Here is a 53,186-nt window from a genome sequence, read left to right on the forward strand (position 1 = left end):
GGGAACCGGGCGGCGGGGCGCGGGGGCGAGGGCCCCCGGGGGAGCCACTCGGGCCACCCCGGCAGCCCCCGGCCCACCGGTGTCTGTTGCAGCATCCCCTCGCCCACGAGGATCCCCCAGGCGGAGCCCCCGGGTTCCCGCCACGGCAGGTCCCGGGCCTGCGCCGCGAACCAGTCCGTGAGCCGGGTGTGGAGACCACCGAGGGCCCCGGGCCCGGGCGGAGGAGGGGCGGTCCCGGTGCGGTCGAGGGCAGGGCCGCCGGGCAGGGTGGTGCCGGTGCGCTCGGAATCCCGAGGCTCGGACGTGGGACGATCGGGATTCACGGGGTCTCCTGGAGGACGGACGGCTTTACTCTACCCATCGGGGTGCCCCCGGGAGGAACGGGGGAGGACGTCCGTATAGCCTTGGGGGATGGCATCAGCGGACGGTCCCGGTACAGGTGGGCGCACGGACGGCAGGCGGGGCACCAGCCCTGCCGTGTACCGACGGCGGAGACTGGCCGTGGGCGTCCTCGCGCTGCTGGTGATCGCGGCGCTCGTCGTGGGTGCCGTCCTCCTCGGAGGGCTCCTGGGCCGCAGCGCGGAGGCGGGCCCCGCCGCGCCCACCACGGCTCCGGCGGCGGAGCCGGGTCCTGATCCCTCGACGGCCCCGCCGACGACCGCGGCCCCGACGACGCCGGCTCCGACACCGGTGCCGTCGACCGCTCCTCCCTCGACCGCCGCACCCACGGCCTCGAGCGCCGCCACCGCGCAGCCGTCGTCGACCCCGGGCGACACCTGCGGGCCCAGCGCGGTGACGCTCCGCGCGGAGACGGACAGGGAGAGCTACGCGCCGGGGGAGACGCCGGTGCTGTACCTCCTGGTCAGCAACGAGTCGGACACGCCCTGCACCGTCAACGTGGGGACCTCCCAGATGGAGTTCGTCCTCACCCTCGACGACGAGCGCGTGTTCTCCTCCACGGACTGCCAGGACGGCTCGCAGGACCTGGAGATGACCATCGAACCGGGCGGTGAGGAACGTGCCACCTTCGAGTGGGCCCGGAACCGGACCGTTCCCGGCTGCGAGGCCGTGGGCGAGGAGGCCGCCGAGGGCACCTACAGCCTCGTCACGCGGCTCGGCGCACGCAGCAGCGATCCGGTGACCTTCACGCTCTCCTGACGCGGACCCTCCACGGGTCGATCGGGAACCGGCCGGTCTAGAGGAAGCGGTCCAGGAGGCTCGTCTCGGCGATCCGGGAGAGCCCCTCGCGCACCGTGCGGGCCCGCTGCTCCCCGATGCCGTCCACCGCCATGAGGTCCTCGATGTTGGCGGCCATGAGATTCTGCAGCCCGTCGAAGTGGTCCACGAGCCGGTTCGCGACGGCCGGCGGGACGGCCTTGATCCCGGAGAGCAGACGGTACCCCTTCGGCTGGACGACCGCCTCCAGCGAGTCGACGGACGGGTTGAAGCCCAGGACGCTCGCGATGGTCCCGAGGTCGATCAGATCCGCGGAGCTGAAGTTCTGCAGGGAGGCCACACGGTCCTCCAGCGGGATCCTGCCGGATCCGGGGTGCATGTAGTCGCGCAGCACCATCTCGCTGCCGGGACCCAGCCCCGTGGTGAGCTCCTCCACCTGGAGCGACAGGAGCCGACCGTCCACCCCGAGTTCCAGGACGTACTGCGAGATCTCCTCCGAGATCCTGCGCACCATCTCCTGGCGCTGCAGCGTCACCGCGACGTCACGCACGGTCACCATGGCCTCGATCTCCAGTGCGGAGAGCGAGTTGGTGACCTGGTCCAGCCGGGCCCGGTACCGTTCCAGGGTCGCCAGCGCCTGGTTCGCACGGGCGAGCACCGGTTCCGAACCCTCCAGCACGTGCCGCAGGCCGTCGATGTAGAGGGCGATGATCTGCATGGACTGGCTGACGCTGATCACCGGTAGACCGGTCTGCTTGGCCACGCGCTCCGCGGTGCGGTGCCGGGTACCCGATTCCTGGGTCTCGATGGTGTGGTCCGGGACCAGCTGGACCGCCGCCCGGAGGATCTGGCTCGCGTCCTTGTCGCAGACGATCGCACCGTCCATCTTGGCGAGCTCGCGCAGGCGGGTGGGCGAGAACTCGATGCCGATCTCGAACCCGCCGGAGCAGATCGAGGTGACCGTACGGTCCGAGCCGAGCACGATCAGCGCCCCGGTGCGGCCCCGGAGGATCCGTTCGAGACCGTCCCGCAGCTGCGTTCCCGGGGCTACCCTGGCGAGAGTGGCTTTGAGTGAGTCCTCCGGACTGCGAACCATGGGCCCATCCTTTCACCGCCCGCGCTACGAGTGGCCCGGCGCGATCGGGCGTCCGCGGCCGGATCCCGGACGGCGGACAGTGGCGTCGGAAATATCCGCGCAACTGCATCCAATACTAGTGCGGGCGGAACTCCTCCCCCGAACCACGGTCGTCGCGGCACGTCATGGGGCCGAGCACGGGTACATTCCTCCACCGGTATGCGGGAGCCCGCGCGCCCGGGACCGCTCAGAACAGGAGCGCCAGCGCCTCCGCGAGGGTGGAGACCTCCCGCACCGAGAACCCCTTGGGAACCGGCCCGGTACCTCCCGGGGAGGCGGGCACGATCGCATGGGTGAAACCGAGGCGCTCGGCCTCCTGGATGCGTCTGCTGATCCCGGGGACGGGGCGCACCTCACCCGCCAGCCCCACCTCACCGAACGCGATCAGCCGACCAGGGAGCGGGGAGTCCGTCTTCGCCGACGCGATGGCCAGAGCCACGGCGAGATCGGTGGCGGGCTCGCTCAGCCGCACCCCGCCCACCGTCGCCACGTAGCTGTCGTCCTTGTGCAGGCTGACCGAGGCGCGGCTCTGCAGCACCGCCAGCAGCATGGCCACACGGGAACTGTCGAGTCCGCTCGTGGCCCGCCTCGGCTGCGAGTTGGGTGACTCGGCGAGCAACGCCTGCACCTCCGCGAGCAGCGGCCGGCGGCCCTCGAGGGTCACCGTGATGCAGGTACCGGAGACGGGATCCTTGGTCCGCGAGACGAAGAGCCCGCTGGGATCGGCGAGGCCCTCGATCCCGCCGTCGGTGAGATCGAAGCACCCCACCTCGTCCGTGGGCCCGTAACGGTTCTTCACGGCCCGCAGCAGGCGGAGCCGCGAGTGGCGCTCGCCCTCGAACTGGCACACCACGTCCACCAGGTGCTCCAGCAGCCGCGGACCGGCGATCGAGCCGTCCTTGGTCACGTGGCCAACCAGCAGGGTGGTCATACCGCGCGCCTTCGCGGCGCCGATGAGCGACGCCGCCACCTCGCGCACCTGCGTGACCCCGCCCGCGCTGCCCTCCACCGCGGCACTGCTGAGCGTCTGCACGGAGTCCACGATCAGCAGGGAGGGGTCGAGCTTCTCCACCTGACCCAGCGCCTGCCCGAGGTCCGTCTCCGCACTGAGGTACAGGGAATCGGCCACGGCGTCGATCCGGTCAGCACGGAGCTTGACCTGCGCCGCGGACTCCTCGCCCGTGACGTAGAGGACGTCCTTGCCGAGGCGGGCCACACGGGCTGCCACGTCCAGCAGGAGAGTCGACTTGCCCACCCCGGGTTCGCCGGCCATGAGGATCACCGCACCGGGGACCAGGCCGCCGCCGAGCACGCGGTCCAGCTCGTCGATCTTCGTGGGCTGGTACCCGGAGAGGGTCGCGTCCACCTCGGCGATCCGGCGGGCAGGGGTGGTGACGGCGCTCGCCGTCGTCGTCCGGGCCACCACCTGGCCGGTCTCCTCCACCGTGCCCCAGGCCTGGCACTCGCCGCAGCGGCCCACCCACTTGGCGGTGGTCCACCCGCATTCCGCGCACCGGAAGCTCGGTGTGTTGCTGCGGTTCGCGCGTGCGGTGGAGGTCTTCGTGGCCATGGCATCAGGCTACCGGCGGCTACCGACAGGATCAGGTGGCGGCAGGACCGGGAACCGGGCTCAGAGCCGGGGGAGGTAGGCCGCAGCGTCCTCGTGCGGGAGACCGGTCGCCTCGAGGAGGTCCACCACGAGGGGGCGCAGCAGCAGCACGAGCCCCTCACCCTCCAGGCGGCTGATGTGCAGGGTGTCGGGGTGGAGTCCCGTGGCCACGGCGGCGAGGTCGTCCCGCGCCTGCCGCAGGTTGAGCCGGCGCTCGGCGGGATCCCGCGCGGAGAGGGCGCGACCGAGCACGAGCACCGCGTCCGAGATCTCCTCGAGCGTGTGGCCGAGGTTCTCCACGGCGTCGTCCGTGAGGGCGGTGTGGTTGATCGCCGAGGTGAGCCGGCGCGAGAAGACGCGGCTGTTCCGGATCGCCAGGTCGATCGACTCCACCGCCTCCCGGAGGGAGACGAGCTCACCGCGGTGGCGCCGGTGGACGGGGGAGATGGTAGCGACCTCCTGGGCCGCGCGCATGCTGCCCGTGAGGGAGTCGAGCTGCCCCTGGCAGTTCCGCGCCCGGACCAGCGCGTGCCAGGCGAGGGTGGAATCGCTCCCGCGCAGCGCCGTCGCACACTCGCGCAGCACGCCGGAGAGCTCGCCGAGCAACCCTCGCACGTCGACCTTGGGTTCGCGGCGGGGGTCCCGTGGCAGCAGCATGGTGACCGCGAGGGCGAAGAGCCCGCCCACGATCGCGTCGACGCTGCGCGTGAACGGCCCGCCGTCCGGGATGGGGAGCAGCACCACGAGGAGGGACTGCAGTCCCAGCTGCGTGGTGAAGATGGTCCCACTGTCCAGGAAGCGCGCCAGCAGGATGGAGATGAACAGCACGACGGCGGCCTGCCACAGCCCGGTGCCGAAGAAGGTGAGCAGCAGGTCACCCACCGAGATCCCGAGGGTGCAGCCGATGGCCACCTCGAGCACGCGGCGGAGGCGGGGATCCCTCGAGAAGCCGAGCGAGATCATCGACGACGTCGCCGCGAACAGGGGGCCGTTGTGCCCGAGCACCACTTCCGCGAACGCGTAGGCCCCCACGGCGCAGACGGTCATCTGCAGTGCCGGCACCAGGGAGTTCGAGCTGCGCCTGAAGCCGATCCTCGACCGCTTGCGGACGAAGGCGAGGACGATGGAGAGTCCCTGGCGCGGCGTCATCCTGTCAGTGTAGGAGGAACTGTCCCGGCACGGTGCGAGTGGTCCCCAGGTGGCGAACCACCGGTCAACCGGACGATGGACCTGCGCTGTTCACCTTCCGTTCATGTCCCTTGGTCAGTCTCTTCACCTGCACTACCTACCTTCGGAGGTGTACGCCGACGCGTACTACTTTCTACCGTGTGCCACCGGCACACCGCTGAACACATCCCTGGAAGGGGCAAAATCTCGTGAAGGCTCTTCGCTTCGGCCGTGCTGCGGCAGTCATCTCCGTGGCCGCGCTGGCGCTGACCGCTTGTGGTTCCGACAACGCGACCGGTGAACCGGCCCCGGGCAACGGTTCGGCCGCACCGTCCGAGATGGGCGCCGCGGTCTCCGGCACCCTGACCGGGATCGGTGCCTCGTCGCAGAACTCGGCCATGGAGGCCTGGCGTGCCGGGTTCCAGTCCCTGAACCCCGATGCCATGGTGCAGTACTCCCCGGACGGCTCCGGCGCGGGCCGGAAGGCGTTCCTCAGCGGTGGCGCCCAGTTCGCCGGTTCGGACGCCTACCTCAGCGAGGAGGAGCTGACCTCGGCCATGGAGGTGTGCGGTCCGGACGGCGCGATCGACATCCCCGCCTACATCTCCCCGATCGCCATCGCCTTCAACGTGGGTGACATCTCCGGTCTGAACCTGGACGCGCCGACCATCGCGCAGATCTTCAAGGGTGAGATCACCACCTGGAACGACCCCGCGATCGCGGACCAGAACGAGGGCGTGGACCTCCCCGACACCCCGATCACCGTGGTGCACCGCTCGGACGAGTCCGGTACCACCGAGAACTTCACCGAGTACCTCGCCGCCGCGGCTCCCGAGGACTGGACCGACGAGGCGAGCGGCACGTGGCCCACGGCGTACCAGTCCGAGAACGCCAAGGGCACCTCCGGCGTGGTCCAGACCGTCACCACCACCGACGGCGCCATCACCTACGCGGATGCCTCCGCCGTCGGTTCGCTCGGCAAGGCCCTGGTCAAGGTCGGTGAGGAGTACACCGAGCTCAGTCCCGAGGCGGCCGCCCGTGCGGTGGACGTCGCGACCCCGGTCGCCGACCGCTCCGAGAACGACCTCGCGCTCGATCTCCAGCGCGACACCACCGAGTCCGGTGCCTACCCCGTGGTCCTGATCAGCTACCACGTCTACTGCACCACCTACGACAACCAGGAGACCGTGGACCTCGTCAAGGCCTTCGGGTCCTACGTGGTCAGCGAGGACGGCCAGGCCGAGGCCGAGGCGTCGGCGGGCAGCGCCCCGCTGTCCGAGACGCTGCGCGAGCAGGCCCAGGCGGCGATCGACTCCATCGAGGTCGCGTCCTAGTAGCAACCGATCGGTCCCGTCTGGTCTCATGGAGACCGGACGGGACCGTCCGTTGTCGCGGCCGGACCCGGTGACGGCCCGTTCCCCACCTGAAATCGATCACCCGGAAGGCAAACACGTGTCAACCAATTCGCTGAAGGCCTCGACGGATCGCGGCCGTGCCGGCGACAAGATCTTCTCCGGGGTCTCGCTCGCCGCGGGTGTCCTGATCCCCGTCACCCTGTTCAGCGTCGCGATGTTCCTCGTGGTCCAGGCCCCCCCCGTCTTCCCCGCCGATCCGGAGACGGTGACCGGCGGGAAGGGATTCGCCGCCTACATCTTCCCGATCGTCGTCGGCACGATCATCGCCGCGGCGATCGCCCTGCTGATCGCCACGCCCGTGGGGATCCTGGTCGCGCTGTTCATCTCGCACTACGCACCGCGCCGGCTGGCCAGGATCTTCGGTTACGTCGTCGACCTGCTCGCCGCCATCCCGTCCGTCATCTACGGGGCATGGGGCTACCTGGTCCTGGCACCGCAGCTGTCCGGCATCTACACCTGGCTGGCGGAGAACCTCGGCTGGATCCCCCTCTTCGAGGGCCCGGCGAGCCAGACCGGCAAGACCATCCTCACGGCCGGCATAGTGCTCGCCGTGATGGTGATCCCGATCATCACCTCGCTCAGCCGCGAGATCTTCCTCCAGACCCCCAACCTCCACGAGGAGGCCGCTCTGGCCATGGGAGCCACCCGGTGGGAGATGGTCCGCATGGCCGTGCTGCCGTTCGCCCGCCCCGGGATCGTCAGCGCCACCATGCTGGGGCTCGGGCGCGCACTCGGCGAGACCATGGCGGTGGCCCTGGTCCTCTCACCCGGTGTCCTCTCCCCGAGTCTCATCCGCTCCGGCAACCAGACCATCGCCGCCGAGATCGCCCTGAACTTCCCCGAGGCCTTCGGCCCCCGGCTCAGCGAACTGATCGCGGCGGGTCTCGTGCTCTTCGTCATCACCCTGATCGTGAACATGATCGCCCGGATCATCATCAGCCGTCACAAAGAATTCTCGGGAGCGAACTAATGGCAGTCGATCAGAGCATCCAGCGCCGCCAGTCACAGCTCACCCGCGGCAAGCTCCCCTCCTACGCGGTCTGGGTGGTGCTCGCGGCCTCGGTGGTCCTCGGCGCAGCGCTGTCCGCCCTCATCGGCTTCAGCGTGGTGGGCTGGGCGATCATCTCCGCGGTGGTCTTCGTCCTCGCGGCGACCCTCGTCACCGCGATGGCGGAGGGCGGGCGCAAGGCCACCGACCGCCTCGTCACGTACCTCGTCTACGGTGCCTTCATCCTCGCGCTGCTCCCCCTGGTCTCGGTGCTCTGGACCGTCCTCGAGCGCGGTCTGCCCGGCCTGAGCCACAACTTCTTCTTCACCTCCATGAACGGGGTCACCGGTGCGGTGGACAACCGCGTGGTGGAGGAGGGCACGCCGGTGCTCGGCGGTGCCTACCACGCCATCATCGGCACCCTCCAGATCACCTTCTGGGCCACGTTGATCTCGGTGCCGATCGGTCTGCTCACCGCCGTGTACCTGGTGGAGTACGGTCAGGGCAGGAGCCTGACGAAGGCCATCACCTTCTTCGTGGACGTCATGACCGGCATCCCGTCCATCGTCGCCGGCCTGTTCGCGGCGGCGCTCTTCGGGCTGCTCCTCGGCCCCGGCACGCGGATGGGCTTCGTGGCCGCCGTCGCGCTCTCGGTGCTCATGATCCCCGTGGTGGTGCGCTCCACGGAGGAGATGCTGAAGATCGTGCCCAACGAGCTGCGCGAGGCCTCCTACGCGCTCGGTGTGCGCAAGTGGCGCACCATCACCCGGGTGGTCATCCCGACGGCGATCTCGGGCATCGCCTCCGGGGTCACGCTGTCGATCGCCCGCGTGATCGGCGAGACGGCGCCCATCCTGGTGACCGCCGGCTTCGCCACCTCGATCAACTGGGGTGTGTTCAGCGGGTGGATGAGCTCGCTGCCCACCTACATCTACTACCAGATCCTCACCCCCACCTCGCCCACCTCACCGGATCCGAGCACCCAGCGCGCCTGGGCGGCGGCACTGCTGCTGATCGTGATGGTGATGATCCTGAACCTCGTGGCCCGCTTCATCGCCGGCCTGTTCGCCCCCAAGACCAGCCGCTGAGCACCCGCTGACCATCCGCGGTAACAATCGATAAGGAAGCAATGTCCAAGCGAATCGACGTCAAGGACCTCAACGTCTACTACAGCAAGTTCCTTGCGGTGGAGGACGTCAACATCAACATCGAAGCACGTTCGGTGACGGCGTTCATCGGACCCTCAGGGTGCGGCAAGTCCACGTTCCTCCGCACGCTCAACCGGATGCACGAGGTGATCCCCGGTGCCCGCGTGGAGGGCGAGGTGCTCCTGGACGGCGACAACCTCTACGACTCCGCGGTGGACCCCGTGACCGTCCGCAGCCAGATCGGGATGGTGTTCCAGCGGCCCAACCCCTTCCCCACCATGTCCATCCGGGACAACGTGCTGGCCGGGGTGAAGCTCAACAACAAGCGCATCAGCAGGTCGGACGCCGACGCGCTGGTGGAGAAGTCGCTGCGGGGCGCGAACCTGTGGAACGAGGTCAAGGACCGCCTCGGGCGTCCCGGCTCGGGTCTCTCCGGTGGTCAGCAGCAGCGGCTCTGCATCGCGCGCGCCATCGCCGTGTCCCCGCAGGTGATCCTGATGGACGAGCCGTGCTCGGCGCTGGACCCCATCTCCACGCTCGCGATCGAGGACCTGATCAACGAGCTGAAGGCCGAGTACACCGTGGTGATCGTGACCCACAACATGCAGCAGGCCGCCCGTGTCTCGGACCGGACCGCGTTCTTCAACATCGCCGGGACCGGCAAGCCGGGGAAGCTGATCGAGTACAGCGACACCACCACCATCTTCAACAACCCGGTCCAGAAGGCCACGGAGGACTACGTCTCCGGCCGCTTCGGGTAGACAGCACCCCACACCCGGCGGGCAGGCACGAGCACGACGGCGGCCCCCGCGGGCGGGGCCGCCGCCGGCGTCCCTGCCCCGCCTACAGCAGCGGGCTGACGGCCAGGAGGAAGACGGCGCCGAGGAGCGCCGTCACCGGGGCCGTGCCGAGCCAGACGGCGAGGATGGCCGCCACGCGCGGCCGTTCCACCGACGCGAACCGCTGGTTGGCGCCGGCCCCCACGATCGCCGAGGTCATCGTGTGGCTGCTCGAGAGGGGCAGGTGCAGCGAGATCGCGCCGAGGAAGAGCATCACCGAACTGACCCCCTGGGCCGCCATGCCGCGCAGCGGGTCGATGCTCACCAGCCGGTTGCCGAGGGTATGCGTGATGCGCCAGCCGCCGAACAGTGATCCGGCGGCGAGCAGCACGGCGGCGAAGAGCTGCACCCACAGGGGCATGCTGGAACCGGTGGCGTACCCGGAGCCCACGAGTGCCAGGAGGACCACGGCCATGGTGCGCTGGCCGTCCTGGAGGCCGTGACCCAGCGCGAAGGCTCCCGCGAGCACCGACTGCCCCATGCGGTTCCTCCGGTTCACGCTGGCGGGGGACCTGTGCCGCAGCAGCCAGGTGGCGGGGAACACGGCGAGATACGCCAGGACGAAGGCGATGACCGGCGAGATCAGGAGCGGGAGTGCGATCTGGAGCAGGAGGGCCTGGGTCACGCCCTCCGTCACAGGACCGTGGGTCAGCTGCGACGCCCCGCCGGCGCCGATCACCCCGCCGAGGAGGGCATGCGTGGAGGACGACGGTTTCCCGTGGTACCAGGTGAGCACCCCCCACAGGCCGGCGGCCCCCAGTGCTGCGAGGAGGATCCCGAGTCCCGTGGTGCCGGAGGGCAGCCCGACCCCCAGATCGGTGAGGAACAGCGCCAGAGAGGTGCTCAGCAGCACCCCCACCAGGCTGAAGGCGGAGGCGAGCAGCACGGCGATCGTGGGCGTGAGGGCGCGGGTGCGTACCGCGGTGGCCACCGAGTTGGAGACGTCGTGGAAGCCGTTCAGAAAGGCGAACCCGCCGGCGGCGACGATCACCGCACCGAGGAGGAAGGGCTCCACCTACGATTCCTTGACGAGGATGCTGCCCACCTGCGTCGCGACCCTCCGGAGGTCCTTCGTCACGCCGACCAGCTGGTCGGCCACGTCACGGTGCCGCGCGTAGACCAGGGGCTTGTGATCGTCCAGGAGCTCCGCGCACCAGCTCCGATGGGTGCGCTCGGCCCGTCTGGAGAGCCGGAGGATCTCGATCCAGTACTCCTCGAGGTCCTCCATGGAGTTCAGCCGCTGCATAGCGGCGGTGGTGAGCTCGGCCTGCCTGCTGATGACCTCGAGCTGGTCCGCGGCGCGCCGGCTCAGTTTGTTCAGCTTGTAGAGGGCTATCAGCTCGCCGGCGCCGTCCAGCGTCTCGATCGCCTCGTTCAGCAGACGGGACAGCGCGTAGAGGTCCTCACGCGGCAGGGGGTTCACGAAGGATGTGCGCATGGAGGTCAGCAGCGCGAAGTGCAGATCGGTGGAGGCCGATTCGTGCTGGTGCAGTTCCTCGGAGAGGCGGTCGTACTCCTGCGGGGAGGCCCCGAGGATCGCCGACATGGTCCCCACTCCGAGCACCAGCTGCTGGGCCATCCTGGCGAGCAGTTCCAGCCCGGCATGCTCCTGCGGGAAGAGGCGTAGTCTCACGGGGTCTTCCTCGGAGGGTCTGATGGGGACGGCGGTGTTCCGACCATCATGACGGCTGCCGAAGAACGAAGTAGTGGCGTCGAACCGGGAGCGCCTCTCGGCGGAAGGCCGCTCGGAGCGGCTGAGTGTTGAAGCCCGGGGGTTCCACGGTCCGACGCCGGATTAAGTCTTGCCCGCACCGCACACGCTGTCAACACGAGCTGTGCCGGGCTGCTCAGTCGAGCTCCCCGAGCCGCCACGACGCCGCCGCCTGCTCGAGGTCCTCCGCGGTGCGGATCAGCTGCTGCGAGTTCCTCGTCAGTTTCGAGGCGTGGAGCTCGTTGGACGGTTCCGCGGCGTCCGCGTGGTTCGCCTGTCCCAGCGCCACCACACGGCAGAAGGCCGCGAAGCGCTCCAGGGCGACGTCGAACTCGCCCTCGAACGCACCGGAGAGGATGGTGTCCGCCATGAGGTTCATCTCCTCAGCCCCGGGCGGCTCGGCGACGCCGGCAACCACCTGCGAGACCTGGGCCACCTCCTTGCCGGAGGCGAAGAACGCGGCGATCCGCTCGGGGTTCTGCTGGGTGGCGGCGCGCAGCGCGTACAGCCTCCAGAGGGCTCCGGGCAGGGACCGCGCGGGGCTCTCGGCCCAGAGCTCGGCGATCGCCTCGAGACCCTGGCGGTCCGCGAGTTCCACGAGCCTGCGCGTCACGGCCGGGTCGTCGGCCTCGCGTCCGTGGTGCACGAGGGCGTGCGCGGCCAGGTGCGCCGCCTCGGACACCCGTGAGGGGTCCACTCCTCCCGCGAAGACCTCGAAGTCGGCGGGGCTGAACGGCTTCGGCTTGTGGGGGCGTGGGGTCCTGTTGGTGTAGTCGCCATCCATGCAACGAGGATACTCCCGCCGGAATCGCCGCCGCGAAGCTCCGCCGGTCGCGTATCGGGTCCGACCACCGGGGTCCGCGCTGCGTCCGGTCCCTGCGTCCGGTCCCTGTTCCAGGGGTGTGTGCGATAAAGTGGGCGGGTCATCGCCCGGGCCGGTGGTTCCCCATGGAACCGCCGACTGCCGAGCAGTGATGTGGGCCCTTAGCTCAGTTGGCTAGAGCAATGGACTTTTAATCCGTGGGTCGTGGGTTCGAGCCCCACAGGGCCCACAGCAGCCGGAGCCCCAGGACCCGTCCCGGGCTCCGGCTCTCCCGACGGGCACGGACCCCGGTCAACCCGAGACGCTGTGCACCACGAACGCGGTGAGGAACCCGAGCGCGGCGATCAGACCGGTGAACATGTGCTGGCGTTCGAAGGCCTCCGGGATCATCGTGTCCGCCACCATCGCGAGGATGGCGCCGGCGGCGATCGCCGTGATGAAGGCGATGGTCCCCCCGGAGGCGCCGTCGAGGAGGGCGTACCCGGCGAGGGCCGCGAGACCGGAGATCAGGGCGATCCCACCCCACAGGCCGAAGACGTAGCGGGAGCTGCGGTGCGAGTTCTTCATGCCTGCGGTGCTGGAGAGTCCCTCGGGCACGTTGGAGATGAAGATGGCCACGAGCACGGCGGGGTTGACGGCGCCACCGGCCACGAGTCCGAGCCCCAGCACTACCGATTCGGGAATGCCGTCCAGGAGCGCGCCGAGGGCGATCGCGTTGCCGCTGCCGGAGTCCGAGTCCTCGGACGGCTGCTGGTTCCCCGAGCGCTTGCGGTGCTGGGCTCCCCTGCGGGACAGGAGGGCGTTCGCGCCCACGTAGGTGACGGCACCCACGAGGAAGCCGAGCGCCGTCGGCACCAGGCCCCCGGTCGCCTGCGCCTCGTCGACGAGTTCGAAGGCGAGGGCCGAGATGAGCACTCCTGCACCGAAGGCCATCACGAAGGAGACGGCGCGCGGCGGCACCTTCCACCTCCAGGCGATGGCGGATCCCACCAGCAGCGCGCCCCCGGCGACGAGGCCCCACAGGAATGCCTGCAACCACAGTGGCACGGTGTACCTCCCTCTGGGCCCTGAACCTCCCGGACCCGAACCGGACATCGGGCCGATCCGGCCGATTTCTCCAGAGGGTACATCGTGCACCGGACCGGTCGCCCGGAGCGGGATCGACCGGGCGGCCCCGCTCGTTCGTACTGGACAGAGGAAAACACCGACGTGGCTGACAGAGAGGCTTCCATGGACATCGGCGCCCTGACCGGAACCCTGATCTCCTGCGTGGTGATGGCTGCCACGGTGGCCCTGACCGCGTGGCGCGTCGATGCCGTCTCCCGAAGGAAGGGTGGGGCGGACGACTACTTCTGGGGGGTCTCGGCGGCGGTGGGGTGGTGCTCGGGGCCGGCGTGGTCGCCGGTCCCACGGGCGCTCCCGGCGCCCTGCTCGCGCTCGGTGTGGGCGTCGGCTCCGTGGTCACCGCGGCGGCCTGGTCGTCACGGCAGCACGGACGGCGGCGGGCGGGGACCGCCGCCGGGGCCTCGGCGGGCCTGCACGGGCGCCATGACGCCGCGGTGCGGGGGGGGGCGGGCCCCGCCGTCGCCCCCGCCAAGGCGATCGACTACCCGGCGATGCACGACCCCGCCAGCCCGGCCGGCCGGCCGGTCATCCGAGCCCTGCGCGCCGCACGCCTGGAGCGCGCCGACGCGGAGGGCGCCGGGACCCCGCCCCTGCGCTACACCGATGCGGTGGACGAGCTGGAACGCGCTGTCGACGAGGCGGAACAGGCGCTCGGGGTCCGGGGGGCGCCGCTTCCCCCGCCTCGCGGACGTCACCGGTCCGACCTCGAATCGTTACCTGCAGGACGGTCTCCGCGGACTCCTGGAAGCTAGGCTCAAGTTACCGAAGCGAACCATCGCGGACACCTTCGAGAACGTGACAGGACATCAGGGGAGGAACCATGCGAGGCAGCGCACTGTGCTCGGCCACCCTGCTGATCGCGTCCCTCCTCCTGGGTACGGCGCCGGTGGCAGTGGCCGATTCCGGTGACGACGCGCGGCGGATCCAGCCGATCAAGAGCCTCGGCAGTACGCAGGACGTCCGTTTCGCGACCTACAACGCCGATCTGAACCGCTCGGCCCCCGGTGAGCTCGTCCGTGATATCAGTACGCGGGACGGCCCCCAGGCGAGCGCGGCCGCCGAGCTCGTGCAGCTCAGCCGCCCCGACGTCCTGCTCCTCAACGAGTTCGACCACGATCCGGGCGGTCGGGCCGCCGAGCTGTTCAACACCGGGTACCTGGGCGTCGGGCAGAACGGGAAGCGGGCGCTGGAGTACCCCTACCTGTACACCGCCCCGGTCAACAGCGGTGTGGGTAGCGGTTTCGATCTCGACAGGGACGGCAGGGTGGGTGGTCCCGAGGACGCCCTGGGCACGGGGGCCTTCGAGGGCCAGTCGGGCATGGTGATCTACTCCAGGTACCCCATCGGCACCGAGGCCGTGCGCACGTTCCGGACCTTCCTGTGGCAGGACATGCCGGGCGCGCTCCTCCCGGACAACCCCGCCACGGAGGCCACGGGCGACTGGTACACCGAGCAGGAGCTCGCGGTCCTCCCGCTGTCCGGTACCTCCCACTGGGACGTGCCGATCAGGGTGGCGGGCAAGACCCTCCACGTGCTGGCGAGCAATCCCACGTCGGCGGCCTCCGACGGCCCGGAGCGCCGCAACGGCAGGCGCAACAGTGACGAGATCAGATTCTGGTCCGACTACGTCACCGGCGGATCCACGGCCGCGTACGTCTACGACGACGACGGCGGCACGGGCGGTCTCGGGCGCGGTGAGCGCTTCGTGGTCATGGGTGACCAGAACAGCGACCCCGAGGACGGCGGCTCCCTGGACGGCGCGATCGACCAGCTGCTCGGCCACAGGTCGGTCCAGGACCCCCTGCCCTCCTCGAAGGGCGCAGCCGAGGCCGCAGCCCTCCAGGGCGGGGCGAATGCGAACCACCGCGGGGATCCCCGGCTGCACACGGCCGACTTCGAGGACAGGTCGGCGGGCAATCTCCGCGTGGACTACGTCCTGCCGTCCCGGAACCTCCGCGTGGCGGACTCGGGGGTGTTCTGGCCGCTCCTCGGTACGCCCGGGGCCGAGCTGACAGGGATCTTCCCGTTCCCCGCGAGTGATCACCGGTTGGTGTTCGTGGACGTGACACTCGGCGGCTCGCGATCCCGGTAGTCGCAGGCGTCGGTCGGGGATACCGTTAGATGGAGCTGGCCCCGAGTTCTGCGTATGGGGGAATCGCAGAAATCGGGGCCAGCAACCTCAGTATACTTCTACGAATGCCCGACGTGTCCAATCGAAAGGTGATGATGGCGGTCACAGCGCGAGCTTTCCAGCTGTGGCGTTCCGAAGTCGCACCGGAGGACACCGTGTCCGATGTCTGCAGGGTCGCGGGCATCAAGCGCTCCACGCTCGCGCAGCAACTGGTGCGGGGCAAGGTCTCAGCCGCCACGGTCGTCCTGATCGCCCGCGGCTACGGACTCTCCCCCGTGCGGGCGCTCGCGACCTTCGAGGGGTACGAGGACCTCCCCGACGGCATCAGGGACCCCACGGACGCGGAGCTGGTCAGCCAGGTGTCCCACGTGGACATCCTCCGCCTGCTGGTGGCCCGGAGCGAGGACAGCGACGGTACGGGGACGGATCTCCTCCTCGACCTCGCGCCGCTGGTGCACCGCAACTCGGTGCGGGCCTGGATCGACGCCGTGGACCCGGGGGACCTCCGTCAGCGGCTCGCAGCCAGCACGGGCATAGCCCGCCAGAACCTCTCCGCGCAGCTCACGGCCGGACGATTGGCTCCGGCGATCGCCGTGGAGGCCGCGAGGATCGCCGGCGTGTCCCTGACGAGCGGACTCGTGGTGACGGGGCTGCTCACCGCCGAGGAGGGTGGTTGCCGCGGACGGCCGGGCCCGGGCACTGGGTGCCATGTCCGATCTGGAGCTCGTCTTCCTCGCACGGGACCGCCTCGACGTACTCGGCAAGCAGATCCGGCGTGCTGAGCTCGATGACAGCAAGGACCGCGCCATGTGGGAGAACCTGGGATGAACGCGACCACCCTCCAGTGGGTGGCGCTCGTCGCCTGCGCGGGAGGGGTGGCCCTCAGGGTCCCGGGTGCGGTGAGGGGCCGGGGACGGTTGATCTTCTCCGCCCTGGTGCTGGTCACGGTGGCCGTCGCGCTGTCCCTCGAACCGGTCTACGAGCTGGTGGACGGTGTGCTCGGCGGCGCCAATGCCGCCAATCTGGTGCTGCGCCTGACGCTCTATGCCGCGTTCCTGCTCCTCGGCGTGCGGGTGGCCGCGGCGCTGGGCTCCTCGCCCGCGCGTCGGCTGATCAGCGGATCGGCGGGCCTGGTGATCCTGGGCGGGGCTGTGGCCGCCACCGTGTACTTCTTCCTGGCGAGCGATCTGCCCTTCAGCTCCACGGGACTGAGGGCCTTCGACGAGCAACGGACGGTACGGCACTACGCCTCCCTCGGCCGGATCTATCCCGGGTACGTCGCCGCGTGCCTGGTGGTCCCCTCCGTGGCATCCGTCCTGGATCCGCACGCGCGAGTGGTTCACCGGATCGCCTCCGCCTGCCTCGCTGCGGGCTTCTTCCTGGTGGTGCTCTTCGTGGTGCTGCGGCTCCTGCCGCTCGAGTTGGGCACCTGGGACATCGTGCTGCCCTTCTCCGCCATTCTTCTCACGGTCCTGGGGCTCTGCCTGATCTGGCTGCAGCATGCGTTCAACCGGCGGGACGGTACGCGCTCCAACCCGCTGGCCTGAGGTCCGATCCCTAGGGAAGCGCTTCCCCGCGATGACGGCGTGGGAACGGACAGTGACCCAATCGTGTCCTGGGAATGTTCACGTATTCATGATGCTGTGCAAAAATAATGATTATGTAACTGCCGCTGACCGTGGGGGGTCATCGGGTGTTACCGGCAGGTGGTTGTGTTCATTAGAACGGGTGGACCCACCCACCTGTCCCGGAGTGCTGGGGACACGGAAGGGCACCATCCGCCACGTATCCACGGCGAATGGTGCCCTTGTCCGTGCGTGCTACTCGGCGGCGTCGTGGTCCGTCTCGATGATCCGGGCCAGGCTCTCCAGCGCGTCCTCGGCGCCCTCGCCCTCGGACCGCAGCACGATCACGTCGCCGTGCGAGGCTCCGAGGCTCATGAGCGAGAGGATGCTGGCCGCGTCCATGGCCTCCTCTGCCGGCTCGCCGTCCATGGCGATGGTGACCTCGAGGGGAAGCTCTCCCGCGGCCTCCGCGAAGATCGCTGCCGGACGTGCGTGGAGTCCCACGCGGCTCGCCACGGTTGCCTTACGTTCTGCCATGTTGTGCTCCTGTTCGTAGAGGGGGTTCAGGTACAGCCAACCGGACCGGAGGTCAGGCTGCAACCGGCTCGGTGACGGGGGTGTCGGTCTTGCTGTCGAGATTCCGTTTGAGGGCGACGACAACCAGCGCGGAGATGATCGTCCCGACGAGGATCGACAGGATGAACAGATACCAGTTGGTGATCGCGAAGAGCACGAACAGACCGCCGTGCGGAGCCTGTGATCCTACTCCGAAGCCCATGATCATCGCTCCTGTGACCGCCGATCCGACGAGTGATGCCGGGATGACACGGAGAGGATCGGCTGCGGCGAACGGGATGGCGCCTTCGGAGATGAACGCTGCGCCGAGCAGCCACGCGGCCTTGCCGTTCTCGCGCTCGGCGACGGTGAACTTCCGCTTGGCGAGCAGGGTCGAGGCAAGGGCCATGGCCAGCGGCGGGACCATGCCGGCAGCCATGACGGCGGCCATGATCTGCCAGGGCGCCTGGTTGTCGATCGACCCGGTGCCCAGGCCGGCGACGGCGAAGGAGTAGGCCACCTTGTTGATCGGCCCGCCGAGGTCCACGGCCATCATGAGACCGAGGATGAGGCCGAGGCCGATCGCGGCCGTGCCGGTGAGTCCGGACAGCCAGGTGTTCAGGCCGTCGGTGACCGCGGCGATGGGTCCGCCGAGCACGAGGAACATGAGGCCGGAGGCGATGATCGACGCGACCAGCGGGATGATGACCACGGGCATGAGGCTCCGCAGCCAGCGCGGTACCGCGAGGCGCCCGATCATGAGGGCCACGTACCCGGCGAGCAGGCCGCCGACGATCCCGCCGAGGAAGCCCGCGCCCATGAAGCCGGCCACGGCTCCCGCGACGAATCCCGGGGCGATGCCCGGACGGTCCGCCAGGGCGTACGCGATGTAGCCCGCGAGGGCCGGGACCAGGAAGCCGAGCGAGAGCTGACCGATCTTGAAGGCCACCGCCCCGAGGTAGGTGGCGAGTCCGCCGTCTGGCAGGTTGGCGAGACTGTTCTCGAGCGTGATGGTGTCCGCGGTCTCGGTGATGAGGTACCCGCCGAGCAGGAAGCCGAGGGCGATCAGCAGGCCGCCACCGGCCACGAACGGGATCATGTAGCTGACACCGGTGAGCAGTGCGCGCTTGAGCGTGCTGCCGATGCCCTCGCGGCCGCCGTCGTCGTCGGTCTGCTCACCACCGGCGGTGCCGGCGACCCTGCGGGCGTTCGGGTTCTGCGCCGCGGCGAGCGCCTCCTCCACCATCACACCCGGCTCGTCGATCCCGCGCTTGACCGGGGAGCTGATCACGGGCAGCCCGGCGAAGCGCTGCTTGTCGCGGACGTCCACGTCCACGGCGAAGATCACGGCGTCCGCCGCGGCGATCACGGCGGGGTCCAGGGGAGTGGCGCCCGAGGACCCCTGGGTCTCCACCTGCAGGTCGACGCCGCGCTCGGCGGCCGCTGCCACGAGCGAATCGGCGGCCATGTAGGTGTGGGCGATGCCGGTGGGGCACGCCGTGACGGCCACCAGGCGGCGCGTCCTCGTGTCCGTGCCGCTCGGGTGCTCCACGGCCGGTCCGGTGGTGTCCGTGCCGTCGCGTGAGGTTCCGAGCGTGGCAGCGGCCTCGCCCGCCCGGGCGTCGTGCCCGGCTGCGACACCCACCGCGGTGCCGGCACCTGCGGCATGCGCCCCGGCGCCTGCCGTCGTCGGCGCTCCACCGACGCCGAGGGCCCCGTTGACGAGGTCGACGACGTCGGCCGGCGTCCGCGCCGCACGCAGCGCGGCCGTGAAGTCCTTCTTGATCAGCGAGCGGGCCAGCTTGGAGAGCAGCTTCAGGTGCTCCTGGTCGGCGCCGTCGGGGGCCGCGATGAAGAACACCAGGTCCGCGGGGCCGTCCTTCGCGCCGAAGTCCACGGCCGGTGCCAGCCGCACCATGGCGAGCGTGGCCTCCGAGACGGCCGTGGAGCGGCAGTGCGGGATGGCGATCCCGCCGGGCACGCCGGTGGCGGTCTTCTCCTCGCGGGCCAGGGCGTCGGCGTAGAGACCCTCCACCTCCGTGGAGCGTCCCTGCGCGGCGACCTGCTCCGCGAGGTGACGGATGACCGTGGAACGCTCGGTCCCGAGGTCCTTGTCCAGAGCGACGAGCTCCGGGGTGATGAGATCTGACATCAGAATTCCTCCTGTGCATCTGGCCCGGCGGTGGACCCGATGAGGTTCGGTTCGATCACGGGGAGTGTGATCAGAAGGGGTGTGACCACGACGGCGGCGGGCGTCGTCTGGTCGAGGGACGGGACGGTGGACCCGGGGAGGGAGGCTGCAGCCGACCCGTGGGCCACGGCCTGGCGCAGGCAGTTCTCCGGCAGTTCCCCTGCGCAGTGCGCCAGCAGATAGCCGGCCAGTGCGGAGTCTCCCGCGCCGACCGTGGAACGTGCCGTCACGGGTGGGTGCACGGCGTGCCAGGCCCCCGCGCTCGTGACGAGCAGAGCACCCTCGGACCCGAGGGTCGCCAGCACCGCCCCGACCCCCGCGGTGATGAGCACCGCGCAGGCCCTGGCGGCGAGTTCGTGATCCCGCTCGAGCTCGTCGCCCGTCCCGATGCCCGTCAGCTCGCTGAGCTCCTCGGCATTGGGCTTGAGCAGATCGGGTGCGGGAACACCGGCGGCGGCCTCGATCAGGGGTTCGCCCGAGGAGTCGACGGCCACGAGCGGCGCGGAGGCGCCGTGCGCCTCACGGACCGCGGCCGTAATCCTCGTGTAGAAGGTGGACGGGACGCCGGGAGGCAGCGAACCCGCGAGGATCACCCAGTCCGCGCCGCTGCTCTCGGCCACCACGGCGTCCAGGAGTGCCTCGATCTGTGCCGGTGAGAGCTCCGGCCCGGGCTCGTTGATCTTGGTGGTGGTGCCGTCCGCCTCCGTGATGGCCGTGTTGGTGCGCAGCCCCGTGCCCACGGGCACGTTCCGGAAGTCGACGGCGGCCGCGCGGAGCCCGGCCAGGACGGCGTCGTCGTCGTCCCCGGGCAGGACCGCGAGGGTCCGGATGCCGGACATGGCCAGGGCCCGGCTCACGTTCACGCCCTTGCCCCCGGTCTCCTGGACCACCGAGGTGGCGCGCTGCACGGCGCCACGGTTCAGCGGGGCGTCCAGGGTGACGGTGCGGTCCATGCTCGGATTGGCGGTGAGTGTCAGGATCACGCGACGATCACCTCCACGTCCGCGTCGGAGAGTGCGTCCGCCAGGGAACCTTCGGGTGCGCGGTCGGTGATGAGTGCATCGATGTCCTCCAGGGGTGCGAAGCTGACGAGTGATTCCTCGTGGAACTTGGACGAGTCGGTGAGCAGTACCACCCGGCGGGCGGAACGGACGATCGCGGTCTTCACCGCTGCCTCCTCGACATCCGGTGTGCTGAGGCCGAAGGGTGCTGCGACCCCGTTGGCCCCGACGAACGCGACGTCGGCGCGGAGACGGGAGAGCTGGGCCACGGTGCTGCTGCCCACGGCAGCGCTGGTGAGTGCGCGGACCCGGCCTCCCACGAGCTCCACGCTCAGGCCCGCCCCGGCGATCGAGGCGGCGATCTGGACGGAGTGGGTGACCACGGTGACCGCGTTGCGGGAATCCGCCGCCAACAGTTCGGCGAGGGAGCCCGTGGTGCTCCCGGCATCGAGGACCACGGCGCCGGTGGTGGGTACCAGCGTCAGCGCCGCCTGGGCTATGCGCTTCTTCTCCGGGGTGTGCCGGGCGGACCGGCTCGTGAGGCTCGGTTCGTCGGTGGTGGCCCCGGTGCCCCTGATGGCGCCACCGTGCACGCGGCGCAGCACGCCGTCGTTCTCGAGGAGCGCGAGGTCACGGCGGACCGTCTCCTTGGTGATGGCGAAGTGGGATGACAGACCTGCGACGGTGACGCGACCGTCCTTGCCCACCATGTCGGTGATCCGGCGATACCGCTCTTCCGCGAACATGAGGACTCCGTCGTCTTCCACCCGCAGAGCGGGCATGTGGTTTTGTCTGTGTTTGAGTGACTTTATCCCTGCTCCTGCCGGTTGGCAAGAGCCTTTGCCGGCGAAAACGAAGACAGGAGCAGATGAACGGAACGGGTAGTGGAGGGCCTGCTCGGCATCGCAGTACCCCACGAGTGAACATCGTGAGTCTTCACGAGTAGCTCATGCGTCAAAAGGAGTAGGGGCAAGTCTTTCGGCCCGAGTGGTGCGGGTGTTATCCGCTCGAATAACGAATAAACAATTGCACCGTGCACGAGAAATGTGATGTTCCTGCTCGGAACACGCGCGAGAGGGAACTGTGAGGAGGTCTACAGACGCCGACCGCGACGATGCCGCGCGGAGAGTGTCCTGAGCGCCCGGGGCCACCCCACGATCGGCGCCAGCACGGGGATCGGTGGCCTTTTCCGGTGCGGGGAGGAGGTGCCGGGAAAGATGGTGCGAATTGCCCCGGAGTCTTGCTAAGCAGGCTTAGTCCGGTGCTACGCTTGCACCCTAAGCAAGCTGATGAAGTACAGTCGGTGGTAGTTGCATCACCGTGCATCATCTTATCGGACGACCTGAAGCCCCCGGGCGGAGGGTCACGCATCACTCAAGGAGCATTCTCATGGGTTTTCTCGCTTTTCTTCTTCTCGGCCTCATCGCCGGTGCCATCGCCAAGCTGATCCTCCCCGGTCGCCAGGGCGGTGGATGGGTCATCACGCTGGTCCTCGGCGTCATCGGCGCACTGGTGGGTGGCTTCATCGGGCGGGCCCTGTTCGACTCCGACGTCGACGGCTTCTTCAGCCTGTCCTCCTGGCTCCTGGCCATCGGCGGCTCGCTGATCGTCCTCGTCATCTACGGTGCGGTCACCGGTCGCAAGGGCACCCGCGCCTGAGCACCCGCATCATCGGCTGACTCAGGGGGAGCCGGCCGCGGAAGGGCGTCACCGCACGAGCGGTGGCGCCCTTCGCTCGTCCCTGTGGATCCCCCGTGGCTCCCCTGGTGCTCCCGACGAGCAGGGTGCGAGCATTCCACCAGCGGGGCGACCACTCACCGGACCCACACCATGCATCAGCGGTTCACCCGCGGAAGGAGCACCATGCGAGGCCGAAACAAGGAGAACCCAGCCGTGAAGGCTGCCAATGACACCATCTTCAACCGCGACGGCCAGCCGAAGCCGGCCATCCTCCGCGCGATCGAGCGGGCACTCGACGTGCAGCACCCCCTGATCGTGTCCAACCTGGACCGCCTCCGGCGTCGTCATCCCGAGGCCTCGCCGGCGGAGCTGGCGCGCCTGCTGGAGCGTGACTACCTCCGGGCCACCACCGCCGCCGGTGCCGCCGTCGGTGCCACGGCAGCCGTCCCGGCGGTCGGGACCATCGCGTCCCTGGGGCTGTCCGCCGTGGCGACGGTCGGGTTCCTCGAGGCCACCGCCCTGTACACCGAGTCGATCGCCGAACTCCACGGCATCCACACCGACGACCCCGAGCGGTCACGGGCCATGGTGATGGCCATCCTCATGGGCGAGGAGGGGTCCGCGCTGGTGCGCTCCGTCCTCGGGGCGTCCGCGGGGCAGGGTGCCACCCAGCACTGGGGTCAACTGGTCAACAAGTCCGCGCCGACGTCGCTGATCAGGACGTTCACCGGGTCCATCCAGCGGCGCTTCCTCCGGAAGTTCCTCGCGCGGCAGGGCGGTTTCATGCGGGGCCGCCCCCTGCCGTTCGGCGTGGGCGCCGTGGTGGGCGGTACCGGGAACCACCTGATGGGCAAGAGCGTCGTGCGCACCACGCGTGAGGCATTCGGTCCGCTTCCCCGGACCCTTCCCGGCGAGCTGGCGAACGAACTGCAGCAGCCGGACTCCTGACCCGGGCGGCCCGGCGTCCGCCCAGCACCGCGGGCGCCGGGTCAGCCGAAGATCGCGTGGGCGACCGTGAAGATCACGAGTCCCGCGAGGGACCCCACCACGGTGCCGTTGATGCGGATGAACTGGAGGTCGCGGCCCACCTGCAGCTCGATCTTCCGGGAGGTGTCGGCCGCGTCCCAGCGGCCCACCGTCTCGGCGATGACGCCCGAGATCTCGCTCCGGTAGGTCCGCACCGCGTAGGAGGCGCCGTCGGCGATCCACCTGTTCACCTTGTCGGCGAGTTCGACGTCGCTCGTGAGCCGCGAGCCGAAGTCGCGGACCGCGGCCTTGAACTTGGTGGTCAGCTCGCTCCCGGGATCGCTGACCGCCTCGAGCAGCGCCTTCTTGATGGTGGACCAGGTGCGGGCGGTGATGTCGCGGACCCGCGGATCGTCGAGGAGCTGGCCCTTGATCTCCTCGGCCTTCGCGATGGTCTCCGGCTTGTGCTGGAGGTCCTGGGCGAGGTCACGGAGGTACTTGTCGATCGCCAGGCGGACGTCGTGCTGCTGGTCCTCCTGCACGGCGCGCACGAACTTCGAGATCTCGGCGTGCACGCGGTCACCCACCACGCCGTCCACGAGCCGCGGGACCCAGGTGGGGGAGCGCTGCGCCACCACCCGCGTGACCACGGCGTAGTTCGCGTCCACCCAGTCCGCGGCGCGGTCCACCAGCAGGTCCACGAGGCGGTGGTGGTGCCCGTCGGCGAAGACCTGCTCGGCGATGTTGCCGATCGGCGGACCCCACGGCGGGTCGAGGAGGTGCTTGCGGACCATGGACTCGATCACGCCCTGCACGGCATCGTCGTCCAGTACCGTGAACGCCCCGCGGATCAGGGCTGCCCCTTCCGCGGCGACGCGGTCGGCGCTCTCCGGCTTCTCCAGCCAGGCGCCTGCCTTCTGGGCCACACCCACCGAGTCCAGCTTGCTGCGCACCACGTCCTCGGAGAGGAAGTTCTCCTCGACGAAGTGGGCCAGGGACTCCCCGATCTGGTCCTTCTTCCGCGGGATGATCGCGGTGTGCGGGATCTTCAGGCCCATCGGGTACTTGAAGAGCGCCGTGACGGCGAACCAGTCGGCCAGCGCTCCCACCATCCCGCCCTCGGAGGCCGCACGGACGTACTGGAGCCACGGGTAGGTGTCCTGCAGGGCGAACGCCACCAGGAAGATGACGGCCATGATCACCAGCAGGCCGGTGGCCAGGGTCTTCATGCGGCGGAGGGCGGCCGCACGCTCCACATCGCTCATGGTGGTCTCGTTCACCCTCCCGAGTGTATCGACGGCGACCCTCTTCCCCGTGCGGGTCCCGGTGCGGAGGACGTACAGGCAGCCGATCGAGCGCGTTGTGGTTGAGTGGGGAAATGCAAACTCCGATCAGGGACTACGCGCTCCTGTCCGATCTCCACACCGGTGCCTTGATCTCCCGCACCGGCAGCGTGGACTGGCTGTGCTTCCCCCGCTTCGACTCCGAGTCGCTCTTCGGCGCACTGCTCGGCACCCCGGAGCACGGGCGCTGGCTCGTGGCGCCGTCGGACGCGGCGGCGGAGGTGGTGGAGCGCAGCTACATCGACTCCACCTTCGTGCTCCAGACGCACTGGCGGACGGAGCGCGGCGAGGTCCTCGTCACCGACTTCATGTCCGTCGGCGACCGCCGCGCCAACGTGATCCGCCGCGTCCAGGGGCTCACCGGCACGGTGACCGTGCGGCAGGAGCTGGAGATCCGCTTCGGCTACGGGGAGATCGTGCCCTGGGTCAGTCAGGACATGGAGGGCGAGGACCCGGTGCTGCTGGCCATCGCGGGGCCGGACGCGCTGCTCCTGCGCGGGCCCCGCCTGCACGCCTCGGACCACCGGCACGAGGGCACCTTCGAGGTGTCCGCGGGCGACGTCGTCGACCTCGAGCTGGTCTGGTACCCCTCGCACCGGGACAAGCCCGCGGCGCTCGACATCGACGAGGTCCTCGACAGCACCATCAGCTACTGGCGCGCCTGGGGTGCCAGCTCCGTGGACGACGGCGACTACTCCCACGCCGTGAAGCGCTCGCTGCTGGTGCTGCGGGCCCTCACCCACGAGGACACGGGGGGCATCGTCGCGGCCCCCACCACGTCGCTGCCCGAGCAGTTCGGGGGCGCCCGCAACTGGGACTACCGCTACTGCTGGCTCCGCGACGCCGCTCTGACGCTCGAGGCCATGATGACCCACGGATTCGCCGAGGAGGCCCTCGAGTGGCGCAACTGGTTGCTCCGGGCGGTGGCCGGTGACCCGGAGGACCTCCAGATCATGTACGGGCTCGGCGGGGAGCGGCGCCTGACCGAGCGCGAACTCGACCACCTGCCCGGGTATGCGGACTCCGTACCCGTGCGGGTGGGCAACGGGGCCGTGGACCAGTACCAGGCCGACGTCGTGGGTGAGGTGATGGTGGCACTGGAGAAGCTGCGCGGCCACGGGGTGCCCGAGGACAGCTTCTCCTGGCCGCTGCAGCGTGCGCTGCTCGGCTTCGCGGAGAACCACCTGCACGAACCGGACCACGGGATCTGGGAGATGCGCGGGAAGCTGCAGCACTTCACGCACTCCCGGGTGATGATGTGGGCGGCCTTCGACTGCGCGGTCCGTGCCGTGCGCGACCACGGGCTGGAGGGTCCGCAGGAGCACTGGACCGAGATCCGCGACGGTTTGCACGCGGAGATCATGGAGCACGGCTTCAACCGCGAGCTCGACGCCTTCACGCAGGTCTACGGCGGGACGGAGATGGACGCCTCCCTGCTGCAGCTGCCGCAGGTGGGCTTCGTGGACTACGACGACCCGCGGATGCGCAGCACGGTCAAGCGCATCGAGGACGAGCTGCTCGACGAGCAGGGCCTCCTGCTGCGCTACCGCACGCACGCCTCCGACGACGGCCTGGATCCCGGCGAGTACCCGTTCCTGGCCTGCTCCTTCTGGCTCGTGGAGCAGTACGCGCGCAGCGGGCGGCAGGAGGACGGCCGGCGGCTCATGGACCAGCTGGTCGGGTACTCGAACGAGCTCGGTCTGCTGTCCGAGGAGTACGACGCCGTGAACCACCGCATGGCCGGGAACTTCCCCCAGGCGTTCTCCCACCTGGGTCTGGTGCGTGCCGCGGATGCGCTGCAGGTGGGCCAGGGCGAGACGAGCTCGCACGAGACGATGGCCCGGGAGTAGCTCCCGGGCCATCGTGTGGTGCCGTTCGAGCGGTACTGCTCAGACGGTGAGGCCCTGTGGCTTGAGGACCACCTTGATGGTGCCGTCCGTCTTCTTCTGGAAGTTCTTGTACGCGGCCGGTGCCTCGTCGATCGCGACCTCGTGGGTCATGAGGTCCATGGTGCCCAGGGGATCGGTCGGGTCCTCCACGATCGGCAGCAGCTCGTCCGTCCACTTGCGCACGTTGCACTGGCCCATGCGGAACTGGATCTGCTTGTCGAACATGGTCATCAGCGGCATGGGGCTCGCGGTCCCGCCGTACACGCCGCTGAGGGAGATGGTGCCTCCACGCCGTACGGCGTCCACCGCCGAGTGGAGGACGGTCATGCGGTCGGTGCCGCCGGTCTCCATGACCTTCTGCGCCACCTTGTCCGGGAGGATGCCCACGGCGTTCTGCGCGAACGCGCCCACCGGTGAGCCGTGCGCCTCCATGCCGACGGCGTCCACGATCCCGTCCGGGCCGCGGCCGTCGGTCATGCTGCGCAGTTCCTCGGTGAGGTCCTTGGTGAAGTCGACGGTCTCGATGCCGTGGCGCTCGGCCATGGCGCGGCGCTCGGCGACCGGTTCGATCCCGATGACGCGGTGGCCGAGGTGCCTGCCGATCCGCGCCGCGAACTGACCCACCGGGCCGAGACCGTACACGGCGAGCACGCCGCCGTCGGGTACGTCCGCGTACTTCACGCCCTGCCAGGCGGTGGGGATGATGTCGGAGAGGTAGAGGTAGCGCTCGTCGGGGAGCTCCGAACCCACCTTGACGGGCCCGTAGTCGGCGTGCGGCACGCGCAGGTACTCGGCCTGTCCGCCCGGCACGGATCCGTAGAGCTCCGAGAAGCCGAAGAGGGAGGCGCCCGAACCTTTGCTGTGCACCTGGGTGGTCTCGCACTGCGACTGCAGACCCCGCTTGCACATGAAGCAGTGCCCGCAGGAGATGTTGAAGGGCACGACCACGCGGTCGCCCACCTTGAGGTTGGTGACGCCGGCGCCGACCGCCTCGACGATCCCCATGGGCTCGTGCCCGAGGATGTCACCCTTGTGCATGTAGGGGCCGAGCACCTCGTAGAGGTGGAGGTCCGAGCCGCAGATCGCGGTGGAGGTGATGCGGACAATGGCGTCCGTGGGCTCCTGGATCGTGGGATCGGGGACGTTCTCCACACTGATGTTGCGCTTACCCTGCCAGGTCACTGCCTTCATGGGATGCTCCTTCGAAGATAGTAAGTACGCTTTCCTTCTCCAGTGTTTCATCTTCGGAGCCCGAAAGCGAAGCAGGGCCGCCGGCTCACCTACCCTTGACGGGTGCTGCTTCCCCGTTCGCCCGCGCTGCGCATCGCCCTGTCCGTGTCGATCGCCACGGGCCTCTACGGCATCTCCTTCGGCGCGCTGTCCGTCGCCGCGGGCCTCGACGTCCTGCAGACCCTCGCCCTGAGCCTGCTCCTGTTCAGCGGCGGGTCCCAGTTCGCCTTCATCGGTGTACTGGCCGGCGGTGGCGGCGGCATCTCCGCGATGTCCGCGGCCGCCCTGCTGGGGATCCGCAACGGCGTGTACGGGATGCAGGTCAATCTCCTGCTGCGGCCGCGGGGCTGGCGGAGACTGGCGGCGGCGCACGTGACCATCGACGAGTCCGTGGCCACCGCCACCGGCCAAGGTGATCCCGCCGAGCAGCGCAGGGGCTTCTGGGGCGCCGGGCTCGGCGTGTTCGTGCTGTGGAACCTCTTCACCCTCGTGGGTGCCCTGGCCGGCGACGCCCTCGGGGATCCGGCGCGGTGGGGGCTCGACGGCGCGGCCGTCGCCGCGTTCCTCGGGCTGCTCTGGCCGCGGATCCGAGCCCGGCAGCCTGCGGCCATCGCCGTCGTCTGCGCCGTGGTCACGCTCCTCACCGTGCCGTTCGTGCCACCCGGCATCCCCATCCTCGTCGCCGCCCTGGTGGCCGGCGTCCTCGGGTTCGCCGGCTTCGGGCCGCGGACGGAGGGCCTGGAGCCCGACGTCGAGCCGTATCCCGCCGGGCCCTCCGACGGCGGGCCCCGGTCGTCCGGCTTCGGTGACCCTGCGGCGCGGCAGGGCGGCTCGGTCCGGCGCCCGGACGCCACCGAGGGGGACGCATGAGTCTCTGGGGCTGGATCCTCCTCGCGTGCGCCATCTCGATCGCCACGAAGTTCGCCGGCTTCCTGGTGCCGGCGAAGCTGCTCGACGACCCGAGGACGCTGCGGGTGGCCGGTACCCTGACCATCGGGCTGCTCGCGGCGCTGACGGCGGTGAACACCTTCGCCTCCGGGCAGGCCCTGGTGCTCGACGCCCGGCTGGCGGCCCTGGTGGCGGCCGGCGTGGCCCTCTGGTTGAAGGCGCCGTTCCTCGTGGTGGTGCTCGTCGGTGCGCTCGCGGCGGGTGTGGCCCGGTTGCTCGGCGCGGCCTGACCCTTCGGCCGGGCTCATCCCCTTCCGCCGAGGATCCTTTCACCGCAGGGGTGGTCGACCATCCCTCGCAGCGGCACCTCGGAGGGGACGAGCACGATCAGTGCGACACCGACCAAGCGGACCGCCGAACCGATGGATGGCCTTCCGCACTGTCCGGGGCCCTCGGTGAGGGCGGACGGCCCTGCAGCAGGTTCGCCACGGGACCGCCCTCGAGATCGAGTGGTTCAGCAGGCCTCCACCTGTGTCCACGTGCCGGGCGCGGTCTCCCGCAGGGACACGATGTTGAAGCGGCTGGTGCGGCCGAGGGAGTCCCGGGAACCGACGGCGTAGGCCTGGCCGAAGACATCCCTGGCACGGCCGGCATCGACATGGTCGACGGTGTCGTCCCGCACGCAGGCACCGGCCGGCGTTGTCGGTGCGGTGGTGGAGCGCCCGAGGGTGGCGGCGAACTGGGCGGCAGCCGCGACGGAACCGTTACCGGGGTAGCTCGTGTGACCGCCCGTACCGTTCTTCGGCTGGCTACCGCACACGGTGTCCGAGGTGTTGCAGTAGTCGGCCGAACGCGCGCCGTACACGGAGCTGGACGATGCGATCGTCGCCCCGCGCTGAAGCCCCGGGGGGTTGCCGAAGCCGGGACCGCCGAGCCCCGGTCGGCGAGTGCTGCTGGGATGGCCGAGCCGGTACCACCGCTGGAGGTGCGGATGCCGAGCGCCTTGTCCACGACGGTCGCTCCCTGCGAGTAGCCACCGAGCACGAAGCGGGTGTCGGGGCACGCAGCGGCGACGCTCGTGATGTGGTCGACCAGGTCGGTCGACCCGGGGCCCGCGCTGGTCTGGGAGGTGTTGGCGCTGTACACGACGGCGTAGCTGCTCACCGTGTAGCCCGAGAGCTGGTCGGTCAGTGCGGCGACGAGAGGGCGCCCCACGAAGCCGAAGCCCTGCGGCTCACCGGATCCGCGGGCGAAGGCGATGTCGATATCGGTGCAGGCGGCCTGCGCTGCCTGCGGGGTGATCACTACGGCACCGGTTGCCAGGACGGCCGTGAGGCCGAGGGTGGCGATGACGCGTCGTACGAGAGAAGTCTTCATGGAGTGTCCCGGGGGTCGGGGGCCCGGACGGGCCCGTGCGCGCTCGGCGACGCCGGCACGGGATCACCCTAGGGATGCGGACTGCCCACGCACAACACATGCGCGGCGGCGACCGGGTGAACTTCTGGGGCCGACCGGCCCGTCCGGCGGCTAGGACGTGCCGCCGACCACCGCGGCCGTGGCCTCCGCGATCGCCGCCTCCTCGTCCGTGGGCACCACGAGGACCGGGAAGGCCGAGGCCGGCGTGCTGATCACGCGCGGCTCCTTGCTGCGCCGGCCGTTCTCCCCGGCGTCGAGCTCGAGGCCCAGGGCGCCGAGCTTCTCCACCACGGCCGCACGGAAGGCCCCGGCGTTCTCGCCGATCCCCGCCGTGAACACGAGCGCCTGCGCACCACCGACGGCCACGTGGTACCCGCCGACGTACTTCGCCAGCCGGTACGCAGCCACCTCGATGGCGAGCTTCGCGCGATCGTCACCGGCTTCCGCGGCGTCCGCCACCGAGCGCATGTCATTGGTCCCGGCGAGCCCCTTGAGCCCGCTGCTGCGGTTGAGCAGGGTGTCGAGGTCCTGCTCCGAGTAGCCCTCGCGCAGCAGGAACAGCAGGATCGACGGGTCGACGTCACCGGAGCGCGTCCCCATGACCAGGCCCTCCAGCGGGGTGAAGCCCATGGACGTGTCGATGCTCTCGCCGTCGCGCACGGCCGTGACGGAGGCGCCGTTGCCGAGGTGCGCGATCACGCCGGTGAAGGTGTCCGCGCCCAGCAGCTCCGTCGCGCCGCGTGCCACGTAGGCGTGCGAGGTCCCGTGGAAGCCGTAGCGGCGGATGCCGTGCTTCCGGTACAGCTCGTCCGGCACGGCGTACCGCCAGGCACGCTCGGGCAGGGTGCGGTGGAACGCCGTGTCGAAGACGGCCACCTGCGGCAGGCCCGGCCACTTCTCGGTGATCGCCCGGATGCCGGTCACGGCGGCCGGGTTGTGGAGCGGCGCCAGCGGGTTGAGGCGCTCGATGGCGCGGGTGATCTCGTTATCGATCAGTACGGGTTCGCTGAAGCGCTCGCCCCCGTGCACCACGCGGTGCCCGACGGCGTCGATCGCGCGGTCGCCGAGGGCTTCCGCCACGTCACGGTCCACGCGGTCGAGGGCCGCTGCGTGGTCGGGGACCTCGGCCTCGCCGATTCGCTCCACGAGACCCTCCGCGAGGACGTCATCGCCCTCACGGACCTGGTACTTGAGCGAGGACGAGCCTGAGTTGATGACGAGGATGATCATGGGGTCCTGTCCGGTAGGGGAGGTCGGGGTCGGGCCGTCACGCCGGCTGCTGCGCCTGGACGGCGGTGATGGCCACCGTGTTCACGATGTCCTCCACGGTGCAACCGCGTGAGAGGTCGTTGACCGGTTTCCGGAGACCCTGCAGCACGGGGCCCACGGCCACGGCGCCCGCCGACTGCTGCACGGCCTTGTACGTGTTGTTGCCCGTGTTGAGATCCGGGAAGATGAACACGGTCGCCTGGCCCGCCACCGAGGAGCCCGGCAGCTTGGAGGCGGCGATCGAGGCGTCCGCCGCGGCGTCGTACTGGATGGGTCCCTCGACCGCGAGGTCCGGGCGGAGCTTCCGCACCAGCTCGGTGGCACGGCGTACCTCCTCCACGGCGCCGCCGGAGCCGGACTCCCCGGTGGAGTAGGAGAGCATGGCCACCCGGGGGTCCACGCCGAACTGCGTGGCCGTCTCCGCGGAGGCCACGGCGATGTCCGCGAGCTGCTCCTCGTCCGGGTCCGGGTTCACCGCGCAGTCCCCGTACACCAGCACGCGGTCCTGCAGCAGCATGAGGAACACCGAGGAGACGATCTTCACGCCGTCCTTGGTCTTCACGAACTCGAGCGCCGGCCGGATGGTGTTGGCCGTGGTGTGGGCGGCCCCGGAGACCATACCGTCCACCCGGCCCAGCTGCACCATCATGGTGCCGAAGTATGCTCCTTCGAGCATGCGCTCGCGGGCCTCGTCGAGGGAGACGTTCTTGTGGGCGCGGAGCCTCGCGTACTCCTCCGCGTACTCCTCCCGCAGCTCGGAGGCGGCCGGGTCGATCAGCGTGAGGCCGGTGAGGTCGATGCCCTGCCCGGACGCCAGTTCCCGGATCCGTGGCTCCGCACCCAGGACGGTCAGGTCGCAGACGTCGCGCCGGCGCAGGATCTCCGCGGCCTTCAGCACGCGCACGTCCTCACCCTCGGGGAGCACGATGTGCTTGCGCTCGGCACGGGCCCGCTGGATCAGCTCGTGCAGGAAGCGCAGCGGCGTCATGCTCACGGGCCGGGGGAGCTCCAGCCGCTCGAGCAGCTCGTTCTCGTCCACCTGCCGGGACCAGGCCCCGAGCGCGGAGGCGGCTTTCCGCCGCAGGCCGCTCGCGATCTCGCCGCGCACTTCGCTGACGCGGCGGGCCACGGTGTAGGTGTCGTCGTCGAGCATGAACACCGGGAACGGGGCCTGCGCGAGGAGCGCGAGGATGTTGGGATCCGGCGCCAGCCCGCCGGTGAGGAACATCCCGGAGGGGACGGGGAACTCGGCGGAGAACGACGACGCCAGGGTGGCCACGATCACGTCCGCGCGGTCACCGGGCACGATCACCAGGGAACCGTCCTGCAGCAGGTGCAGGAAGTTCCCCACGTTCATCGCCGCCACCCGGATGCTCGTGACGTCGCGCTCCAGGTTCGGGTTGCCCGCGATCTGACGGGCGCCGAGCTCCTCGGACACCTCGGACACCGTGGGCTGGGAGATCTCGGACAGCTCCGGGATCACGTACACGGGCCGGCCGGAGCGCCCGGGGCGCACGTGCCCGCTGATCGCGGTCACGGCGTCCTCCGCCGCGCGATTGACCATCATGGCCAGCAGCGACACCTTGGCGGCGTCGAGCTCACGGCGGGCCACGTCCACGGCGTCGGCCACCTCGGCCTCGGACATGTTCTTGCCGCTGACCACCGCGAGCACCATGGCGCCCAGGTTGTTGGCGAGGCGCGCGTTGAGATCGAACTCGACGGCGGCGTCGTTCCCGGAGAGATCCGTGCCCTCCACGATCACGACGTCGCACTCCGCGGCGATCTCGCTGTAGATGGCGACGCAGCGCGAATCGATCTCCACGCGGTCCCCGGCCACCAGCAGCGCGCGGGCCTCAGCGCGGGTCAGGCCGCCGCGGGCCCGGCTCTCCGGGAGGTCGAAGGACCGCTGCATGAGCCCCACCATGGGGTCGGCCGCGGGATCGTCACCCTCCACGATGGGCCGGAAGAAGCCCACCTTGTCCGCGTGCCGGTGCAGCATGTCCGCCAGACCGAGGGAGATCAGGGACTTGCCGGAGCCGGTGGTCATGGCGCTCACATATATTCCGCGGGTCATGGGGCCAAGTCTTCCAGGCTGCTCCGCCGCCCGCCATAACGGGTGTCACGTGGGCTGGGTGGTTTTCCTGTGCGTCGAGAGGGCACACATGACCGTGCTCGGGGTCCGAGCGTAGTTCCTTCTGTCCTTTCGGCGAGGACGAGGCGCGAGAGGCCTTGACCGTGGTCCGCACCCGCCCTAAAGTACAACCACATGGTTGTGAATCAGCAGAGCGAGGACGACGTCGACCGCTTGTTCCGGGCGCTCGCCGATGCGACGCGACGCGACATCGTGACGCGCGTCCTCGTCGCCGAGTTCTCGGTGTCGGGCCTCGCCGAGCACTACGCCATGAGTTTCGCCGCCGTGCAGAAGCATGTGGCCGTCCTCGAACGGGCGCACCTCGTCACGAAGGAGAAACGCGGGCGGGAGCAGATCGTGCGAGGTCGGGTCGACGGCGTGCAGCGGGCCCGCCGGCTGCTCGACGACTACGAAGGGATCTGGCGGCGACGCGTCGATCGGATCGGGGACATCCTGGCGGAGGGCGCCGGCGATGACGACTAGGGAGGAATCATCATGACGGTCATCAGTTCGGAGAAGGACGCCGAGGCACTGCACTTCAGGCTCGTTGCGGAGTTCGACGCCGGTGTGGAGCGTGTCTGGCGGATCTGGGTGGACCGGACGCAGCTCCAGCGGTGGTGGGGGCCGCCCATGTGGCCGGCGACCTTCGAGACCTACGAGTTCGAGGAGGGCGGCCGGGCCGCCTACTTCATGACCGGGCCCGACGGCGAGAAGGCGCGGGGCTGGTGGCGGATCACCGCCGTCGTACCTCCTCGCCTGCTGACCTTCGTGGACGGATTCGCGGACGAGCACGGTGACCCGGTCCCGGACATGGGGGAGACGACGGCCACCGTGACGCTCGAGGACGTCGGCGGACGCACGCGCATGACCATGACGACGTCGTTCCGGTCCCTCGAGCAGCTCGAGCAGATGGTGGAGATGGGCATGGAGGAGGGTGTCCGCGCGGCGCTGGGCCAGGTGGACGCGCTCCTGGCCGAGGACGCCTCCGCCTGAGGCCCGCCCTCGTTGCCGCCGAGCCCCGTCGAGAGGGCACAAAATACTGTTGGGGACCGGTTCGAGTGGTCATAGGTGTCCTCTCGGTCCGGACGGTCCGTGGGGGAAGCGGACGACGGCGAAAGTAGCCGGGACGAGGCGGTCGAGAGGGCACAAAATACTGTTGGGGACCGGTTCGAGTGGTCATAGGTGTCCTTTCGGCCGGAACGCCCGCGGCGAGAAGGGGAGCCACAGCATGATCCGCGGGAGACCGGAGCGTTCCGGCCGAAGAACGCCGGGAACACGAAAGCGCCGCCGCTCCCGGTAAGGGGAACGACGGCGCTTCTCGCATGCGCGTCAGGCCGTGGCGGCCTTCGGTGCGCGGTTCGGCAGGGCCAGCTTGAAGATCTTGGCCCAGGTGGAGCCGACCTGCTTGGGCAGCGGCCCCGTGGTGTAGGGGAGCTTGTAGCGCGAGGTGATCTCGCGGACCTTCACGGCCACCTCGGCGTACCGGTTCGAGGGCAGGTCCGGGAAGCAGTGGTGCTCGATCTGGTGGGACAGGTTACCGGTCATCAGGTGCATCAGCCTGGACCCGGAGATGTTGGCGGAGCCGATCATCTGGCGCACGTACCAGTCACCACGGGTCTCGCCGTCCACCTCCTCCTCGGTGAAGGTGTCCGTGCCGTCGGGGAAGTGGCCGCAGAAGATCACGGCGTGCGCCCAGAAGTTCCGGATGGCGTTGGCGGCCAGCGTGCCGTAGAGGGCCTGCTTGCCGGAGCCGGTGAGCATGGCGACGGCGGGGGTGGCGGCGTAGTCCTTGGAGAACTGGGTGAGCACCTTCTTACCCATGGCCTTGAGGTCGCGGTGCATGGCCTCCTTGGACTTCAGGCCCTCCTTGTACTCGAGGATCTCGAGGTCGTAGACCGCGATGCCCCACTCGAAGACCGGCGCCAGGAGCGCGTTGTAGAGGGGGTTGCCGAGGTTGAACGGCTTCCACGGCTGGTCCGGGTCCATGCGCAGCAGGTTGTACCCGATGTCCTTGTCCTTGCCGATGACGTTGGTCCACCGGTGGTGCAGGTCGTTATGGGTGTGCTGCCAGGAGCGTGCCGGCGTCACGAAGTCCCACTCCCAGGTGGTGGAGTGGATGTCCGGGTCCCGCATCCAGTCCCACTGGCCGTGGAGGACGTTGTGGCCGATCTCCATGTTCTCGAGGATCTTGGCCACGCTCAGCATCGCCGTGCCCGCGAACCAGGCCGGCTTGTACTTGCTGAACATGAGGGCTCCGCGGCCGGCGAACTCGAGGCTGCGCTGCACCTTGATCACCCGGCGGATGTAGGCGGCGTCGGTGGCTCCGCGCTTGGCGAGGACCTCGTCGCGGACGGCGTCGAGCTCACGGCCGAGCTCCTCGACCTGCGCGTCCGTGAGGTGCTTCGCGGCATCGGGGCGGACCAGGGGGTGGCCGGAGGCGGCAAGGGCGCCCGGGCGGGTCAGCGTGGTGGTCATGGGGACTCCTCTGGTGGGGGTTCTAGAGATCGAGGTTCACGGGTCCGGCGGCTGCCGAGACACAGGTCTGGATGAGCTGTCCGGGCTCGTTGTGTACTTCGCCGGTCCGCAGGTCGCGGACGGCTCCGGCCCGCAGCGGGATCAGGCAGCTGTGGCAGATACCCATGCGGCACCCGCTCGGCATGAGCACCCCGGCGTCCTCGCCGACGTCGAGCAGGGGCGTGGCGCCGTCGGCCTGGACCTCGCGGTCCGACTGCTCGAACGTGACCAGTCCGCCGTCGTGCCCCGCACCGGCGGTGAGATCGGTGCTGAAGCGCTCGATCGTGAGGGTGCTGCCACCCGACGGCCGGGTGGCAGCGCCTTCGCCCCCGATCGGGACTGCCCGCGCGGTCTCCAGCGCGGCTTCTCGGTTCCAGAGGTCCTCGGCGTCGTCGAGGAAGCTCTCGGGGCCACAGGCGTACGCGGCGCGGTCGCGCCAGTCCGGGCAGAGATCGGCGATGGCCTTGGCGGTGAAGTCCAGCCTGCCGCGCACGCTCGTGAACCAGTGCCGCACCGTGAGGTTGGGGAACTGGTCGGCGAGTTCGTCCAGTTCCTCGCGGAACACGCTGCGCTCCGGGGTGCTGTTGGAGTTGATGAGCACTACGTCGGCATCGGGTCGGCGCGGGATCAGCGTGCGGATCATGGACATCACGGGGGTGATGCCGCTGCCGGCGGTGAGCATGAGCAGGGAGCGCGGGTGCTCGGGGAGCACGAAGTCGCCCTGCGGCGGTGCCAGGAAGAGGATGTCACCGGGCTTGGTGTCGCGGACCAGCACGTGGGACACGGAGCCGGCGTCCTTGACGGTGATGGCCGGTTCGGAGTCGGCGGCGTTGCTGAGCGAGTAGGAGCGCCACTGGCGGACGCCGTCCAGTTCGACGCCGATGCGCGCCCACTGGCCCGCCTGGTGGGCGTGCCAGCCGGAGCCGGGCCGGAAGTAGATGGTGGCGGAGTCCTCGGTCTCGTGCACCACGCGGGTCACGACACCGCGGAGCTGGCGCGAGGAGTACACCGGGTTGAAGAGTGAGAGGAAGTCCTCCGGCGTGAGGGGGGTGGTGAGCGCGGATGCTGCACGCGCCAGCTTCTTGAACCGGATCATCATGACAACGATATAGTCTCTCCCGATAATATTCTTCATGCACCGCATACAGTTCCACGGAGAGAACTGTTGCGGCGCAACAGATTGGACTTCTGCTGTGATTCCTGAACCCGCCGGCGTGGATCCACCGTGGCTCGCCCTGCCACCGGCCGTCAGCGACCTGCTGCGGCCCCTCACCCCGGATCTCGTGGAAGCGATCATCCAGGCGGTCCCGCAGCTGGTCCCGGCCTACGCCCGCCCCATCGAGGGGAGCTTCGGCCGGGGCCTGCGCACCGGGGTCGCCGCGGCCCTGGAGCGTTTCCTCGAGCTGCCGGGGACGCGGCTGCCCGCGGTCTCCGACCCGAGCCGCCAGCTGGTGGCGGGCCTCGGCAGGGGTGAGGTCCGCCAGGGTCGCAGCATGGATTCGCTGCTCGGTGCGTACCGGATGGGCGCGCGCGTGACCTTCCGGGAGATGTCGCGCCGCTCCATGGAGGCCGGGCTCGGGTCCTCCGTGGTGGTGGACCTGGGGGAGTCGATCATGGCGTACATCGACGAGCTCTCCGCCGTCAGCGCCGAGGCGTACGCCTTCGAGCAGTCCGAGCGCGCCGGGGCGGTGGACCGTCGCCGTGCCGAGCTGCTCGAACTGCTCCTCCTCGGCCAGGCGGACGAGACCGCACTGCGGCAGGCGGCGTCGCTCGCCGACTGGGCGCCGCCCGCGCGCCTCGCGGTGGTCTCGCTGCCGCTCGAGCGGGCGCAGGGTCTGCGTGGGCGGCTCGGGGCGGGAGCGATCGTGATCGAGCGCGAGACCGACGCCGTGGCGCTGGTGCCGGACCGCGGCGCGGCATCGCGGAAGGACCTGGCCCGCGTGCTCACCGGGCGCAGAGCCTCGATCGGCCCGGCGGGCGGACTGGAGCAGGTCCCGGAGTCCCTGCGCCTGGCCGTGCTGGCGGCCTCCATGCTTCCTCCGCGCGAGGACGACGACGCCCCGCCGGTCTGGGCGGACGAGCACCTCACGGAGGTGGTGCTGGCGGCCGAACCCTCCGCCGTCGCGGAACTGACCCGGCGCAGGCTCTCCCCCCTGGCGGAACTGCCGGACGGTCAGCGGGAGAAGCTCGAGGAGACCCTGCTGGCCTGGCTGCGGCACTGGGGGCAGCGGGCGCCGATCGCCGAGGAGCTCGGCATCCACGCGCAGACAGTGGGGTACCGGGTGCTGCAGCTGAGGGAGCTGTTCGGGGACGTGCTGAAGGACCCGAAGGCACGGTTCGAGCTGGAGATCGCCCTGCGGAGCCACAGGAGGATCCCGGGTCAGGGAGCGGGTCAGGGAGCGGGCTAGGACATGGGCTGGGGGGCGGCGTAGGTCGCGGACGTCCAGAGATGGAACAGGGCGTAGGCGCGGTATGGGCGCCACACCTCGGCGAGCCGCTCGGCGTCCTTGATGCTCGGGTTCCCCATGGCCCGCCGCGCCACGAGGTCCCCGGGCGTGAAGGCGTCCGGGTCCCGCAGCACGCGCACGGCCAGGTAGTCGGCGGACCAGGGGCCGATCCCCGGGATGGCCAGCAGCTGCTTCCGCAGGGCCGCGTGGTCGCCCGCGGGATCGAGGACCAGACCGTCGACGACGGCGCGCGCCACATTCTGCACGGTCATCCCGCGGGTGCGGGTGACCCCCACGGCGGCCCGCAGTTCCTCCTGCGGCGCCTCGGCGATCACCTGCGGGGTCGGGAAGAGCGTGAGGCCCGACGGCGACGGCGTCCCGTACGCCGCGGCGATGCGTCCACCGAACGTGGCGCCCGCGGCCACGGAGACCTGCTGGCCGAGCACGGTCATGACGGCGGCCTCGAACGGCTCCGGGTATCCCACCGCGCGGAGCCCCGGGCGCTCGCGCACCAGCGGACCGAGGAGCGGATCGTCGTCGAACGCCCGCGCCACCAGCGTGAGGTCCGTGTCGAGGTCCAGCCAGCTCCGCGTGGTCGCCACGAGGTGGGCGAACTCGGAGTCGTCGTCCGTGTCCGCCTCGAGCAGGACGTCCCCCGGCCGGACGGTGAGGGTGACCCGGCGCGGACCGCCCGGGGTGGTGAGCATCCGGGTGTGGGTCCGCCCCTCGATGCCGGAACCTGCGATCTCGCACCCGGGGATCGCGTGGTTCGCGAGGATCGCCGCCAGGGGTCCGGCGTCGAGCGCGCCGTTGGGCGTGAGGACGGCGGTGCGGGTCACGGGAGGATGGCGTCCACGTAGCCGCCGTCCACCCGTACCGCGGCACCGGTGGTGGCCGAGGCGAGGGGGGAGGCGAGGTAGGTGACCATGTTGGCGATCTCCTCCGGCTCGATCAGGCGTTGCAGCAGCGACTGCGGGCGGTGCTCCTTCATGAACTGCCGCTGCGCGTCCTCCCACGGGAGGTCGTGCCCCACGAGCTGGCGCGCGAACTCCTCCACGCCGCCGGTGCGCGTGGGGCCGGCGATCACGGAGTTCACGGTGACCCCCGTACCGCTCGCCTCCTTCGCGAAGCCACGGGACACCCCGAGCAGCGCCGTCTTCGAGACGCCGTAGTGGATCATCTCGGCGGGGACGACGACGGCGGAATCGCTCGCGATGTACTGGACGCGGCCCCACCCGGCGTCCATCATGCCGGGGAGGTAGGCGCGGGTGAGCCGGACGGCGGTGAGCACGTTCACCTCGAAGTAGCGCCGCCACTCGGCGTCGTCGATCTCGAGCGCCGGACGGGCACCGAAGATGCCGAGGTTGTTCACCAGGACGTCCACGGACGGCAGGAGCTCCAGCACGGAGGCCACGCCGTCCTCGGTGGTCACGTCCGCGGGAACGGCCACGAGGTCGGCGTCCGGGGCGTCCTTCCGCAGCGAGTCGACGGCCTGCGCCACGCGCCCGGCGCTCCGGCCGTTGACGCCCACCCGGGCGCCTGAGGCGGCGAGGCCCGCGGCGATCGCGAGGCCGATGCCCTGCGTGGAGCCGGTGACCAGCGCCGTCCTGCCGCTGAGGTCGATTGCCAGTGCCATGGGATCTCCTGGGGTGCGGGGTGGGGGAGCTCCAACCCTACGACGGCGGGGCCTACCACGGCTCGCGGGCGCCGGTGGAGGAACGGGACGGAAAACGCCCGGGGAACTCGTGGAGAAAATCCTCAGCGGTAGCGGGTATATTGCTCCCCGTATCTGGAATACTTCCTCCTCTCCCGAGGTTGAGAGTGGCATCTGGGCGCCGTTCCGCCCACAGAAGGAGATGTACCCCCATGGCAACCGATTACGACGAGCCACGCGTTCGGCCGGAGGACCAGCCCGCCAACGAATCCCTCGAGGCGATTCAGGCGCAGCGCAGCGCTACCACGCAGACCGCGCTGATCGACGTCGAGGACGGTGAGACCGCCGAAGGCATCGACCTTCCGGGAGCCGACCTCTCGCACGAGGAACTCCTCATCCAGGTGATCCCCCAGCAGGAGGACGAGTTCACCTGCATGTCCTGTTTCCTGGTGCACCACCGCAGCCAGCTCGCCCGTGAGAAGAACGGCGAGAAGTACTGCAAGGAGTGCGAGGGCTGACAGCCCCCGCTGGACGTCTGCGAGCCCCTGACCCGTCCGGTCAGGGGCTTTCTGCGTCCCGGGCACCCTGCGCGGGCAACGGCTACGGTGGGCGGATGAAGACTTCCCACGTGATCGTCCTGCCCGGTGGCGGGTACGCCCATCTGTCGGACAACGAGGGCGAGCCGGTCGCCGAGCGCCTGCGCTCCTCCGGTATCTCGGCCTCCGTGTTCCGCTACCCCGTCCAGACGCCCCACCCGGCACCGCTCGACGCCGTCCGCGCCGAGATCCGCCGGGTACGTGCCGCCGGCGCGGACCGCGTGGCCGTGCTCGGCTTCTCGGCGGGGGGCCACCTCGCCGGTCCCGCGGCCCTGGCCCCCGGCGCCCTGGCGGGCGAGCGCGCGGACGCCGCGGTGCTCTGCTACCCGGTGGTGTCCATGGAGCTCGCCACGCACCGGGGGTCGCAGGACCAGCTGCTGGGCAGCGACGCCGGCAACGGCCTCCGCGCAGCCACCTCACTGGACCGGCTGGGGACGGCGGGCCCCCCGCCGCCGTTCCCCTGGCCCCCCGCCGCGGACGAGGCCGTACCCGTGACGCACTCCTACCTGCTGGCGCAGGCGCTCGCCGCGCACGGCGTCCCGCATGCGCTGCACGTCTTCGCCGAGGGTGAGCACGGGCTCGGGCTCGCGCTGGAGGACGGGGCTGCCGGGCAGTGGAGCGGACTGGCTGCGCAGTGGCTCCAGGAACGCGGCTGGTGAACCGCGCCCGGTGTCGACGACGGGCATGGCACCGCGGACAGTAAGCATGCTTGCTATGCTTCCGGCCGCGCTCTACGGTGAGAGGAAGTCAACCTCCTCGAAAGGGCCATCATGATCACGTTCGACCAGATGAAGGACTCCATGAACGCCGGCGCCAACGTGCTGAGCGAGGACGGCGCGGTCCTCGGTCCCATGGGGCAGCTCTACGTGGACGACGCCACGGGGGATCCGAGCTGGGTCACCGTCACCACGCATCCCGCGGGGAACCCGGAGTCCTTCGCCCCCCTGGTGGGGGCCACCCTCGACGGCCAGGACGTCCGCCTGCCCTACTCGCACAGCAAGGTCCACGACTCCCCGAAGATGTCGCAGGACGGTCACCTCAGCCCCGAGGAGGAGAAGCACCTCCTGCGCTACTACGGCCTCATGGAGCCCAAGGAGGGGGTGGATCCCGAGGCGCTCGCGGACGCCGACTCCGCAAATCAGCGGCAGGAGAGCTTCGCCGGGACCTCGGCGCGCACCACCGGGGCCGTCTCCGAGAGCGCCGTCCCCGCCACCGACGACGGCCCCTTCGAGATGACCCGCTCCGAGGAGGAGCTCCGTGTGGGCACCGAGCTCCGCGAGACGGAGCGCGTGCGCCTCGTGAAGCGCGTGGTCACCGAGGACGTCACCATGACGGTGCAGATCCGGCGCGAGGAGCTGGTGGTGGAGCGCGTGCCGGTGCAGGACGGCAAGCCCCTGTACGACGACGGCGCGGGCACGTTCACCAAGGCCGAGCGTGAGCGCCTCTACTCCGCCGTGGAGACCGCCTTCGACGGCGACGTCACCGAGGTGGTGCTGTACGAGGAGCGGCCGCGCGTCGAGGTGGACGTGGTGCCGATCGAGCGGGTACGCGTGAGCAAGGAGATCCACACCGAGGACCAGGTGGTCAGCGGACAGGTGCGCAAGGAGGTCATCGAGACCGAGCACCTGGAGCGGTAGACCCGGGCAGGGGGTATCTGCAAGGGGCTCGTCAGCGTGGATCCACGCCGACGAGTCCTTGGCGGATCCCCCACAGCACGGCCTGCAGGCGGTCCCTCGAGGAGGTCTTCTGCAGCAGACCTGCGAGGTGGTACTTGACGGTGGTCTGCTCCACGAAGAGCCGGGCCGCCATCTCCGTGGTGGAGAGCCCCTCGGCGAGCAGCTCCAGCACCTCGAACTCGCGCGTGGTGAGCGGTACGGCAAGGTTCGACGGCGGGGTGGACGCCGGTTCCGACGTCCGGCGCCGGCCGAACTCGCGGAGGATCCGCCGGGTGAGCCGCTGGTCCAGGGTGCCCTCGCCCCGGGCCACGGACCGCACCGCCCCCAGCAGGGTCTCCTCGTCCGCGCCCTTGAGGAGGAAGCCTGCGGCCCCGGCCTCCAGTGCCGCGAACACGTCCTCGTCGATGTCGAACGTGGTGAGGATCAGGACCTCGGCCTGCAGATGAGGATCGGCGGTGATGAGGGCGGTGGCCGCTATGCCGTCCAGGACCGGCATGCGGATGTCCATGCAGATGACGTCCGGCTGCAGCTCACGCGCCAACCGTACGGCCTCCTCGCCGTCGCCGGCCTCACCCACGACCGTGAGCCCCTCGGCGGAGCCGAGCAGGATGGACAGTCCGGTCCGCACGATCACCTGGTCGTCCACGACGAGCACGCGGATCACCGTGTGGTCCTCTCCGTCGGGCGGGGGACCCGCAACGTGTTCCGCCAGCCACCGTCGACGGACGGCCCGGTGGTCAGTTCGGCGCCGATCAGTTCGGCGCGCTCCCTCATCCCGGTGAGCCCGTGGCCCTGGCGGCCAGGAGTCCCTGCACCGCCCTCCGGGCCGGGCTGCTCCACGGGTCCGTTCTCCACGAGGATCATCATCTCCTCCTGGCCGTACTCGACCGTCACGGTGCACGGGGCACCGGCCGCGTGGTGGGCCGCGTTGGCGAGCGATTCCTGAACCATCCGGTACGCGGAGGTCCCGGCGATGGGCCCGAGCCGGAAGGGCCTTCCGGTCTCGACGTGGTCCACGCGCTGACCGCGACGCAACGCCGTCTCCACCAGCGTGGCCAGATCCGCGGGTCCGGGATTCGCGACGGGTGTGCGCTCGTCGGCGCCCTCGTCCCGGTCGGAGCGCAGCAGACCCACCGTTCCGCGCAGGTCCACCAGGGTGGCGCGGGCCTCCTGCTCGAGCTCCCGCAGCATGGAGCGGCTGCGTTCCGGGTCCGAGTCCACCAGGGCGCCGGCGGCCTGCGCACTCACGATGATGCCGGAGAGGTGGTGGCCGGCGATGTCGTGCAGTTCCCGGGCCAGGGCGTTCCGCTCGGTACTGCGCTCCTGCTCCACGAGATAGTTGCGCTCACGTTCCACGAAGGCCTCCTTCTCGCGGGCGGCACCGGCGAGCTGGTCACGGCCGGACACCAGCTCGGCCACCACCGCGGGGGCCGCGTACTCGACCAGCAGCCGCAGGGCCATCAACGCGCTCGCCTCCACCGGGTTCTCCGACGCCCCGATGACGGCGGCCAGTATCACGACGGCGCTGCTGACGAGGGCCAGGGTGCCGACCGCGGGGTAGGCCCGGGGCCGCGGGATCCGGCGGACCAGGTGGAAGACGGCGATCACCACGGCGAGGCTGCCGATACCCAGTTCTGCTCCGCTCATGGCCAGCAGGGCGCAGTGGAACGCCACCACGACGACGGCGGCGGTGACGGGCCTGCTCCTCCGGACCAGCAGGGCGAGCGCCTGCCCGAGGACGAGTGCGGACTGCAGCGCGACCAGGGGCAGGCCGACGGCCGGTTCCAGCTCTCCGACGGTACCGGCCGTGAAGTACACGACGGCCACCGTGAGGACGGCAGCCACGGGTAGTGCTGTCCGGCGTCGTTCCCGCTGGCTGCCGTTCCTCGTCACGGGACGAGTCAACCACGGCTGGCCGGCTGGGCGGCGCACGCCGGCAGCCTCCCCGTCCCGGATCGTCACCGGGCCTCCTCGCGGAGGGTCTCGAGGGCGTCCACCACGATCCGGTAGCGATCCATGAGCGCGTCCTCGTCCGCGGGGTCCACGATCGCCCGGGGCAGGGCGCTCACCGCGACGGTCACCGCGGTGCCGTCCTGACCCCCCGCGTTACGGGTCTGCGTGCCCGGGATGTCGCCGCCGTGTCCCCACGCGAGGGAACCGTCGGGCAGCGGGAAGCTCTGCAGGCCGAGCCCGTAGGTGGCATCGGGCCACAGCTCGTCGCCGGCGGGGACGGCGCGCTGCAGCTCGGTGAGGCTCGCGGTACTGATCAGCTCCCCGCCGAGGAGCGCCTGCATGAAGGTGTTCAGCTCGCTCGGCGCGGACACCATGGCGCCTGCGGACCAGGCGTAGGAGGGGTCCACGGTGCTGATGTCCTTCAACTCGCCGTCCGCATCCACGTGGTAGCCGCGGGGGTGCTCGCCGCGCAGCTCCTGCTCGCCCGGGACCGGGAGGTACGTGTGGTCCAGGTGCAGGGGTTCCACGATGCGCCGGTCGATCTCCTCGTACAGCGGCCGCTCCGTGAGCCGCTCGACGAGCATCCCGAGCACCAGGTAGTTCGTGTTGCTGTACTCCCACCTCTCGCCGGGCGCGAAGACCGCCGGCGAGTCCAGGGCGACGTCCAGCATGTCCCGCGGGGAGATGTAGGCGTGCTGGACGGCGAAGGCGTCCGCCGCGATCTCGCCCACGTACTCGGGGAGGCCGGAGGTGTGCTGCAGGAGCTGGCGCACGGTGATGGCTCCGCCGTCGATCCCCTTCCCCTGCACGAGGCCCGGCAGGTACGTCTCCACGGGTTCGTCCAACGAGACCGATCCCTCGTCCACCAGCTGCAGCACCACGGTGCTGACGAACATCTTGGTGTTGCTCGCGACCCGCACCTCGCCGTCCAGGGGCGCCGGGGCCCCGGTGGCGAGATCACCGAACCCCGCGGAGACGGAGGTGGCGACGCCGTCCGGGTCGGTGAGGGCAGCCGAGGCCGAGGGGTAGCCTGCGTCGACGAGCCTCTGTACCTGCTCCCGGACCAGCTCGGTCCGCTGCTCGACGTCCAGGGGTGCGGGGGCCGGAGAGGCATCGGACACGGCGGGGAGGGGGGCTGCGGCGGTGGCCGGTCCGATCCCGCCGGGGTTCAGGCCGATGACGGTGCCGGTGCCGGCGGTCACGGCTGCGGCCAGCGCGACGGCGGTCCAGCGCGTGCGGAGGGATCGGGTGGGGGAGGTGGGTGCGGCAGTCACGGTGGTGTCCTTCCGGATGGGTTCGTCGATGCTCTCCACCCTGCCCGTGATGACGGCCGCACACCCCGGCCGCAGGGACAGTCCCTACCTGTCCGAACGGCCAGTCCCCCGTCCGACCCACGGCCGGGGGTGCAATAACGTCACAAAGCTGTTCGCTAATACCTGCTAAGGTGAGCCTTACCTACCGCTCCAGAGGTCGATCCGGCCGACAGCAGCCTGGTACCACCTGATCGATCCTCCGGAAGGACCCCCATGCTCCGCGCCCCCGCCCCTCGTGCACAGAGATTCCTCGCCCTCGCGGCGGCGGCATCCATGACCATCGCGCTCGCGGCCTGCGGTACCCCCGCCGCCGGACAGGACGCCGCGGCGCCGTCGTCGGACACCGGTTTCGAGCCCATCACCATCGAGCACGCGCTCGGTACCACCACCATCCCGGAGAAGCCCGAGCGCGTGGCCACGGTGTCCTGGGCCAACCAGGAGGTCCCGCTGGCCCTCGGTGTGGTGCCCGTGGGCATGGCCGCCGCGAACTTCGGGGACGACGACGGCGACGGCATGCTCCCCTGGGTGTCCGAGCGCCTCGAGGAGCTCGGAGGAGAGACGCCCGTGCTGTTCGACGAGACCGACGGCATCGACTTCGAGGCCGTGGCGGACACCGACCCGGACGTGATCCTCGCGGCATACTCCGGCCTCACCCAGGAGGACTACGACACCCTGAGCGAGATCGCACCCGTGGTCGCGTTCCCCGAGACCGCCTGGGGAACGCCCTGGCGCGAGATGATCGAGCTCAACAGCGAGGGCATGGGGATGGCCGAGGAGGGCGAGGCGCTCGTCGCGGACCTGGAGACGCAGATCGGCGACGCCACCGCGGGATTCCCGGACATCGCCGGCAAGAAGACCATGTTCATGACCCACGTGGACCCCACGGACCTCAGCGAGGTCAGCTACTACACCACGCACGACACCCGGGCCATGTTCTTCGAGGACCTGGGCCTGGCCACCCCCGAGAGCGTGGCCACCGCCTCAGCCGAGACCGACCTGTTCTCCGGGACCATCAGCACCGAGCAGGCCGACGTCCTCGACGACGTCGACATCATCGTCACCTACGGCGACGACGAGCTCGTGAACACCCTCGAGTCCGATCCCGTCCTCGCCCAGGTGCCCGCGGTCGCGAACAAGGCGATCGTGAACCTGCCCGGCACCACGCCGCTCGGCACGGCCGCGAACCCCACCCCGCTGTCCATCTCCTGGGTGCTCGAGGACTACCTGCAGCTCATCTCGGACGCCGCAGACAAGTCATAGTGTCACATCCCGTCCCGCCCGCCGTCGTGGGATCCGCCCCTCCGCGGATCCCGCGACGGCTGCGGTCGTTCTGGCTGGTGGTCGCCGTCGCGGTGCTCCTCGCCGTGGCCTTCGCGTCCGTCACCATCGGGTCGCGTACGGTGAGCCTGGCCGACGTCGTCGCCGCCCTCGGCGGGTCCACGGACGGTTTCGACGAGGCCGCGGTGGCCAAGCGCATTCCGCGCACCTTCCTGGCGCTGCTCGCAGGTGCCGCGCTGGGCGTCTCCGGTGCGGTGATGCAGGGGGTCACCCGGAACCCGCTCGCCGATCCCGGGATCCTGGGCGTGAACACCGGTGCCTCCCTCGCTGTGGTCACGGCGATCGCCACCGTGGGACTCAGCACGGCCACATCCTACATCTGGGTGGCCGTCGCCGGGGCCTCCGCGACCGCGGTGTTCGTGTACGTGGTGGGGTCCCTCGGGCGCGGGGGAGCGACGCCGCTGAAGCTGGCCCTGGCGGGCGCGGCCACCTCCGCCGCGCTCACCTCGCTCATCAGCGCCGTCGTCCTGCCGCGCGGGGACATCTCCGGCCTGGTGCGCTCCTGGCTCGTCGGGGGCGTGGGCGGGGCGACGTCGTCGAGCATCACCCAGGTGCTCCCGTTCCTCGTGGCGGGCCTGGTGATCAGCCTGCTCTCCGCGCGGTCCCTGAACTCGCTGGCCCTCGGCGACGACGTCGCGGCCGGGCTCGGCGAGCGCGTGGCCATAGCACGCGGCGCGGCGGCCTTCGGGGCGGTGCTCCTGTGCGGGGCGGTCACCGCGGTGACCGGGCCCATCGGCTTCGTGGGCCTCGTGGTGCCGCATGCCTGCCGGCTGCTCATCGGCGTGGACCACCGCTGGCTCCTGCCGATGTCCGCCCTCCTCGGCGCCGTGCTGCTCACCGGTACGGACGTGCTGGGCCGCATCGTGGCCCGCCCGCAGGAGATCGACGTCGGGATCATCACGGCGCTCGTGGGGGCGCCGTTCTTCATCTACATCGTGCGCCGCCAGAAGATCAGGGAACTATGACCACGCTGCAGGTGCGCCCCCGGACGGGCATCACGGCCGCCGAGATCGCCACCGGACGACGACGGCGCAGCGCCCGGCGCGGCCTGGTGATCTGCGTGCTCGCCGTGCTGATCGTGCTCGCGTTCGTGATCTCCCTCATGGTCGGGCAGACCACCTACTCCCTGCGGGAGGTGGTAGGTGTGGTCCTCGGGCAGGACGTCGGCGGGGCCACGTTCACCGTGGGCCGCCTCCGCCTGCCGCGGGCCACCCTGGCCGTGATCGCGGGCCTCTGCTTCGGCATCGGCGGCGTGACCTTCCAGACCATGCTCCGCAACCCGCTGGCGAGCCCGGACATCATCGGGATCAGCTCCGGCGCAAGCGCGGCCGCCGCCTTCGCCATCATCACGCTCGGTCTCGGCTCCACCCAGGTGTCCGTGTTCGCAATTGTGGCCGGACTCGCGATCACCCTGCTGGTGTACGGGCTCTCGTTCAAGGGCGGGGTGGTGGGCACCCGGCTGATCCTCATCGGCATCGCCATCGCCGCGATGCTGGACAGCATGACCGCGTACGTGCTCAGCCGTGCCGCGCAGTGGGACCTGCAGCAGGCCTCCCGCTGGCTGACCGGCAGCCTGAACGGCACCCGCTGGTCCGAGGTGGTGCCCGTGGCGATCGCCCTCGTGGTCCTCGTGCCCATCCTCCTCGCGCAGTCGAGGAACCTCTCCGCCTCCCAGCTCGGGGACCACACCGCGTCCGCCCTCGGTGTGCGGGTGGGGCGGCCCCGCCTCCTGGTGATCGTCGCCGCCGTCGGGCTCATCGCGTTCGCCCCGGCCGCCGCCGGCCCCATCGCGTTCGTGGCGTTCCTCTCCGGGCCCATCGCCGCCCGCATCGTGGGCCCGGGCGCATCCCTGCTGGTACCGTCCGCCCTGGTGGGCAGCCTGCTCGTGGTCACCGCCGACTTCCTCGGCCAGTACGCCTTCGGGCTGCGCTACCCGGTGGGCGTGGTCACCGGCGTGCTCGGGGCGCCCTACCTCGTCTACCTGATCATCCGCACCAACCGCTCGGGAGGCTCCCTGTGAGCACGGACCACACGCTCGAGGTCCAGGACCTGACCCTCGCCTACGGCACGCACACCGTGGTGGAGGGCCTGGACCTCCACGTGCCCATGGGCAGCATCTCCGTGATCGTGGGCGCCAACGCCTGCGGCAAATCCACCCTGCTGCGCTCCATCTCCCGGCTCCTCGCACCCAAGCACGGCCAGGTGGTGCTCGACGGGCGCTCGGTGCACCAGATGCCCGCCAAGGAGCTCGCCCGGACGCTCGGCCTCCTCCCGCAGTCGCCCACCGCGCCCGAGGGCATCACCGTGGCCGACCTCGTGGGCCGCGGGCGCCACCCGCACCAGCGCATGTTCTCCCGGTGGTCACGCGAGGACGACCAGGCCGTGGCCGACGCCCTCACCGCCACGGACACCGCGGCGCTCGCCGACCGCCCCGTGGACGAGCTCTCCGGCGGGCAGCGCCAGCGGGTGTGGATCGCCATGGCCCTGGCCCAGCAGACGGACGTGCTGCTCCTGGACGAGCCCACCACGTTCCTCGACGTCAGCCACCAGCTCGAGGTCCTCGACCTCCTCACCGATCTCAACCGGTCCCGCGGCACCACCATCGTGATCGTGCTGCACGACCTCAACCTCGCGGCGCGCTACGCGGACCACCTGATCGCGTTGACCGGGGGCCGGATCAGCGCCCTCGGCACCCCCGCGGAGGTGCTCACCGAGGAGACCATCCGGGCGGTGTTCGGCCTGGACAGCAGGGTGGTCACCGACCCGACGTCGAACAAGCCGCTCATGCTCCCGCTCGGGCGGCACCACGTGATGGCGGAGTAGGGGACCGCACCCGGGGATCACCCGCCACGGGTGATCCCCGGCGGTCCTAGAAGGTGAGGACGATCCGACCCCGGACGCCACCGGCCTCCATGCGCCGGTGGGCCTCGGGCGCGTCCTCGGCCGGCAGGACGTCCGCGACGCGCGGGGTCAGCACGCCGCCCTCGACGGCGCGGCGCAGGCCGTCGAGCTTGTCGTGCGAGTGGTACTCGGAGAAGACCCAGACGGCCTCGAAGCGGATGCCGCGGGCCGGCTCGCCCTTCCACCCGCGCACGGCGATGAAGACCCCGCCGTCGCGCAGGGCCGGGACCGCGTCCTCGTGCAGGAGCGCGGTGTCGGCGACGGCGTCCACGCCGTCCGGGAAGATCTCCCGGATGCGGTCCGCGAGGCCGTCCCCGCGCTCGACCACGTGGTCGGGGCCGAGGGAGCGGACCAGCTCGAGGTCCTTCGATGCTGCGTCCGCCACCACGACCAGGCCCTGCTGCTTGGCGAGCTGGACCAGGTAGTTGCCGAGCGTCCCCGCCGCGCCGGTGACGGCCAGGACCTGTCCGGGCTCGAGGGCGGCGAGTTCCAGGATCTGGACTGCGGTGAGGCCGTTCATCGGGATCGTGGCGGCCTGCTCCAGCGAACTGCCGGCGGGGATGCGGGCGATGGAATCGTCCGGTGCCACCAGGTACTCCGTGTAGGCACCCTTGTGCTCGGACAGGGGCAGGGCGATCGCCATGACCTCGTCACCCACCGTCCAGACGCTGCCGTCCCCCACCTCGTCGACGACGCCGGCGGCATCCATGCCGGGCAGGTACGGCGACGTGGACTGGCTCATGTCGTAGCTGCCGGTCCGTACCCCCGCGTCGGTGGGACTGACGGCGGCGGCACGGACCTTGATCCGGACCTCCTTCGCACCGGGGTGCGGGTCGGGCAGGTCCTGGACCTGGAGGGCCTCGGGACCGCCGAACTCAGTGACTCCGATTGCTTTCATGCTGGATCAACTCCGATACGTCGTGGGTGAGGCTGTTCGTGCCGACCCCGCTCGAGGCAGGGGACTGGTAGAACACGAGATCCACGGCAGGGATTCCTTCACCGTGACCGCACCCCGGGGTCACCGGGAACGACGACGGGGCGCCCGCTGCTGCGGACGCCCCGTCGGGTCGGTTGGGTGCTGCTGGGATCAGGCGGTGCGGACCGCCCGCGTCCTCACCGTCACCGAGCGCGGCGCCAGCTTGGCGTCCTCACCCGTCACGGTCTCGCCCTCCACGCCGGTGATGTCCACCGGGGCGTCGGTGCGGTTGATGAGGAAGACGTACTCGGTGCCGCCGTCGGTGCGGAGAACCTGCTCCACCTCGCCGCGGAGTTCCTCCGGCAGCTCGCTTGTCACACCGGCGCGCGCTGCGAGATCCGCCAGCACGGGGGCGATCCCCTCGGAGCCGAGACGCGCCCCCACGTACGCGGCACTGCCGGCGCCCACGGCGCGGCGGGTCCCCGCGGCGGCGCCTGCGTGCTCACCGCTGGTGTACCGGACGAGGGTCGCGACGTCGCCGGCCCGGGTGTGCACGCGGTCCGCCCACGTCGTGGCGCTCGTGCCGTTGTCCAGGGAGACGCTCTCGCCGTCGAGCAGGGGTCCGAACTCCTCGATCCGGATGCCGAGCAGCTCCGCGAGCGCACCGGGGTAGCCGCCGAGCCAGATGTGGTCGTTCTCGTCGGTGATCCCGCTGAAGTAGCTCGCCACGAGGTTGCCGCCACCCGAGACGTACTCTTCGAGACGGGTCCTCAGCTCCGCGGGGACGGTGTGCAGGATCGGTGCCACCACCAGGCCGTAGCCGGTGAGGTCGGCGGCGGAGGGGACCACGTCGGCGCGGATGCCCAGGTCCAGGAACGCGGTGTACCAGTCGAGGGCCTCCTGCTTGTAGCGCAGGCGGTCGGTGGGGTGGGAGTCCTGCTCGGAGGCCCACCAGGAGTCCCAGTCGAAGAGGATCGCGGCCGGAGCGGCACTGCGGCGTGACCCGACGACGTCGGAGAGTCCCGCGAGCTCCTGCCCCAGGGCGACGACGTCGCGGAAGATCGGGCTGTCCTCGCCGGCGTGGGGGACCATCGCGGAGTGGAACTTCTCGGCGCCGGCCCTGGACTGCCGCCACTGGAAGTAGCAGACGGCGTCCGCGCCGTGGGCCACGTGGGTGAGGGAGTCGCGGCGGAGCGCCCCGGGCTTCTTCGGGGTGTTGATCGGCTGCCAGTTCACGGCGCTGGTGGAGTGCTCCATGAGGAACCAGGGCTTGCCGGCGGCGATGTTGCCGGTGAGGTTCGCCGAGAAGGAGAGCTCGTCCACGGCCTGCGGTCCGGGCACGAAGTAGTGGTCGTTGGAGACGAAGTCCACCTCGGCGGCCCAGTCCGCGTAGTCCATGCCCTTGGTCTCGCCCATCACCATGAAGTTGGTGGTCACGGGGATCTCCGGGGTGATGCGGTGCAGGATGTCGCGTTCCTCGCGCAGGTACTGCTTCAGGGCGTCCGAGGAGAAGCGCTTGAAGTCCAGCTGCTGCGTGGGGTTCGGGTGCGAGGCGGCCTGGCGCGGAGGCAGGATCTGCTCGAAGCGCGTGTAGCGCTGGGACCAGAAGTCGGTCCCCCAGGCGTCGTTGAGGACGTCGATGCTGCCGTAGCGCTCGGTGAGCCAGGTGCGGAAGGCCGCGGCGGCGTCGTCGGAGTAGTCGTAGATGTTGTGGCAGCCGAGTTCGTTGGAGACGTGCCACGCGCAGATCGCGGGGTGGTCCTTGTAGCGCTCGGCCATCGCCGTGACGAGCTTCAGGGCGTGCTCGCGGAACACGGGGCTGGTGGGGCGCCAGTGCTGGCGCGCACCGGGCCAGAGTGTGCTGCCGTCCTGCGTGACGGGGAGGATCTCGGGGTGCTCGGTGGCCAGCCACGGCGGCGGGGAGGCGGTGGCGGTGGCGAGGTCCACGGCGATCCCGTTGGCGTGGAGGAGGTCGATGACCTCGTCCAGCCAGGCGAAGTTCCATTGGTCGCGCTCGGGCTGCAGGCGCGCCCAGGAGAAGATCGCGAGCGAGACCACGTTGACGCCGGCCTCGCGCATGAGCCGCACGTCCTCGTCCCAGACCTCCCTGGGCCACTGCTCCGGGTTGTAGTCGGCGCCGTAGCCCATGCGGGGGCGCTCCGGCTCGGACGGCCAGCGCAACCAGCGGTGGGTGGGGGGTGTGGTCACGGGGTACTCCTCGGGAAAGCGGCGGGTGGTGCGTGCGCCGTCGTCGCCCCCTGGATCAGGGACGACGACGGCGGGGACAGCGGGGTGGGTGGGCGGGCGGGGGCGAGCCGTTCCCTCCCCGCCGGGAACGGAGACGGCACGGTGACACCCCCCCCCGCACCCCCAGCAGAACGGGCGCCCGCGACGCTTCACCGCCCCCCGGGGGGGGGGGGGGGGGGGCGGGGGGCGGCGCGGCGGGAGGCGGAGGGGTGGGGTGGGGGGCGGGGGGCGCCCCGTTTC

Annotated in this window: 49 protein-coding genes, 1 tRNA gene and 2 pseudogenes; 25 read left to right on the forward strand and 27 right to left on the reverse strand. The window is 70.4% G+C overall.

The features are described from left to right. Window positions 1-323: pseudogene (locus AC792_RS17365) on the reverse strand (hypothetical protein); the annotation flags it as partial. A gap of 88 nt (window positions 324-411) precedes the next feature. On the opposite strand from AC792_RS17365, the gene AC792_RS17370 reads away from it, so the two are divergent. Continuing rightward, on the forward strand, window positions 412-1,158 hold the full coding sequence (locus tag AC792_RS17370; protein WP_082177760.1) for a hypothetical protein: 747 nt from the start codon (window positions 412-414) through the stop codon (window positions 1,156-1,158). A 37-nt stretch (window positions 1,159-1,195) separates the two neighbouring features. Here the strand turns inward: AC792_RS17370 and disA are convergent, their stop codons facing one another. The 3 genes from disA to AC792_RS13795 all read right to left on the reverse strand — a co-directional run bounded on the left by disA (window position 1,196) and on the right by AC792_RS13795 (window position 5,069). Next, a complete protein-coding gene (disA, locus tag AC792_RS13785; protein ID WP_049831079.1) occupies window positions 1,196-2,272 on the reverse strand; it encodes a DNA integrity scanning diadenylate cyclase DisA in 1,077 nt (358 codons plus the stop codon). 226 nt (window positions 2,273-2,498) lie between these two features. Continuing rightward, window positions 2,499-3,881 carry a DNA repair protein RadA gene (gene radA, locus AC792_RS13790; protein WP_049831080.1) on the reverse strand — a complete coding sequence of 461 codons (1,383 nt, stop codon included), beginning with the start codon at window positions 3,879-3,881 and terminating at the stop codon, window positions 2,499-2,501. Window positions 3,882-3,941: 60 nt separating this feature from the next. Next, window positions 3,942-5,069: an FUSC family protein gene (locus AC792_RS13795; RefSeq protein ID WP_049831081.1), complete on the reverse strand. Its 1,128-nt coding sequence runs from the start codon at window positions 5,067-5,069 to the stop codon at window positions 3,942-3,944. Between the two features lie 227 nt (window positions 5,070-5,296). On the opposite strand from AC792_RS13795, the gene pstS reads away from it, so the two are divergent. The 4 genes from pstS (at window position 5,297) to pstB (ending at window position 9,399) form a co-directional block, all read left to right on the forward strand. Further along, window positions 5,297-6,421, forward strand: a complete 1,125-nt coding sequence (gene pstS / locus AC792_RS13800) for a phosphate ABC transporter substrate-binding protein PstS (protein ID WP_049831082.1) — start codon at window positions 5,297-5,299, stop codon at window positions 6,419-6,421. Between the two features lie 118 nt (window positions 6,422-6,539). Next, a complete protein-coding gene (gene pstC / locus AC792_RS13805; protein WP_049831083.1) occupies window positions 6,540-7,472 on the forward strand; it encodes a phosphate ABC transporter permease subunit PstC in 933 nt (310 codons plus the stop codon). Further along, entirely contained in the window at window positions 7,472-8,578 is a 1,107-nt protein-coding gene (gene pstA / locus AC792_RS13810) for a phosphate ABC transporter permease PstA (RefSeq protein WP_049831084.1), read from the forward strand. Before pstC ends, pstA begins: the two co-directional genes overlap by 1 nt. A 41-nt stretch (window positions 8,579-8,619) precedes the next feature. Next, window positions 8,620-9,399, forward strand: coding sequence for a phosphate ABC transporter ATP-binding protein PstB (pstB, locus tag AC792_RS13815; RefSeq protein ID WP_049831085.1), 780 nt, complete (start codon window positions 8,620-8,622; stop codon window positions 9,397-9,399). An 82-nt stretch (window positions 9,400-9,481) separates the two neighbouring features. Here pstB and AC792_RS13820 read toward each other — a convergent pair whose 3' ends face one another. From AC792_RS13820 to AC792_RS13830, 3 genes are all read right to left on the reverse strand, one after another. Beyond that, window positions 9,482-10,492, reverse strand: a complete 1,011-nt coding sequence (locus tag AC792_RS13820) for an inorganic phosphate transporter (RefSeq protein WP_049831086.1) — start codon at window positions 10,490-10,492, stop codon at window positions 9,482-9,484. After that, window positions 10,493-11,110 (reverse strand): DUF47 domain-containing protein, encoded by a 618-nt coding sequence (locus AC792_RS13825; RefSeq protein WP_049831087.1) that lies wholly within the window; start codon window positions 11,108-11,110, stop codon window positions 10,493-10,495. It abuts the gene before it with no gap. A gap of 214 nt (window positions 11,111-11,324) precedes the next feature. After that, window positions 11,325-11,972, reverse strand: a complete 648-nt coding sequence (locus AC792_RS13830) for a hypothetical protein (RefSeq protein WP_049831088.1) — start codon at window positions 11,970-11,972, stop codon at window positions 11,325-11,327. Window positions 11,973-12,166: 194 nt separating this feature from the next. Here AC792_RS13830 and AC792_RS13835 point away from each other — a divergent pair. Beyond that, window positions 12,167-12,240 (forward strand) — tRNA-Lys (locus AC792_RS13835). A gap of 62 nt (window positions 12,241-12,302) precedes the next feature. On the opposite strand, the gene AC792_RS13840 is transcribed toward AC792_RS13835, so the two are convergent. Next, on the reverse strand, window positions 12,303-13,058 hold the full coding sequence (locus AC792_RS13840; protein ID WP_049831089.1) for a ZIP family metal transporter: 756 nt from the start codon (window positions 13,056-13,058) through the stop codon (window positions 12,303-12,305). A 329-nt stretch (window positions 13,059-13,387) separates the two neighbouring features. On the opposite strand from AC792_RS13840, the gene AC792_RS13845 reads away from it, so the two are divergent. From AC792_RS13845 to AC792_RS13860, 4 genes are all read left to right on the forward strand, one after another. Next, window positions 13,388-13,888 (forward strand): hypothetical protein, encoded by a 501-nt coding sequence (locus AC792_RS13845; protein WP_049831090.1) that lies wholly within the window; start codon window positions 13,388-13,390, stop codon window positions 13,886-13,888. A gap of 68 nt (window positions 13,889-13,956) precedes the next feature. Then, window positions 13,957-15,228, forward strand: a complete 1,272-nt coding sequence (locus AC792_RS13850) for an endonuclease/exonuclease/phosphatase family protein (protein ID WP_049831091.1) — start codon at window positions 13,957-13,959, stop codon at window positions 15,226-15,228. A gap of 113 nt (window positions 15,229-15,341) precedes the next feature. Continuing rightward, the gene (locus tag AC792_RS13855) at window positions 15,342-16,049 is read left to right on the forward strand and encodes a hypothetical protein (RefSeq protein ID WP_326948305.1); all 708 of its coding nucleotides are present in this window, start codon (window positions 15,342-15,344) and stop codon (window positions 16,047-16,049) included. 42 nt (window positions 16,050-16,091) lie between these two features. Beyond that, the gene (locus tag AC792_RS13860) at window positions 16,092-16,814 is read left to right on the forward strand and encodes a hypothetical protein (protein ID WP_049831092.1); all 723 of its coding nucleotides are present in this window, start codon (window positions 16,092-16,094) and stop codon (window positions 16,812-16,814) included. A 273-nt stretch (window positions 16,815-17,087) separates the two neighbouring features. Here the strand turns inward: AC792_RS13860 and AC792_RS13865 are convergent, their stop codons facing one another. From AC792_RS13865 to AC792_RS13880, 4 genes are read right to left on the reverse strand one after another with little or no spacing between them, the layout of a single operon-like run. After that, window positions 17,088-17,369 (reverse strand): HPr family phosphocarrier protein, encoded by a 282-nt coding sequence (locus tag AC792_RS13865; protein ID WP_049831115.1) that lies wholly within the window; start codon window positions 17,367-17,369, stop codon window positions 17,088-17,090. 52 nt (window positions 17,370-17,421) lie between these two features. Further along, window positions 17,422-19,539 carry a PTS fructose transporter subunit IIABC gene (locus AC792_RS13870; protein ID WP_049831093.1) on the reverse strand — a complete coding sequence of 706 codons (2,118 nt, stop codon included), beginning with the start codon at window positions 19,537-19,539 and terminating at the stop codon, window positions 17,422-17,424. Then, a complete protein-coding gene (locus tag AC792_RS13875; protein ID WP_082177761.1) occupies window positions 19,539-20,561 on the reverse strand; it encodes a 1-phosphofructokinase family hexose kinase in 1,023 nt (340 codons plus the stop codon). The genes AC792_RS13870 and AC792_RS13875 overlap by 1 nt, the downstream gene beginning before the upstream one ends. Further along, window positions 20,558-21,325: a DeoR/GlpR family DNA-binding transcription regulator gene (locus AC792_RS13880; RefSeq protein WP_049831094.1), complete on the reverse strand. Its 768-nt coding sequence runs from the start codon at window positions 21,323-21,325 to the stop codon at window positions 20,558-20,560. The genes AC792_RS13875 and AC792_RS13880 overlap by 4 nt, the downstream gene beginning before the upstream one ends. 643 nt (window positions 21,326-21,968) lie before the next feature. Here AC792_RS13880 and AC792_RS13885 point away from each other — a divergent pair. Together AC792_RS13885 and AC792_RS13890 are read left to right on the forward strand one after the other, a co-directional pair. Further along, window positions 21,969-22,238, forward strand: a complete 270-nt coding sequence (locus AC792_RS13885; RefSeq protein ID WP_049831095.1) for a GlsB/YeaQ/YmgE family stress response membrane protein — start codon at window positions 21,969-21,971, stop codon at window positions 22,236-22,238. Window positions 22,239-22,472: 234 nt separating this feature from the next. Next, window positions 22,473-23,207, forward strand: coding sequence for a hypothetical protein (locus AC792_RS13890; RefSeq protein ID WP_235436776.1), 735 nt, complete (start codon window positions 22,473-22,475; stop codon window positions 23,205-23,207). Between the two features lie 41 nt (window positions 23,208-23,248). Here AC792_RS13890 and AC792_RS13895 read toward each other — a convergent pair whose 3' ends face one another. Then, on the reverse strand, window positions 23,249-24,490 hold the full coding sequence (locus tag AC792_RS13895) for a DUF445 domain-containing protein (protein WP_049831116.1): 1,242 nt from the start codon (window positions 24,488-24,490) through the stop codon (window positions 23,249-23,251). A gap of 95 nt (window positions 24,491-24,585) precedes the next feature. On the opposite strand from AC792_RS13895, the gene AC792_RS13900 reads away from it, so the two are divergent. Beyond that, complete coding sequence (locus tag AC792_RS13900) at window positions 24,586-26,418, forward strand: glycoside hydrolase family 15 protein (RefSeq protein ID WP_268753387.1); 1,833 nt, start codon at window positions 24,586-24,588, stop codon at window positions 26,416-26,418. Window positions 26,419-26,457: 39 nt separating this feature from the next. On the opposite strand, the gene AC792_RS13905 is transcribed toward AC792_RS13900, so the two are convergent. Then, a complete protein-coding gene (locus tag AC792_RS13905) occupies window positions 26,458-27,648 on the reverse strand; it encodes a zinc-dependent alcohol dehydrogenase (RefSeq protein WP_049831098.1) in 1,191 nt (396 codons plus the stop codon). 102 nt (window positions 27,649-27,750) lie between these two features. Here AC792_RS13905 and AC792_RS13910 point away from each other — a divergent pair, with 102 nt between their 5' ends. Beyond that, the gene (locus AC792_RS13910) at window positions 27,751-28,557 is read left to right on the forward strand and encodes an AzlC family ABC transporter permease (RefSeq protein WP_082177762.1); all 807 of its coding nucleotides are present in this window, start codon (window positions 27,751-27,753) and stop codon (window positions 28,555-28,557) included. Next, window positions 28,554-28,865, forward strand: coding sequence for an AzlD domain-containing protein (locus AC792_RS13915; protein ID WP_049831099.1), 312 nt, complete (start codon window positions 28,554-28,556; stop codon window positions 28,863-28,865). Before AC792_RS13910 ends, AC792_RS13915 begins: the two co-directional genes overlap by 4 nt. 224 nt (window positions 28,866-29,089) lie before the next feature. Here AC792_RS13915 and AC792_RS17820 read toward each other — a convergent pair whose 3' ends face one another. The 4 genes and pseudogenes from AC792_RS17820 to pta all read right to left on the reverse strand — a co-directional run bounded on the left by AC792_RS17820 (window position 29,090) and on the right by pta (window position 33,334). Beyond that, on the reverse strand, window positions 29,090-29,440 hold the full coding sequence (locus AC792_RS17820) for a hypothetical protein (protein ID WP_049831100.1): 351 nt from the start codon (window positions 29,438-29,440) through the stop codon (window positions 29,090-29,092). Between the two features lie 89 nt (window positions 29,441-29,529). Next, window positions 29,530-29,952: pseudogene (locus tag AC792_RS18235) on the reverse strand (cutinase family protein); the annotation flags it as partial. Window positions 29,953-30,102: 150 nt separating this feature from the next. Next, on the reverse strand, window positions 30,103-31,221 hold the full coding sequence (locus AC792_RS13925) for an acetate/propionate family kinase (protein ID WP_049831101.1): 1,119 nt from the start codon (window positions 31,219-31,221) through the stop codon (window positions 30,103-30,105). 37 nt (window positions 31,222-31,258) lie between these two features. Continuing rightward, on the reverse strand, window positions 31,259-33,334 hold the full coding sequence (gene pta / locus AC792_RS13930) for a phosphate acetyltransferase (protein WP_049831102.1): 2,076 nt from the start codon (window positions 33,332-33,334) through the stop codon (window positions 31,259-31,261). A gap of 192 nt (window positions 33,335-33,526) precedes the next feature. Between pta and AC792_RS13935 the strand changes: the two genes are divergently transcribed. Together AC792_RS13935 and AC792_RS13940 are read left to right on the forward strand one after the other, a co-directional pair. Further along, window positions 33,527-33,874, forward strand: coding sequence for an ArsR/SmtB family transcription factor (locus tag AC792_RS13935; RefSeq protein WP_049831103.1), 348 nt, complete (start codon window positions 33,527-33,529; stop codon window positions 33,872-33,874). 12 nt (window positions 33,875-33,886) lie between these two features. After that, window positions 33,887-34,384: an SRPBCC family protein gene (locus AC792_RS13940; protein WP_049831104.1), complete on the forward strand. Its 498-nt coding sequence runs from the start codon at window positions 33,887-33,889 to the stop codon at window positions 34,382-34,384. A gap of 336 nt (window positions 34,385-34,720) precedes the next feature. Here the strand turns inward: AC792_RS13940 and AC792_RS13945 are convergent, their stop codons facing one another. Both AC792_RS13945 and AC792_RS13950 read right to left on the reverse strand, forming a co-directional pair. Next, on the reverse strand, window positions 34,721-35,866 hold the full coding sequence (locus AC792_RS13945; protein WP_049831105.1) for a fatty acid desaturase family protein: 1,146 nt from the start codon (window positions 35,864-35,866) through the stop codon (window positions 34,721-34,723). A gap of 22 nt (window positions 35,867-35,888) precedes the next feature. Beyond that, a complete protein-coding gene (locus tag AC792_RS13950) occupies window positions 35,889-37,001 on the reverse strand; it encodes a ferredoxin reductase (protein WP_049831117.1) in 1,113 nt (370 codons plus the stop codon). A 97-nt stretch (window positions 37,002-37,098) separates the two neighbouring features. Between AC792_RS13950 and AC792_RS13955 the strand changes: the two genes are divergently transcribed. Continuing rightward, the gene (locus tag AC792_RS13955) at window positions 37,099-38,313 is read left to right on the forward strand and encodes a PucR family transcriptional regulator (RefSeq protein WP_326948314.1); all 1,215 of its coding nucleotides are present in this window, start codon (window positions 37,099-37,101) and stop codon (window positions 38,311-38,313) included. Here the strand turns inward: AC792_RS13955 and AC792_RS13960 are convergent. Both AC792_RS13960 and AC792_RS13965 read right to left on the reverse strand, forming a co-directional pair. Then, window positions 38,310-39,191, reverse strand: coding sequence for a DNA-3-methyladenine glycosylase family protein (locus AC792_RS13960; RefSeq protein ID WP_082177764.1), 882 nt, complete (start codon window positions 39,189-39,191; stop codon window positions 38,310-38,312). The two genes, AC792_RS13955 and AC792_RS13960, sit on opposite strands and share 4 nt — an antisense overlap. Beyond that, window positions 39,188-39,982 carry an SDR family NAD(P)-dependent oxidoreductase gene (locus AC792_RS13965; RefSeq protein WP_049831120.1) on the reverse strand — a complete coding sequence of 265 codons (795 nt, stop codon included), beginning with the start codon at window positions 39,980-39,982 and terminating at the stop codon, window positions 39,188-39,190. The genes AC792_RS13960 and AC792_RS13965 overlap by 4 nt, the downstream gene beginning before the upstream one ends. 236 nt (window positions 39,983-40,218) lie before the next feature. On the opposite strand from AC792_RS13965, the gene AC792_RS13970 reads away from it, so the two are divergent. The 3 genes from AC792_RS13970 (at window position 40,219) to AC792_RS13980 (ending at window position 42,239) form a co-directional block, all read left to right on the forward strand. Beyond that, window positions 40,219-40,524, forward strand: coding sequence for a DUF4193 domain-containing protein (locus AC792_RS13970; protein ID WP_049831106.1), 306 nt, complete (start codon window positions 40,219-40,221; stop codon window positions 40,522-40,524). Window positions 40,525-40,619: 95 nt separating this feature from the next. Beyond that, entirely contained in the window at window positions 40,620-41,261 is a 642-nt protein-coding gene (locus AC792_RS13975) for an alpha/beta hydrolase (RefSeq protein ID WP_152916238.1), read from the forward strand. 111 nt (window positions 41,262-41,372) lie between these two features. Further along, complete coding sequence (locus tag AC792_RS13980; RefSeq protein WP_049831107.1) at window positions 41,373-42,239, forward strand: YsnF/AvaK domain-containing protein; 867 nt, start codon at window positions 41,373-41,375, stop codon at window positions 42,237-42,239. Window positions 42,240-42,270: 31 nt separating this feature from the next. Here AC792_RS13980 and AC792_RS13985 read toward each other — a convergent pair whose 3' ends face one another. The 3 genes from AC792_RS13985 to AC792_RS13995 form a co-directional block, all read right to left on the reverse strand. Further along, window positions 42,271-42,942, reverse strand: a complete 672-nt coding sequence (locus AC792_RS13985; RefSeq protein ID WP_049831108.1) for a response regulator transcription factor — start codon at window positions 42,940-42,942, stop codon at window positions 42,271-42,273. After that, entirely contained in the window at window positions 42,939-44,171 is a 1,233-nt protein-coding gene (locus AC792_RS13990; RefSeq protein ID WP_152916240.1) for a sensor histidine kinase, read from the reverse strand. Before AC792_RS13990 ends, AC792_RS13985 begins: the two co-directional genes overlap by 4 nt. 65 nt (window positions 44,172-44,236) lie before the next feature. Continuing rightward, the gene (locus tag AC792_RS13995; RefSeq protein ID WP_152916242.1) at window positions 44,237-45,505 is read right to left on the reverse strand and encodes a serine hydrolase domain-containing protein; all 1,269 of its coding nucleotides are present in this window, start codon (window positions 45,503-45,505) and stop codon (window positions 44,237-44,239) included. A 252-nt stretch (window positions 45,506-45,757) separates the two neighbouring features. On the opposite strand from AC792_RS13995, the gene AC792_RS14000 reads away from it, so the two are divergent. From AC792_RS14000 to AC792_RS14015, 4 genes are read left to right on the forward strand one after another with little or no spacing between them, the layout of a single operon-like run. After that, the gene (locus tag AC792_RS14000) at window positions 45,758-46,804 is read left to right on the forward strand and encodes an iron-siderophore ABC transporter substrate-binding protein (protein WP_049831111.1); all 1,047 of its coding nucleotides are present in this window, start codon (window positions 45,758-45,760) and stop codon (window positions 46,802-46,804) included. Next, window positions 46,804-47,847, forward strand: a complete 1,044-nt coding sequence (locus AC792_RS14005) for a FecCD family ABC transporter permease (RefSeq protein ID WP_082177765.1) — start codon at window positions 46,804-46,806, stop codon at window positions 47,845-47,847. Before AC792_RS14000 ends, AC792_RS14005 begins: the two co-directional genes overlap by 1 nt. Further along, a complete protein-coding gene (locus tag AC792_RS14010) occupies window positions 47,844-48,902 on the forward strand; it encodes a FecCD family ABC transporter permease (RefSeq protein WP_049831112.1) in 1,059 nt (352 codons plus the stop codon). Before AC792_RS14005 ends, AC792_RS14010 begins: the two co-directional genes overlap by 4 nt. Continuing rightward, window positions 48,899-49,705 (forward strand): ABC transporter ATP-binding protein, encoded by an 807-nt coding sequence (locus tag AC792_RS14015; RefSeq protein ID WP_049831113.1) that lies wholly within the window; start codon window positions 48,899-48,901, stop codon window positions 49,703-49,705. The genes AC792_RS14010 and AC792_RS14015 overlap by 4 nt, the downstream gene beginning before the upstream one ends. A gap of 46 nt (window positions 49,706-49,751) precedes the next feature. On the opposite strand, the gene AC792_RS14020 is transcribed toward AC792_RS14015, so the two are convergent. Together AC792_RS14020 and AC792_RS14025 are read right to left on the reverse strand one after the other, a co-directional pair. Further along, window positions 49,752-50,681: an NADP-dependent oxidoreductase gene (locus tag AC792_RS14020; RefSeq protein WP_049831114.1), complete on the reverse strand. Its 930-nt coding sequence runs from the start codon at window positions 50,679-50,681 to the stop codon at window positions 49,752-49,754. 189 nt (window positions 50,682-50,870) lie between these two features. Continuing rightward, window positions 50,871-52,907 carry a beta-galactosidase gene (locus AC792_RS14025; protein WP_235436783.1) on the reverse strand — a complete coding sequence of 679 codons (2,037 nt, stop codon included), beginning with the start codon at window positions 52,905-52,907 and terminating at the stop codon, window positions 50,871-50,873. Window positions 52,908-53,186: the final 279 nt, after the last annotated feature.

The sequence above is a fragment of the Arthrobacter sp. RIT-PI-e genome (genome assembly GCF_001187915.1).
Taxonomy (GTDB): domain Bacteria; phylum Actinomycetota; class Actinomycetes; order Actinomycetales; family Micrococcaceae; genus Arthrobacter_D.

Excerpts from the sequence above, each read along its gene's own strand:
- AC792_RS17370 (WP_082177760.1), top strand. The coding sequence starts at position 412 with ATGGCATCAGCGGACGGTCCCGGTACAGGTGGGCGCACGGACGGCAGG.
- disA (WP_049831079.1), bottom strand. The coding sequence starts at position 2,272 with ATGGTTCGCAGTCCGGAGGACTCACTCAAAGCCACTCTCGCCAGGGTA.
- radA (WP_049831080.1), bottom strand. The coding sequence starts at position 3,881 with ATGGCCACGAAGACCTCCACCGCACGCGCGAACCGCAGCAACACACCG.
- AC792_RS13795 (WP_049831081.1), bottom strand. The coding sequence starts at position 5,069 with ATGACGCCGCGCCAGGGACTCTCCATCGTCCTCGCCTTCGTCCGCAAG.
- pstA (WP_049831084.1), top strand. The coding sequence starts at position 7,472 with ATGGCAGTCGATCAGAGCATCCAGCGCCGCCAGTCACAGCTCACCCGC.
- pstB (WP_049831085.1), top strand. The coding sequence starts at position 8,620 with ATGTCCAAGCGAATCGACGTCAAGGACCTCAACGTCTACTACAGCAAG.
- AC792_RS13830 (WP_049831088.1), bottom strand. The coding sequence starts at position 11,972 with ATGGATGGCGACTACACCAACAGGACCCCACGCCCCCACAAGCCGAAG.
- AC792_RS13850 (WP_049831091.1), top strand. The coding sequence starts at position 13,957 with ATGCGAGGCAGCGCACTGTGCTCGGCCACCCTGCTGATCGCGTCCCTC.
- AC792_RS13860 (WP_049831092.1), top strand. The coding sequence starts at position 16,092 with ATGAACGCGACCACCCTCCAGTGGGTGGCGCTCGTCGCCTGCGCGGGA.
- AC792_RS13865 (WP_049831115.1), bottom strand. The coding sequence starts at position 17,369 with ATGGCAGAACGTAAGGCAACCGTGGCGAGCCGCGTGGGACTCCACGCA.
- AC792_RS13870 (WP_049831093.1), bottom strand. The coding sequence starts at position 19,539 with ATGTCAGATCTCATCACCCCGGAGCTCGTCGCTCTGGACAAGGACCTC.
- AC792_RS13880 (WP_049831094.1), bottom strand. The coding sequence starts at position 21,325 with ATGTTCGCGGAAGAGCGGTATCGCCGGATCACCGACATGGTGGGCAAG.
- AC792_RS13885 (WP_049831095.1), top strand. The coding sequence starts at position 21,969 with ATGGGTTTTCTCGCTTTTCTTCTTCTCGGCCTCATCGCCGGTGCCATC.
- AC792_RS13895 (WP_049831116.1), bottom strand. The coding sequence starts at position 24,490 with ATGAGCGATGTGGAGCGTGCGGCCGCCCTCCGCCGCATGAAGACCCTG.
- AC792_RS13905 (WP_049831098.1), bottom strand. The coding sequence starts at position 27,648 with ATGAAGGCAGTGACCTGGCAGGGTAAGCGCAACATCAGTGTGGAGAAC.
- AC792_RS13915 (WP_049831099.1), top strand. The coding sequence starts at position 28,554 with ATGAGTCTCTGGGGCTGGATCCTCCTCGCGTGCGCCATCTCGATCGCC.
- AC792_RS13925 (WP_049831101.1), bottom strand. The coding sequence starts at position 31,221 with ATGATCATCCTCGTCATCAACTCAGGCTCGTCCTCGCTCAAGTACCAG.
- pta (WP_049831102.1), bottom strand. The coding sequence starts at position 33,334 with ATGACCCGCGGAATATATGTGAGCGCCATGACCACCGGCTCCGGCAAG.
- AC792_RS13935 (WP_049831103.1), top strand. The coding sequence starts at position 33,527 with ATGGTTGTGAATCAGCAGAGCGAGGACGACGTCGACCGCTTGTTCCGG.
- AC792_RS13940 (WP_049831104.1), top strand. The coding sequence starts at position 33,887 with ATGACGGTCATCAGTTCGGAGAAGGACGCCGAGGCACTGCACTTCAGG.
- AC792_RS13945 (WP_049831105.1), bottom strand. The coding sequence starts at position 35,866 with ATGACCACCACGCTGACCCGCCCGGGCGCCCTTGCCGCCTCCGGCCAC.
- AC792_RS13950 (WP_049831117.1), bottom strand. The coding sequence starts at position 37,001 with ATGATCCGGTTCAAGAAGCTGGCGCGTGCAGCATCCGCGCTCACCACC.
- AC792_RS13970 (WP_049831106.1), top strand. The coding sequence starts at position 40,219 with ATGGCAACCGATTACGACGAGCCACGCGTTCGGCCGGAGGACCAGCCC.
- AC792_RS13975 (WP_152916238.1), top strand. The coding sequence starts at position 40,620 with ATGAAGACTTCCCACGTGATCGTCCTGCCCGGTGGCGGGTACGCCCAT.
- AC792_RS13980 (WP_049831107.1), top strand. The coding sequence starts at position 41,373 with ATGATCACGTTCGACCAGATGAAGGACTCCATGAACGCCGGCGCCAAC.
- AC792_RS14000 (WP_049831111.1), top strand. The coding sequence starts at position 45,758 with ATGCTCCGCGCCCCCGCCCCTCGTGCACAGAGATTCCTCGCCCTCGCG.
- AC792_RS14010 (WP_049831112.1), top strand. The coding sequence starts at position 47,844 with ATGACCACGCTGCAGGTGCGCCCCCGGACGGGCATCACGGCCGCCGAG.
- AC792_RS14020 (WP_049831114.1), bottom strand. The coding sequence starts at position 50,681 with ATGAAAGCAATCGGAGTCACTGAGTTCGGCGGTCCCGAGGCCCTCCAG.